This window comes from Arthrobacter sp. D3-16 (assembly GCF_054408515.1).
Genome location: NZ_CP096437.1, coordinates 3,524,818 through 3,582,161, shown reverse-complemented (window position 1 = coordinate 3,582,161; position 57,344 = coordinate 3,524,818). Strand labels below are relative to the sequence as shown.

52 protein-coding genes (2 of these 52 only partly in view) are annotated in these 57,344 nt (G+C 63.8%); 28 read left to right on the top strand and 24 right to left on the bottom strand.

Translation table 11 applies throughout. The annotated features are described in order from the left end of the window. Positions 1-1,410 carry the 5' end (the start) of a carbohydrate binding domain-containing protein gene (locus tag M1D32_RS16750; protein ID WP_458779742.1) on the bottom strand. Its footprint begins 2,406 nt before the window's first position, so only the first 1,410 of its 3,816 coding nucleotides appear in the window; its start codon is at positions 1,408-1,410; the stop codon falls past the left edge of the window. Positions 1,411-1,765: 355 nt separating this feature from the next. Between M1D32_RS16750 and M1D32_RS16745 the strand changes: the two genes are divergently transcribed. The 3 genes from M1D32_RS16745 to M1D32_RS16735 all read left to right on the top strand — a co-directional run bounded on the left by M1D32_RS16745 (position 1,766) and on the right by M1D32_RS16735 (position 5,499). Further along, positions 1,766-2,863 carry a LacI family DNA-binding transcriptional regulator gene (locus tag M1D32_RS16745; protein ID WP_458779741.1) on the top strand — a complete coding sequence of 366 codons (1,098 nt, stop codon included), beginning with the start codon at positions 1,766-1,768 and terminating at the stop codon, positions 2,861-2,863. Between the two features lie 30 nt (positions 2,864-2,893). After that, on the top strand, positions 2,894-3,718 hold the full coding sequence (locus M1D32_RS16740; protein ID WP_458779740.1) for a sugar phosphate isomerase/epimerase family protein: 825 nt from the start codon (positions 2,894-2,896) through the stop codon (positions 3,716-3,718). A gap of 650 nt (positions 3,719-4,368) precedes the next feature. Then, a complete protein-coding gene (locus M1D32_RS16735; RefSeq protein WP_458779739.1) occupies positions 4,369-5,499 on the top strand; it encodes a glutamate--cysteine ligase in 1,131 nt (376 codons plus the stop codon). 526 nt (positions 5,500-6,025) lie between these two features. On the opposite strand, the gene M1D32_RS16730 is transcribed toward M1D32_RS16735, so the two are convergent. Both M1D32_RS16730 and M1D32_RS16725 read right to left on the bottom strand, forming a co-directional pair. Continuing rightward, entirely contained in the window at positions 6,026-6,613 is a 588-nt protein-coding gene (locus M1D32_RS16730) for an RBBP9/YdeN family alpha/beta hydrolase (RefSeq protein WP_458779738.1), read from the bottom strand. 411 nt (positions 6,614-7,024) lie between these two features. Then, a complete protein-coding gene (locus M1D32_RS16725) occupies positions 7,025-7,522 on the bottom strand; it encodes an HAD domain-containing protein (RefSeq protein ID WP_458779737.1) in 498 nt (165 codons plus the stop codon). Between the two features lie 187 nt (positions 7,523-7,709). On the opposite strand from M1D32_RS16725, the gene M1D32_RS16720 reads away from it, so the two are divergent. Both M1D32_RS16720 and M1D32_RS16715 read left to right on the top strand, forming a co-directional pair. Then, entirely contained in the window at positions 7,710-7,916 is a 207-nt protein-coding gene (locus M1D32_RS16720) for a hypothetical protein (protein ID WP_458779736.1), read from the top strand. 86 nt (positions 7,917-8,002) lie between these two features. Then, the gene (locus M1D32_RS16715; RefSeq protein ID WP_458779735.1) at positions 8,003-8,347 is read left to right on the top strand and encodes a hypothetical protein; all 345 of its coding nucleotides are present in this window, start codon (positions 8,003-8,005) and stop codon (positions 8,345-8,347) included. A 127-nt stretch (positions 8,348-8,474) separates the two neighbouring features. Here M1D32_RS16715 and M1D32_RS16710 read toward each other — a convergent pair whose 3' ends face one another. After that, entirely contained in the window at positions 8,475-8,681 is a 207-nt protein-coding gene (locus M1D32_RS16710; protein WP_458779734.1) for a hypothetical protein, read from the bottom strand. A gap of 776 nt (positions 8,682-9,457) precedes the next feature. Beyond that, complete coding sequence (ilvD, locus tag M1D32_RS16705) at positions 9,458-11,317, bottom strand: dihydroxy-acid dehydratase (protein WP_458779733.1); 1,860 nt, start codon at positions 11,315-11,317, stop codon at positions 9,458-9,460. An 85-nt stretch (positions 11,318-11,402) separates the two neighbouring features. On the opposite strand from ilvD, the gene M1D32_RS16700 reads away from it, so the two are divergent. Next, entirely contained in the window at positions 11,403-12,248 is an 846-nt protein-coding gene (locus M1D32_RS16700; RefSeq protein WP_458779732.1) for a helix-turn-helix transcriptional regulator, read from the top strand. A 145-nt stretch (positions 12,249-12,393) separates the two neighbouring features. Here the strand turns inward: M1D32_RS16700 and M1D32_RS16695 are convergent, their stop codons facing one another. Then, a complete protein-coding gene (locus M1D32_RS16695; protein WP_458779731.1) occupies positions 12,394-12,699 on the bottom strand; it encodes a DUF4193 family protein in 306 nt (101 codons plus the stop codon). 219 nt (positions 12,700-12,918) lie between these two features. Between M1D32_RS16695 and M1D32_RS16690 the strand changes: the two genes are divergently transcribed. The 4 genes from M1D32_RS16690 to M1D32_RS16675 all read left to right on the top strand — a co-directional run bounded on the left by M1D32_RS16690 (position 12,919) and on the right by M1D32_RS16675 (position 15,858). Continuing rightward, positions 12,919-13,161 (top strand): hypothetical protein, encoded by a 243-nt coding sequence (locus M1D32_RS16690; RefSeq protein WP_458779730.1) that lies wholly within the window; start codon positions 12,919-12,921, stop codon positions 13,159-13,161. Between the two features lie 285 nt (positions 13,162-13,446). Next, positions 13,447-14,190 (top strand): GAF and ANTAR domain-containing protein, encoded by a 744-nt coding sequence (locus tag M1D32_RS16685; protein WP_458779729.1) that lies wholly within the window; start codon positions 13,447-13,449, stop codon positions 14,188-14,190. A 922-nt stretch (positions 14,191-15,112) separates the two neighbouring features. Further along, positions 15,113-15,316: a cold-shock protein gene (locus M1D32_RS16680; protein ID WP_458779728.1), complete on the top strand. Its 204-nt coding sequence runs from the start codon at positions 15,113-15,115 to the stop codon at positions 15,314-15,316. Positions 15,317-15,408: 92 nt separating this feature from the next. Beyond that, positions 15,409-15,858, top strand: a complete 450-nt coding sequence (locus M1D32_RS16675) for an SRPBCC family protein (protein ID WP_458779727.1) — start codon at positions 15,409-15,411, stop codon at positions 15,856-15,858. 577 nt (positions 15,859-16,435) lie between these two features. Here the strand turns inward: M1D32_RS16675 and M1D32_RS16670 are convergent. From M1D32_RS16670 to M1D32_RS16645, 6 genes are all read right to left on the bottom strand, one after another. Beyond that, complete coding sequence (locus tag M1D32_RS16670; protein ID WP_458779726.1) at positions 16,436-17,521, bottom strand: AAA family ATPase; 1,086 nt, start codon at positions 17,519-17,521, stop codon at positions 16,436-16,438. 330 nt (positions 17,522-17,851) lie between these two features. Further along, a complete protein-coding gene (locus tag M1D32_RS16665; protein ID WP_458779725.1) occupies positions 17,852-18,532 on the bottom strand; it encodes a GntR family transcriptional regulator in 681 nt (226 codons plus the stop codon). A gap of 141 nt (positions 18,533-18,673) precedes the next feature. Next, positions 18,674-20,179, bottom strand: a complete 1,506-nt coding sequence (locus tag M1D32_RS16660) for a tripartite tricarboxylate transporter permease (RefSeq protein WP_458779724.1) — start codon at positions 20,177-20,179, stop codon at positions 18,674-18,676. Continuing rightward, entirely contained in the window at positions 20,179-20,739 is a 561-nt protein-coding gene (locus M1D32_RS16655) for a tripartite tricarboxylate transporter TctB family protein (protein ID WP_458779723.1), read from the bottom strand. The genes M1D32_RS16660 and M1D32_RS16655 overlap by 1 nt, the downstream gene beginning before the upstream one ends. After that, the gene (locus M1D32_RS16650; protein WP_458779722.1) at positions 20,729-21,115 is read right to left on the bottom strand and encodes a universal stress protein; all 387 of its coding nucleotides are present in this window, start codon (positions 21,113-21,115) and stop codon (positions 20,729-20,731) included. The genes M1D32_RS16655 and M1D32_RS16650 overlap by 11 nt, the downstream gene beginning before the upstream one ends. Before the next feature lie 32 nt (positions 21,116-21,147). Beyond that, positions 21,148-22,164, bottom strand: a complete 1,017-nt coding sequence (locus M1D32_RS16645; RefSeq protein WP_458779721.1) for a tripartite tricarboxylate transporter substrate binding protein — start codon at positions 22,162-22,164, stop codon at positions 21,148-21,150. A 138-nt stretch (positions 22,165-22,302) separates the two neighbouring features. Between M1D32_RS16645 and acnA the strand changes: the two genes are divergently transcribed. The 3 genes from acnA to M1D32_RS16630 all read left to right on the top strand — a co-directional run bounded on the left by acnA (position 22,303) and on the right by M1D32_RS16630 (position 27,502). Beyond that, on the top strand, positions 22,303-24,975 hold the full coding sequence (gene acnA / locus M1D32_RS16640) for an aconitate hydratase AcnA (RefSeq protein WP_458779720.1): 2,673 nt from the start codon (positions 22,303-22,305) through the stop codon (positions 24,973-24,975). After that, positions 24,972-26,204 carry an NADP-dependent isocitrate dehydrogenase gene (locus M1D32_RS16635; protein WP_458779719.1) on the top strand — a complete coding sequence of 411 codons (1,233 nt, stop codon included), beginning with the start codon at positions 24,972-24,974 and terminating at the stop codon, positions 26,202-26,204. Before acnA ends, M1D32_RS16635 begins: the two co-directional genes overlap by 4 nt. Positions 26,205-26,425: 221 nt before the next feature. Further along, complete coding sequence (locus tag M1D32_RS16630; protein WP_458779718.1) at positions 26,426-27,502, top strand: TerC family protein; 1,077 nt, start codon at positions 26,426-26,428, stop codon at positions 27,500-27,502. A 586-nt stretch (positions 27,503-28,088) separates the two neighbouring features. Here M1D32_RS16630 and fdhA read toward each other — a convergent pair. After that, complete coding sequence (fdhA, locus tag M1D32_RS16625; protein WP_458779717.1) at positions 28,089-29,306, bottom strand: formaldehyde dehydrogenase, glutathione-independent; 1,218 nt, start codon at positions 29,304-29,306, stop codon at positions 28,089-28,091. Positions 29,307-29,730: 424 nt separating this feature from the next. On the opposite strand from fdhA, the gene M1D32_RS16620 reads away from it, so the two are divergent. The 3 genes from M1D32_RS16620 (at position 29,731) to M1D32_RS16610 (ending at position 31,292) form a co-directional block, all read left to right on the top strand. Then, positions 29,731-29,868, top strand: a complete 138-nt coding sequence (locus tag M1D32_RS16620; protein WP_458779716.1) for a hypothetical protein — start codon at positions 29,731-29,733, stop codon at positions 29,866-29,868. 438 nt (positions 29,869-30,306) lie between these two features. Then, entirely contained in the window at positions 30,307-30,807 is a 501-nt protein-coding gene (locus tag M1D32_RS16615; protein ID WP_458782270.1) for a hypothetical protein, read from the top strand. Beyond that, a complete protein-coding gene (locus M1D32_RS16610; protein WP_458779715.1) occupies positions 30,762-31,292 on the top strand; it encodes an ImmA/IrrE family metallo-endopeptidase in 531 nt (176 codons plus the stop codon). The genes M1D32_RS16615 and M1D32_RS16610 overlap by 46 nt, the downstream gene beginning before the upstream one ends. Before the next feature lie 221 nt (positions 31,293-31,513). On the opposite strand, the gene M1D32_RS16605 is transcribed toward M1D32_RS16610, so the two are convergent. Continuing rightward, positions 31,514-31,930: a hypothetical protein gene (locus M1D32_RS16605; RefSeq protein ID WP_458779714.1), complete on the bottom strand. Its 417-nt coding sequence runs from the start codon at positions 31,928-31,930 to the stop codon at positions 31,514-31,516. Positions 31,931-32,534: 604 nt separating this feature from the next. Here M1D32_RS16605 and M1D32_RS16600 point away from each other — a divergent pair. Beyond that, positions 32,535-33,767, top strand: a complete 1,233-nt coding sequence (locus tag M1D32_RS16600) for a saccharopine dehydrogenase family protein (protein WP_458779713.1) — start codon at positions 32,535-32,537, stop codon at positions 33,765-33,767. A gap of 134 nt (positions 33,768-33,901) precedes the next feature. Here M1D32_RS16600 and M1D32_RS16595 read toward each other — a convergent pair whose 3' ends face one another. The 6 genes from M1D32_RS16595 to M1D32_RS16570 all read right to left on the bottom strand — a co-directional run bounded on the left by M1D32_RS16595 (position 33,902) and on the right by M1D32_RS16570 (position 43,498). Beyond that, positions 33,902-35,503, bottom strand: a complete 1,602-nt coding sequence (locus tag M1D32_RS16595) for an APC family permease (protein WP_458779712.1) — start codon at positions 35,501-35,503, stop codon at positions 33,902-33,904. Between the two features lie 120 nt (positions 35,504-35,623). Then, positions 35,624-37,177 (bottom strand): aldehyde dehydrogenase family protein, encoded by a 1,554-nt coding sequence (locus M1D32_RS16590; protein ID WP_458779711.1) that lies wholly within the window; start codon positions 37,175-37,177, stop codon positions 35,624-35,626. Between the two features lie 31 nt (positions 37,178-37,208). Beyond that, the gene (gene betA, locus M1D32_RS16585) at positions 37,209-38,921 is read right to left on the bottom strand and encodes a choline dehydrogenase (protein WP_458779710.1); all 1,713 of its coding nucleotides are present in this window, start codon (positions 38,919-38,921) and stop codon (positions 37,209-37,211) included. Between the two features lie 424 nt (positions 38,922-39,345). Then, positions 39,346-39,930 (bottom strand): TetR/AcrR family transcriptional regulator, encoded by a 585-nt coding sequence (locus M1D32_RS16580; RefSeq protein ID WP_458779709.1) that lies wholly within the window; start codon positions 39,928-39,930, stop codon positions 39,346-39,348. Between the two features lie 128 nt (positions 39,931-40,058). Continuing rightward, complete coding sequence (locus M1D32_RS16575) at positions 40,059-42,935, bottom strand: ATP-binding cassette domain-containing protein (protein WP_458779708.1); 2,877 nt, start codon at positions 42,933-42,935, stop codon at positions 40,059-40,061. Continuing rightward, on the bottom strand, positions 42,932-43,498 hold the full coding sequence (locus M1D32_RS16570) for a hypothetical protein (protein ID WP_458779707.1): 567 nt from the start codon (positions 43,496-43,498) through the stop codon (positions 42,932-42,934). The genes M1D32_RS16575 and M1D32_RS16570 overlap by 4 nt, the downstream gene beginning before the upstream one ends. A gap of 187 nt (positions 43,499-43,685) precedes the next feature. On the opposite strand from M1D32_RS16570, the gene M1D32_RS16565 reads away from it, so the two are divergent. Further along, positions 43,686-45,128, top strand: a complete 1,443-nt coding sequence (locus M1D32_RS16565) for an HNH endonuclease signature motif containing protein (RefSeq protein ID WP_458779706.1) — start codon at positions 43,686-43,688, stop codon at positions 45,126-45,128. Positions 45,129-45,169: 41 nt separating this feature from the next. On the opposite strand, the gene M1D32_RS16560 is transcribed toward M1D32_RS16565, so the two are convergent. The 3 genes from M1D32_RS16560 to M1D32_RS16550 form a co-directional block, all read right to left on the bottom strand. After that, positions 45,170-46,783 carry a phospholipase D family protein gene (locus tag M1D32_RS16560; RefSeq protein ID WP_458779705.1) on the bottom strand — a complete coding sequence of 538 codons (1,614 nt, stop codon included), beginning with the start codon at positions 46,781-46,783 and terminating at the stop codon, positions 45,170-45,172. A 114-nt stretch (positions 46,784-46,897) separates the two neighbouring features. Then, entirely contained in the window at positions 46,898-47,371 is a 474-nt protein-coding gene (locus M1D32_RS16555; RefSeq protein ID WP_458779704.1) for a GNAT family N-acetyltransferase, read from the bottom strand. Between the two features lie 203 nt (positions 47,372-47,574). Beyond that, positions 47,575-48,372, bottom strand: a complete 798-nt coding sequence (locus M1D32_RS16550) for an IclR family transcriptional regulator (RefSeq protein ID WP_458779703.1) — start codon at positions 48,370-48,372, stop codon at positions 47,575-47,577. Between the two features lie 134 nt (positions 48,373-48,506). Here M1D32_RS16550 and M1D32_RS16545 point away from each other — a divergent pair, with 134 nt between their 5' ends. The 9 genes from M1D32_RS16545 (at position 48,507) to M1D32_RS16505 (ending at position 56,379) form a co-directional block, all read left to right on the top strand. Further along, entirely contained in the window at positions 48,507-49,010 is a 504-nt protein-coding gene (locus M1D32_RS16545) for a tripartite tricarboxylate transporter TctB family protein (RefSeq protein ID WP_458779702.1), read from the top strand. 2 nt (positions 49,011-49,012) lie between these two features. Continuing rightward, positions 49,013-50,515, top strand: a complete 1,503-nt coding sequence (locus tag M1D32_RS16540; RefSeq protein ID WP_458779701.1) for a tripartite tricarboxylate transporter permease — start codon at positions 49,013-49,015, stop codon at positions 50,513-50,515. 45 nt (positions 50,516-50,560) lie between these two features. Then, positions 50,561-51,565: a tripartite tricarboxylate transporter substrate binding protein gene (locus M1D32_RS16535; RefSeq protein WP_458779700.1), complete on the top strand. Its 1,005-nt coding sequence runs from the start codon at positions 50,561-50,563 to the stop codon at positions 51,563-51,565. Between the two features lie 33 nt (positions 51,566-51,598). After that, entirely contained in the window at positions 51,599-52,243 is a 645-nt protein-coding gene (locus tag M1D32_RS16530) for an RraA family protein (protein WP_458779699.1), read from the top strand. A gap of 22 nt (positions 52,244-52,265) precedes the next feature. Further along, a complete protein-coding gene (locus M1D32_RS16525; protein ID WP_458779698.1) occupies positions 52,266-53,045 on the top strand; it encodes an NAD(P)-dependent oxidoreductase in 780 nt (259 codons plus the stop codon). A 79-nt stretch (positions 53,046-53,124) separates the two neighbouring features. Next, positions 53,125-54,462, top strand: a complete 1,338-nt coding sequence (locus tag M1D32_RS16520; protein ID WP_458779697.1) for a TRAP transporter large permease subunit — start codon at positions 53,125-53,127, stop codon at positions 54,460-54,462. A gap of 11 nt (positions 54,463-54,473) precedes the next feature. After that, positions 54,474-54,728, top strand: coding sequence for a hypothetical protein (locus M1D32_RS16515; RefSeq protein WP_458779696.1), 255 nt, complete (start codon positions 54,474-54,476; stop codon positions 54,726-54,728). Beyond that, complete coding sequence (locus M1D32_RS16510) at positions 54,725-55,708, top strand: cyclase family protein (protein WP_458779695.1); 984 nt, start codon at positions 54,725-54,727, stop codon at positions 55,706-55,708. Before M1D32_RS16515 ends, M1D32_RS16510 begins: the two co-directional genes overlap by 4 nt. Before the next feature lie 197 nt (positions 55,709-55,905). After that, complete coding sequence (locus M1D32_RS16505; RefSeq protein ID WP_458779694.1) at positions 55,906-56,379, top strand: SRPBCC family protein; 474 nt, start codon at positions 55,906-55,908, stop codon at positions 56,377-56,379. 80 nt (positions 56,380-56,459) lie between these two features. On the opposite strand, the gene M1D32_RS16500 is transcribed toward M1D32_RS16505, so the two are convergent. Next, positions 56,460-56,834, bottom strand: a complete 375-nt coding sequence (locus M1D32_RS16500) for a cyclophilin-like fold protein (protein WP_458779693.1) — start codon at positions 56,832-56,834, stop codon at positions 56,460-56,462. A 412-nt stretch (positions 56,835-57,246) separates the two neighbouring features. On the opposite strand from M1D32_RS16500, the gene M1D32_RS16495 reads away from it, so the two are divergent. After that, on the top strand, positions 57,247-57,344 hold the start of the coding sequence (locus M1D32_RS16495) for an alpha/beta hydrolase (RefSeq protein ID WP_458779692.1). The gene runs 1,033 nt beyond the window's last position; the window shows 98 of its 1,131 coding nt (coding positions 1-98); its start codon is at positions 57,247-57,249; its stop codon lies off the right edge, out of view.

Genomic DNA, 57,344 nt, shown 5'->3' with positions numbered 1-57,344 from the left:
TTCGGTGTCCGCGACGGCCGTCAGCGGCAGCGGAGCGTTTCCGGCCGCCCGCCAGCCAAGGTGAGTGCCGGCCGTGTCCGTTGTGACGCTGAGGTAGCTCGTGGCCGTGGTGTCAGCGCCGGGGGAGAGGATCGCGCTTTCGTTGGTGCGGGCCACTTCTGCGCCCGAGGCATCCCGGGCAACCACAACGTACTTGTATTCGGTGGAAGGTAGCCATTGGACGTCCGTGGCCTGCAGGAGGCTGGCCGGGACGGTGCGGATCAGGGTCGACGCGTCGACCGTGAGTGGTGATCCGGCCGGTCCGCGGTGGATGGCGAAGCTTGCCGGTGTTCCGGTGGGGGCAGCAACGGTCCAGTTCAGGCCGACGTCGCCGGCCTCCGTGGTGGCCGTGGAAAGCCCTGCTGTGACGGTTGAGGGGGAGATTCGGATCTCGTCGATGTCCATGGTTCCCTGGACTGCGTCGTTGAAGGCGTGCAGCCGGATCCTGGTGGCGGCCGCCGGGATGGTGAAGAGGCCTGAAGATTTCTGCCAGCCCGAGGTCGGGGTGTTCCGCCCGATAAAGGTGGAGCCGCCGCCGCCGTCGAGGACGTCGATCCGCAGGCCCGCCTTGCCGGTGCCGGAGATGGAGGCGATCCGGCTAAAGAATTCTGCCTGGAACGTGCCCCCGCCCGGGGGGAGGGTCACGTCCTGGGTCAGCGCGAGCCTGCTGGAGGTGGTGTCGGTGCTGATGCGCAGCGCGTTGGTTCCCGCGTAGCCGTCCGTTGTGCTGACCGTGCCTGTTCCGGCCGCGTTCCAGCGGCTCCAGGCGTCCGGGTTGGTTCCGGTAAAGGCCTCGAAGCCTCCGTTAGTGGCCAGGTTTGAGGCTTCATCGTAAACGGAGAGGTCGATGTCATCGAGCTGCATTGAGCCCTGCATGCCATCCACCATCGGCTCGACGCGGACCGTGGTGGCCCCTGCGGGGACGTCCAGGTGTGCGGTGACCTGCCGCCACGCGGCGGCGGCATCGGTCCCCAGGAACTGGGTGGGCGTGCCGGGGAAGGTCACACGGACACCGGCCCTGCCGGTACCCGTGAGGGTCGCTTTCTTCTGCCAGAAGGTCAGGCGGAGCTTCTTGGCCGTTCCGGGCACCGCAGCGTCCTGGACGAGGAAGCCCCGGCTGGTGGTGGTGCCGGTGGCGATCTGGACAGCGCCGCTGCCGTCCCGACCGGGAACCTGGGTGTAGGTGGCCGTGCCGGAGGGCGTCCACGTCCCCCATGACGTGGGCCCGGATGGACCGAAGGCCTCGAAGGAGGCGTTGGTGACAAGATTAGGATTGGCAGCCGTGGCGGTTGGACCCGCCAGGGTGGTACTCAGGGCAACAACGGTCAATACCGCTGCCAGTTGCCGCATTCTCTTCAAAGCGGGTTTCATAGTCTTCCTGCGGATAGGCCCGCCACGCGGGCAGGGTGCGGGTCCCCCAAAGAGGAACACCGTCGCAGGGCCCAACCCATGCCGTAGGGGCCGGATCAGCATGGAGAAACAACGCGGGCCTGCATGTGGTGCACATCACCACTTGGGGATTTGGCGATGCTACAGGGGCGCTACGCACGGGATCAACGAAACAGATCATATGATCGCTTTTTTGGTATTCCGGGTCCCCCTAGACGGCCGTTCCGTAATGTCGTCCTCGGTTTTGTCCTGCTATTTCCCGGCCAGCGGGGAAATCGTGGGAGTATGATCAAATTGATCAATCAGTCATCCGGAGGGGTTTGCGTTGGCGCGGAGTGTGACAGAGAGACGGCAGGCGATTCTGGAGATCGTCCAGAAGGAAGGCTCACAAGTCGTTCTGGAGCTGGCCGAACGCCTGAAAATTTCCGCCGTGACGATCCGCCGGGACCTGGAGGAACTCGCCGCGCAGGGCCTGGTCCACCGGACGCACGGCTCAGTTGCCCCTGCCACCGAACCCGCATCGGCGGCGCTGGACGGGCCAAAAACCATCGGTCTGGTAGTACCGCACAGCAACTACTACTTCGACGGGGTCATCGCCGGCGCCAAAGCCGCTGCGGCATCGGCAGGAGCACGGCTGGTCCTGGGCGTCTCGGACTACGACAAGGCCACAGAAATGCACCAGGTCGCCCGGCTCACGAACAAGGGTGTCGACGGGCTGCTCATCGCCCCCACTCCCGATTTCATCACCGGCGAACTCGACGCCGAGCAGCAGCAATGGCTGGTGTCCCTCTCCGTTCCTGTCGTCCTGGTCGAACGCCCGGTCGCGTCCACGGGCGTAGCGTCAATCCTGGACTCCGTCAGCTCCTCCCACTCCGCGGGAGCTGCCCTCGCGATCCGGCATCTTGCCGAACTGGGCCACCGCAAACTCGTCAGTGTCATGATCTCGGGCCCCAACACCCCACAGGTCCGGCAGGGATACCTGTCCGCTGTGGAGTCGCTGGGCCTGCAATCCCTGGGAGTCATCGATGAAGGCGGGGCAGGCTCCGAGGATGCCGCCGGACTGCTCCTGCAGTCCGTCCGCGACGGCGCCACAGGTATCTTCGTCCACAACGACCAGCTCGCTGTGCGCTGCATGATGTGGCTGGAGGACGCAGGCATCGACGTCCCCGGGGAGGTTTCCCTTGCCGGCTACGACGACGTCATCGCCGGAGTAGCCCACGTACCACTGACCGCCGTAGCACCTTGGAAAAGCGTGGTCGGTCACCGGGCGGTCCAGCGGCTTCTCAGCCGCATCGCGGAAAGGGAACCAGCAGGGAATTTCGGCCGCCCAAGCGAGCCCATGGCCACCGAGCACCTCGAGTTCGTCCCTCGGCTGCATGTACGTCAATCAACAACCGAACCCTCGTTCCAGACCAGCGCCGCAAGCCGTGGATAGGATGACCGGAACCGGCCCAGGACTGAACGCATGAAACTCGCTTTTTCCTCCCTCGGCATGCCCGGAGCGGGCATCGACGAGCTCATCCGCTGCGCCGAAGAAGGAAAAGCAGACGGCCTGGAACTGCGAATCACCGATGGCGAGGCCATCACCAAGACCATGCCAGCCAAGGCTCAACAAACAGTTAGACGGCGTATCGAAGGCGCCGGCCTCACGCTGATAGCCATCTCCAGTTACATCAAAATCTGCTCACCCGAGCCCGACACGGACGTCATCCGCGACCTTCACGAAACACTCGAACTCGCCGCCGCCCTTGGTGCCGGCGGCATCAGAATCTTCCCCGGCGCTGACCCTGGCAACGGTAAGGCCAAGGACTGGGACGGCATCGCCGCCCGGCGGCTGTCAGCCGCAACGGAGGTTGCGGCATCCCTGGACGTTAAACTGCTGCTCGAAACCCATGACTCCCACCCCACCGGGACAGACATCGCCCGGATCCTGCGCCTCGTCGAACCCAGCGGAGCCACAAAGGCCATCTGGGACGTCCTCCATCCCTGGCGGCACGGGGAACAGCCTGAGGACACTGCCAACGCACTGCGGGGATCCCTGGCCTACTGCCAGTTCAAAGATGCCATCATTGGGGCCGGACCCGATAGCGTCACTCTCACCCTTCCGGGCCAAGGCGCCATCCCGATCGCCGCTATCGCAGGTAAGGCCGAGAGGATCAGCAAAGACCAGGGCGATAAAACGTTCTGGGCCTGCCTCGAATGGGAGAAAGCCTGGCACCCCCATCTCGAAGAACTCCCAAAGGCCCTCACAGCCCTCCGCGCCATCCTCATGCCCAAAGCAACACCGTAAACAGTCACCCGTTTCGAGCCGGAACCGATAATCCCGGGGCGGGCAACAAAACGCCCCTCAGACATGACTAAGGAGCGAGGACTGCCATGAGCACTCCCCATTTTGATGCCTTTCTTGCACAGTCCACACGCGAAGAACGTGACAACGAGGCGGGACTGAACCCTGATGAACTTTACGGCCTCTATATCAGCTGGTGCCTGCTGAACCAGGAGGAACCCCAGACACCAGAGGCCCTTTTGGGCGGCCCTAAAAGCCCGCCACATCACCCCCGCGGACAACCAACTGGTCATGACAGGACCCGCGGCCGCGGACTACATCATCGCCAGCGCACCTGCCATCGTCTGAACACACCTCGAACCGGCCTCAACTCGTAGTCCCACGTTGAGTCGTATAGACATCCGCAGGGTGCCTCGAGAGAGTGTAGGCCCCAGACGGGTTCGGCGCGGCCTCCCCCGCCCATTTTCGAAGGCCGATAACGGATATTCCGTCAAGCTACGGCAAGAGGGGCGGCTCGGGGGGAGCGTCCAACATCACGCACCAGCCGTCTTCAGGCAGGGTGTCATGCTTGGCAGCACCCGAGGAAATTAGGGGGAGCATCGGCAGCGATTCAATCATTGGCGGATTGCAAGGGACCCGGGCAGACTTGCGTTATGCGAAGCTTCGGGGTGGAAGAGGAGTTTTTGCTCATCGACGCCAGGACGGGGAATCACGCCGCGGTCGGTGAAAACCTCGTTGCTGCCGCGTCCGCTGAGGACGCCACGATCACCAGCGGAGGGGGCGGCGGCCGTTCAATGACAACACAACGAAACACCCTAACGACTGAGGTACAGCGCGAGCAGGTCGAAGCGGTTTCCGCCCCCTTCACTTGCCTGCCTGATCTTGCTGCTGCCCTCAAAGACGGCAGGGCGGAAGCCAACCGCCAGGCCCTGGTCTTTGGAGCGAGGATCGCAGCATTGGGAACTTCACCGCTCCCTGCTTTGCCTCACCTGGTCCGGACTTCCCGCTACCGTGCCATGGAAGAGCGTTTTGGGCTGGCACTAAGGGAACAACTGATGTGTGGTTTCCACGTGCATGTCTCCGTCGAATCTCCTGATGAGGGGGTCGCTGTCCTTGACCGGATCAGGATCTGGCTTCCGGTCCTGATCGCACTGTCTGCGAATTCACCTTTTTGGCAGGGCAAGGATACCGGCTATGCGAGTTTCCGCTATCAGGTGTGGAGACGGTGGCCAACAGCAGGACCGACCGAGATTTTCGGATCGGCCCAGGCGTATCGGGAGCTTGTGGAGATGCTGCTCTCCTGCAACGTCCTGCTGGACCGGGGTCAGATTTACTTCGATGCCCGCCTTTCGGCGGCCCATCCGACCGTCGAAATCCGCGTCCCGGATGTTTGCACCGATCCTGCCCATGCCGTAGCTGTGGCCGCTGTGATCCGCGGCTTGGTGGAGAGGGCGGCTCAGGACTGGGCGGAGGGGAAGCCGCCCCCTGCAGTTCCTTCAGAAATGCTGCGCCTGGCCTCTTGGCGGGCCAGCAGGTACGGCATTGGGGATGAGCTCATCCATCCGGAGCTGAACCGGCCCCGTCCGGCTGAGGAAAGTGTGGAAGCCCTTCTGGATCACGTCGGGCCGGCGTTGTCAGAAACCGGAGACACGACACTGGTAGAGGCAAGCATTCGACAGATCCTGGTTAACGGGACCGGGGCGAGCCGGCAGAGAAGCGTTTTCAACCGTGCCCGGAATTTACGGGAAGTGCTTTTGGACGCTGCAGAACGCACTACCGCTTGAGTAACGCCGACGCGGGGCGGCATTCCAGGCTGAGAGCCGCACCACCACAGCGGGCTGAGCACCACGTGTTCGCTTGGAGTGCACTCTCGAGCAGCATCAAAGCAGACTGCTGTGCGAAGCCCTAGCAACTTCCTGCCTGCGTCATCGCCCAGTGGGTAAGGGATCGGAGTTCTCGTAGCCGGCGAATAGAGCTACGCCCACGAAGTGCGGATGAAGGACAGCGATCGACCGTCAGTCCGCCACGGCGCAGTACGTGCCGGTAAGTAAGGCTGAAGTTGCTGAGCGGGTGTCAAGCCATTCTCGGGGCACCTGCTTGGACGGAAGGGTCGGGTGCAGCACCGAAGCTTCGTCATCCTCAACGATCTCGTCGACCTCCATGGCATGCGGGCATCGCGGCGGCAGCCGGCTAGCACCTCGAGCAGACACGCCCTGAGGCTGGATCCGGTGTGGACGGTGCGGAAGTTTCCGTCAAGGCCATCCCAGCGGCCTGGGAGTGTGCCCTCGGTTACCCATTTCCAGCCAACGATTAGGGGGACCGGATCAGGTCAAACAGGGCCGGGAAGCTTGTGACCCCATCTTCGGCCATGAAGTGTCCAGCTTCTGGATGGACCTGCAGCCGCGCGTCGAGGCGTCTCGCGAGCTCATCCGAGGCTGCGGCGGGAACAAAAGGATCCGTTTCAGAACGGATCACCGTTCGCTTGCGGATGCTCCCTGCGAGAGGTTCAACATCCACACCTGTTGCTAGGTATTGATCCAGTTCCGGCAAGGCATCCAGCGGCTCGACGAAGCCGGCCACCAGGACAAGCCCACCTAGCTGCCAAGGCTCCGTGAGGGCTGCCAGGACCCGTAGTGCCGTGATCGCACCAAGGGAATGAGCCACCACCACGGTTCCCGCATCCGGTGTTCCAAGCGCCCTGCTTACAGCGTTCTCCCACCCTGTCGGCTCGGGATCGTTCGGGTCAGGGAGGGGAACAACCGTGACGGCTATGCCTTCGGCCTGAAGTTCACCCTGAAGCCAGGGGAACCAGTTCGCATCCGGCGCCGACTCGTACCCGTGGACGATGACGACACGCTGGACGGATCGAACCGGGACGTTGCTGGCTTTTACGTTCATAGGCAAAGACCCTAAAGGGTTACCTCGGGGCAGCGGCAATGGACTTCCGCCGTGTCCCGGCTCCTGGCCGGACCCGCAGGTCCAATTGTGTTCTGGGCACTGGGGGTCGGCGTCCCTACCGTTATATCGTGACCGACAGGGGCCTGGTGCGGCCGGGCACCGGCACTCTTGGCGCAATCTAGTTACTGATCGAAGAGGCCATCAGGACGATGGAGAGCATCAGGTCAGCGGTTGCCGGTCATCGACGGTCACGACCTAGCCGTCATTCTCAGGCAGCCCGATTTCGGTAGGAATTACCCGGAAGGCCGGGTGGGCGAGCTTGCAGAGCTCATTTCGTTCTAATGGTCCCCGTTATGGCCTGGCGGCTCAAGCACAAGGAGCGCGTTCCTGGCGGCGGCATCCGGTCCACCGTCAGGAGGAAGGATCCCGGCCCTGGCCGTTGAGGAAAACCTGCACCGCCACGACGTGGGCTTCGGTCAGGCCCTCGTCCGGGTGCGGCTTCTCCAGCAGGACGGGGTGGACGTACTGGTGGGCCCAGTCATGCACGTCATGCCCTAGCGCATCGTCTATCCAGACAACCGCGTCCCAGCCCGGCTTGCCTTCCGCCTCCATGCTGCTCAGCCATCTGACGACCGAGCCAAGCTTTGGTGTCTGCTGGTCCTCGTCGCCTGGTTTCGGCTCTATCGTCACCCGAAGAGGCTTCGCCTCCAGCCCCAGCTGCGCTTCGATGCTGTCCAGAACTTCTGAAGGTGATGTCGATACCCAGGCGATCCTCCCTTTGGTGGCGAGCCGCAGCACGAGGGCAAGCTTCAAGTCCGACAGATGAGGACCTTGGTCATCGGAATGGCCGCCAGGCTCCTGCTTCGGGTTCAGCACGCCGTTAACGTCGAGAAGGATGATCGGCTTCATAACCGAGACCATAGCCCGTCTCCCCGCCCAGCAGTAGCCGCCACGGCGTACCGACGCGGGCAACGGCGGGCCCCCACAGCCGAGTTCAGCTGATCCTGGCGCGGGCCGGCGGCATCGGCTGCTGGCCTATTCACCCGCACATCGGCAGCCCGCCTGGAGCAGACTGAGGCCAAAGTAGGATTCGGAGATGACTAAAAAATCGAAACCCGCGCTCCTACCCCTGCTCGCCGTCGCCGTCTTGGCAGTCCTTGGCGGACTGGTTTTCCAGAAAATCAAAGCACGTCGCGCCGCTGTATCGAGCGGCGCCGTTTCGCCGCTGGATGACAAGGCCAAGGAGGAATGGATCGAAGAAGTCGTCGCGACGCCTCGTCCGCCTGCAAGTGAGTTGCACTAGGCACCCCTGACTGCTCCCTCCGCACTGCTTCCGCTAATCCCATGCGTGGTCTTCCTGGGACGTTTACCAGGTGGGACGATGCTCCTATGAGCGACAATCCCAACCACGACCCGAGGGGCCCCGCGCCGCAACAGCACCAGGACGCTGCACCTACCACACAGCAAATGCGAACTGTCGGCCAGCGCCGGCGCGAAGCGGAGCAGAAACTGGAGCATCATCTCGATGAGGCCCGCCGCAGAAATGAACACCAACCCGCCGACAAGCCTGGAGCAGATACCGGGAGCGCTTCTGGCGGAGTGGATGCCGCCGACGTTGCCGCAATCCAAAGCGATGACAGCATCACCCCCGCAGACCGCGTGGACCTGATTGCCAACCAGGCCCTCCCGGAAACAGAAAACAAGGACGCCTGGCCAGACAACGGCGAGGCCTGAACAGGGAAGGCCCGCCCTCGCAGTCCCTGGCCTGCTGTCCGTGTACGACTACCGCCTGGTCTTGCTGAAGATCCGTCACGTATCTATGGCCGGTTCCGGCGTAGACCGCCGCAGTTTCGAAGGGCCGTTATTCGGACCCGTCGGCGATACCTGCGTCAGGCGACAACGGTAGCTCCATGAACGCATACAGATCCCGCCAGGCGTTATCCAGACGCATCTCTGCTAAGACAATCTCTTCCTTGCCGGCATCGGCACCTCGCTGCCGCAATTCATAGAGCTCGCTGTACAGCTCATCCACCTCGTTCAGGCGTCGCTTGAATTCCATGTCAGCCATCGCAAAAGACTAATTGAACTGGAGAGAATGAGACAGGTGGTCTTAGCAGGCTTCTTCCTAACCCTTTGGCCGCCCGCTTATCTGCGGCATCGGAACCCGGAGCAACGCCCCGGCGGCGGTTGGGACCACTTGGTAACCCAACGATGCGGTACCAGGTGAAGGTGGTCCAAGGCTGGGCGGGCGACCGTCGTGGGGGGTCCCAGTTTTGGCGGCCGGCCCACATCTTCATTGACTGCACCGCAAACAACAGGCACTTCCCAACCGAGGGACACGTCGTCGTCGCAGCCCTCGAATGGGCCGAGTCGGACACCGGCGGAGCCTAGTCCAGGAGCCCCTCCGAAGGCTCTCCCCTAACTTTTGTTTCAAAAAGCCGACAAAGGATATTCCGTCAACCTGCCTCGGCAGGGCAAGCCCTTGCTTGCCGATCATGCGGCCAGAACTGGTGACGACTCTGATCCGTCCACGGCTGGGATCAATTCAGGTTATCCACGGCTGGAAATGGGAGCCGTTGAGGTAGCTCCCTGGCAGCAGTAGCGGTGGATAACCTTCGAGAATTGTCCCCGGCTGTGGGCGGGGGACTGGACCTCTCGTCCAAAAGTAGATCAATTTCAGTTGTTCCAGGCACCAGGCCAGGAGCGAGCGTCAACTTTGGCTGTACTTTCAGCTGACGACTTCCGAAATTGCGGGAGGAGACCAGACGGCAGCTGCCCGTAGAAGGGAATTGTCGGCTCTCGCTAAGGTTTCTGGCTTACCGGGATCTGTAGGGTGGGCAGCGGTTAGTTCGTCAGGAGGGAAACGTCTCGGACGGCACCCTTGTCTGCGGACAGGGCCATGGCGGCGTACGCGCGCAGTGCCGCGGAAACCTGGCGGTCCCGGTCTTTGGGCCTGTAACCGCCGTTGGCTTCCAATTTTTCGCGGCGTTCGGCGAGGACCTCGTCGGGGACCTGCAGCTGGAGAGAGCGCTGCGTGATGTCGATGCTGACGATGTCACCGTTCTCCACCAAGGCGATGGTTCCGCCGGAGGCAGCCTCGGGGGAGATGTGCCCGATCGACAGGCCGGAGGTGCCGCCGGAGAAGCGGCCGTCCGTGATGAGGGCGCACTTCTTGCCCAGGCCGCGGCCCTTGAGGAACGAGGTCGGGTAGAGCATTTCCTGCATGCCCGGACCTCCGCGTGGGCCTTCGTAGCGGATGACCACTACGTCGCCTTCCTTGACGGTCTTGTTCAGGATCTTTTCTACGGCTTCGTCCTGGGACTCGCACACAACGGCCGGGCCTTCGAAGATCCAGATGGACTCGTCCACGCCGGCCGTCTTCACCACGGCGCCGTCGACGGCCACGTTTCCGCGGAGCACGGCCAGTCCGCCGTCCTTGGAGTAGGCGTGTTCCACGGAGCGGATGCAGCCTTCCGCTCCGTCGGTGTCCAGGGAGGTCCACTCGTTCGACTGGGAGAACGCGGTGGAGGAGCGGACGCCGCCGGGAGCTGCGTGCCACAGGGCCTTCGCTTCTTCGGTGGCTTTGCCGCCGCGGATGTCCCAGTCATCCAGCCAGCCGTCCAGGTCCGCGGAGTGCACGGAATGGACGTCCTTGTGCAGGAGCCCGCCGCGGTTCAGCTCGCCCAGCAGGGCGGGGATCCCGCCGGCGCGATGCACGTCCTCCATGTAGTAGGTCTTGTCCTTGGCCACGTTCGGGGCCACCTTGGCCAGGCAGGGAACCTGGCGGGACTTGGCGTCCATCTCGGCCAGTCCATAGTCCACGCCCGCCTCCTGGGCCGCGGCGAGCAGGTGCAGGATGGTGTTGGTGGAACCGCCCATGGAGATGTCCAGGGCCATCGCGTTATCGAAGGCCTTGGCGGTGGCGATGGAGCGCGGCAGCACGGAGGCGTCGTCGCCGTCGTAATAGCGCTTCACCAGCTCGACGACGGTGGAACCGGCTTTCTCGTACAGCGCCTTGCGCGCGGTGTGGGTAGCCAGCACGGAGCCGTTGCCCGGCAGGGACAGGCCGATGGCCTCGGTGAGGCAGTTCATGGAGTTGGCGGTGAACATGCCCGAGCAGGAACCGCAGGTGGGACAGGCGTTCTCTTCAATGAGGTTGATGTCAGCATCGGAGATGGACTCGTCCACGGCGTCGGCAATCGCGTTCACCAGATCCAGGGAGCGCACGGACCCGTCGGTCAGGGTCACGCGACCGGCCTCCATGGGGCCGCCGGAGACGAACACGGTGGGGATGTTCAGGCGCAGCGCGGCCATCAGCATGCCGGGGGTGATCTTGTCGCAGTTGGAGATGCAGACCAGCGCGTCGGCGCAGTGCGCATTGACCATGTACTCCACGGAGTCGGCGATCAGGTCGCGCGAAGGCAGCGAGTACAGCATGCCGGAGTGGCCCATCGCGATGCCGTCGTCCACCGCTATGGTGTTGAACTCGCGCGGCACGGCACCGGCGGCGAGGATCGCGTCGGAGACGATCCGGCCCACAGGGGCGAGGTGGGTGTGCCCCGGGACAAATTCGGTGAAGGAGTTGGCCACCGCGATGATCGGCTTGCCGATGTCCGAGTTGGCGACGCCGGATGCGCGCAGCAGTGCGCGGGCGCCGGCCATGTTCCGGCCATGGGTAACTGTTTTAGAGCGAAGTGCAGGCATGAAGACCATCCTGCCCGGGCCTGTCGCGGCGTGGAAGACGGCGCTGCTACTAGTAGTAGGAGTACTAGAGTAATAGTATCCAAGAGTGCAAGATTCCGGACGCCGCAAAGAACTGGGTCTTTTCCTTCGAGCCCGCAGGGACCAGGCCGTCCGCGCCGACTACGGCCTGCCGCCCATAGCCCGCAAACGCGAACGGGGCCTGCGCCGCGAGGAGGTCGCGTTCCTGTCCGGCGTGAGCGTCACCTGGTACACCTGGCTTGAACAGGGCAGGGACATCAGCCCGTCCCGCCAGGTACTGGAAGCCATCAGCCGTGCCCTGCACCTGTCGGACACGGGCCTGGACTACGTCCTCTCCCTTGGCGGCTACGCATCGGCCGGGCCGGGCACCGCCGCAACCGCCACGGCACCGGCCCACATCCAGCGCCTTCTCGATGCCCTGGACCCCAACCCTTCGTTCGCCCTGTTGCCGGACTGGGGTGTCGCGGGCTGGAACAACGCCTACGCAGCCCTCTACCCCAACATCGCCACGGTCTCCGCTCCCGACCGCAACCTCCTGTGGCTGGTGTTCACCGACCCCTACGTCCGGGACCTGCTGCCCGACTGGGAGGTCACGAGCAAGCGCTTCCTTGCCGAGTTCCGCGCCGAAACCGGGCAGCGGCTCGGCGACCCGGACGTGGCCTACCAAGTGGAGCGGCTCAAGGAAACAAGCCCGGAATTCCGGGCAGGGTGGGACCGGTACGACATCCTGGGCTTCGAATCACGCGAGCGGCTCTTCCACCACCCAGCCGTCGGAGTCCTGCAACTGGAACACCACCAACTCTCGCCCTCCGACCGGCCCGACCTGCACCTCGTCGTCTACACACCCTCCCCGGGGAGCGATGCCGCGGCCCAGATGCGCTCCCTCATCGCCGGCACGCCCCGGGCTTCCTGACCGATATCTGCGGGCTCGGTTACAGCGAAGCTTTAGTGGCACGCATGGGCCTCACCACATCACCTGTGAGTAGGGGGAGGCCGACTCGCAGGTAGGCGCCTAGTCCACTGTTCGTGGACAAAGTGGAAGGCCGGCCCTAGCAGGGTCAGGCTTCGCATTCCTGGCAATACTGGTGGCCGTCGTGGTCCCGAGCCATTTGGGAACGGTGCCGGACCAGGAAGCAGGAGTGGCACGTGAACTCGTCCGCGGCTTGAGGGATGACCTGAATGATGAGTTCTTCAGCGACGATTTCGCCGCCCGGAACGCCGATGGCGTCAGCATCATCGGGTGCGTCCAGTTCACTGACGACGCTGCGGGCATCCGGGGCGCTAGCGGACTTTAATGCCTCAAGGGACTTTTCCTGTGTTTCCTTAACGTCGGTTCGCAGTTCGTCGTAATCAGCGGTGGACATGGTGCTTTTCTCGCTTCCTGTTTGTCGCCCGTGTGCAACGAATCTTCTGTAGCCCTTATTTCGCCTTGGTCACCGGCGCCGCCGTGATGCGACCGGCCGAAAATCTTTGGGTCACGCCATTTCATAAGTATACTTATCATATTCCTGTCGGCAGGCTTGGATACGGCCATTCCGTCTCATTGGGGAAGCCTCTTACAAGGATCAAAGGCGGCGAGGACCATGAGCATTGAACCGGAGCGGTTGCCTGGTTTGCAGGAAGATGCCCCGGAGCCGTGGTTGCAGTTGGAACTGCAGCTGAAGGCCCTGGAAATCATTGACGAAATCCTCAGCGACACCACGCCCGAGGAAGCGGACGCGCGCCGTGCGCTGAAGTGGCATGTCGCCCACCATCCAGGACAGCCCCAACGGGCTTTACTAATGCACATGATCACCTTGCCGCGTTCCGATTCCGATCACCGGTGAACGCCGGAGCCGCCCCGGAACCAGAAAGCACAGGCGCTCTGCCCTCCACGGCACGTTGTGTCGGCTACCCGGCCGAAACAATGGCATCGAGAGCTGCGAAACCGGCGCCAGCTAATCGGGGAACGCTGCCGCCATAACTTTCGGGGGTTATGTTCTAGCTTCAGCCGCACCAGGCGCGGTTTGGGGAGCATACTAAGGGCAGGCCGCGTATGCGGTTTCACTGTCCTTGGGTCGCCCTCCTTGCAAAGGGGGTGTTGTTTGGGCATAAAGAGGAATGAGGCCGTCATGGCCCACGAATCACGTCGATTGCCGTCTGAGCTTGTCGTTGATCACCTGCAGGACCTGGTTCTGAAGACCCAGGACGTGAAGGAGATGCTGGATGAACTGGCGGTCTTTACGGCCCTGACACTTTCTGACCCTGCTGTTGCCTTCTGCAGCATCACCTTGATGCAACGAAAGAAGCCAGTGACGGTAGCGAGCAGCGAAAAGGGCGCGGTTCGGCTCGATGAGAGCCAATACCGCGCCGGCGACGGACCCTGTCTGGCCGCCATCCGTGAGCAGACTGTCATACATCTTCCGGACGTAAGCCGCGAACACCGCTGGCCCGACTACACCGCGTCGGCACTGGTGGAGGGAGTCGGTTCCAGTCTGTCCGTACCGTTGATCCTTGAAGGGGAAGCCGAAGCGGGCTTGAATATGTACTCCACCCGCTCTCATGGATTCAGCTCTAAAGACATCGAAAGGGTCGAGTCCTACGCGTATCACGCGTCCAAGGCTCTCCGGCTCGCAGTGCGGATCAGCCAACTGTCCGAGGCAAAGAACAATCTCACTGCAGCGCTGGAGTCACGCACCGTCATCGATCTGGCAGCCGGCGCCATCATGGCGCAAAACCGGTGCAGCCAGGAATCCGCCATGAAGATCCTGAGAATAGCCTCCAACTCCCGGAACGTTAAGCTTCGGGATGTCGCAGCGTCAGTGGTCACGTCACTGTCCCAGGACACCAGAATCAAGACGCATTTCGACGCCTAGCGCCGTTCCATCAAAAGCTGCATGACGTTGCCTGTTCAGTAGTCTCCGGCACTGTTCAGCCGATGGTCTCCAGCGTCAGTTCATCAACTGCGAGAGCGAGTGCTTCCGTATCGAACCAGGTGAGCGGCATCAGTTCGTGAATGACAGCATCAAATTCAAAGGGATGCCAGCGCACCACAATTCCAGTACACGATCCACAAATCGATGAGAGCGACGTTCTTCCCCTCCAGGAGATTCCTTGCCGCGTGCCGCTGGTCTCGCATAACCAATCCTTGCTTCTGCTGCCGGCACCCCGCAAGCCTCACCAGCACTATCGGTCACAGCCGCAGAAAATGGCGAACTGAAGCTTGCGCAGCATCAGCAGGAAGCCCGCCATAAGAGCGAAGAACCCCGTAGGGCAGCACGAACAACCCCCGGCCTCGACCACCGGCAACCATCAGTTGAGGCTGCTGCGGCAATGACCGGTGGATAGACTCGCTGGCATGCCGGTCACTGACAATGTCGCTTGGGATGGGCGTCTGGAATCGTGAATGCCCATAGCCTACGCCGGGCAGCGCAGCAGAAACAGGCCCTATCAAAACCGTTCCGTAGCCTCATCGGGGAAAGACGTTAAAGTCCACCATACGCACGCGGGGAGACCAGCCACGCAACCACATCTATTCGCCGGCAGCCACAGGTTCCTTCCAGTCATGCGCATGAAGCTTTCCATGGTGCTGTCAGATGAAGAACGCAGACGCCTGGAAAAGGTCGAAAAGGAACTGCAGATCGCACTGCCACAGCATCACGTTTCGCTGGTGACAATCGTTGCTGTGTCTCTTGTGCCGGCAGGGAGGCGGCTCTACCTTGGAGACCAGCGGATATGGATGTCCGCCCGCTCGTGCGAAGGCGCTTGCGGTAAGAAGCAGTCGTATGGGTGGGACGAATGGCAACAGGAACGGTGAAGTGGTTTAACGCGGAAAAGGGCTTCGGCTTTATCGCCCCTGACGACGGGTCCGGGGATGTGTTTGCCCATTACTCCGCGATCGCTTCCAGCGGCTACCGCTCCCTGGAGGAGAACCAGAAAGTCCAGTACGACGTCGTCCAAGGCCAGAAGGGTCCCCAGGCGGACAACATCCGCCCCCGCTAAACCCCGCTAACGGCGGCAGAGCGATATACCGAACGCGTGCGCGCCTGGCTTGGGCCGTGGGGTTGATGATGTTGTCTTCGGGAGGAGAGAACATGCAAACAGTCGAAGAAACCATTGATGTCGAGGTCCCAGTGCGAGCAGCCTATGACCAGTGGACACAGTTCGAATCCTTTCCCAATTTCATGTCCGGGGTGGACTCCGTAGTCCAACTCACTGACCGGACGAACCACTGGGTGGTGAACATCGGCGGAGCCAGACGGGAATTCGATACTGAAATCATCGAACAGCGTCCCGATGAGCGGATTGCCTGGCGCAGCACCGACGGACAGGCGCACGCCGGTGTCGTTACTTTCACACCGCTACAAACCGGAGCGACGCGAGTCTGGGTTCGCTTTGAATGGGCACCGGAAAGCTTCATGGACAAGGCCGGGGCCGCGCTCGGGTTCGACAACATGCAGGTCAGGGCGGACTTGCGCCGCTTCAAGGAGTTCATTGAGGCCAGGGGTACCGAAACCGGCGCTTGGCGCGGAGAGGTCCATTAAAACCAATCAGGCAGGGAAGCCTTGATTTCCCGCAGCCCTGTCCTTCAAACACCGTAAGTGGCTATATGCGGTCATTCCCCCAATGGCATCCACTCCTACTAACCCTTAGGCGCTACAGGCAGCTGGGTGCGTAAGCCACCGTGGTCATGTCTGCGCCGTGTGCATCACTAAAGTGCCACCACTCGCTGCAGGACGGCGAATTAATTACACGTCGCCCCGACTTGATTCCCTGGCTTGAGAGGCGAGTAGGAGCACGATGGTTTGCAGTTCCTTGCGTAGCTTGTCCCCGTCCACTGCCACGCGTGTCAATATCGTGCAATCCACTTCACGGCCTCGTTGATTACCCGGGCGCCGATGTCGGTGATGGAGACAATCTGGCTTCTGCGGTCAGAAGTGTTGGGCTGTCGGCGGATGTAGCCCGAGGCCTCCAGACGGGACCGCCAACGCGCGACCTGGTGGACGGCACCTCAGCGGCGCGTCTTTCGGGGCGAAAGCCGCCTGAACGCTGGCTCAAACAAGCTTTTCTAGGCCTATCCCCCACCCATTTTCAAAAGCCGATAACCGTGATTCTGTCAATCTACTGGCGGAGGTATTGGCGGAGTCCGGGGATTGCGAAGTCGACTTTGCCGTAGCCGGCGGACTCGATCAGGCCTGCGGCGATGAGCCTGTTGCGGTATTTGGATACGACGTTGGGCTTGGCTTTGAGGATGGCACCGATCTGGCCGGCGGCAGAGGGGCCGTCCTGTGCGGCCATCGCGTCGAGGAACTCACGGTCTTTGTCCGAGATGTCCGACAGTGCCGACTCGACGACCACTAGGGTGTTCCGTCTTTGGGCGGCAGCGATTCCACGCTCAACGTTGCTCTGGTTGAGTTTCCATGCTGCCTTGTCGGCCTCCAACCAGAGATAGTAGCCGACCAGTTGGATCAGGAAGGGATAGCCTTCCGTGGCTTCGGCTGCCTGGTTGATGAGGTCGGGGGCGAAGCTGATGCCTCCCTGGCCGAAGAGCTCGCTGTACGATGCGGTGACTTCGGCGATGGCTGCTTCGTGAAGATTGATCCTGTCGGCCCGCCGCAGGAAGGTGGCAACGCCTTCATTGAGGAGGTCGGACACCGCTGATGGCAGGCCGGCGAAAATCAGGCCGATGGGCAGCCCGTCCCGGATGAAGTGCTGGACGTCGGCGGCTAGTTGGGCGATTTCCGTCCTGTCGACGGCGTGGATCTCGTCGATGGTGATGATCAGTCCTGTGCCTTGGGCGTCCAGCAGGCGCAGCAGTTCGTTCCCGGTCCTGCGCCAGTCGGTGGCCCGTTCCGGAGGGAGTTGGGTTGTCAGTCCGAACCCTGCCGCTGAGAAAGCAGTGATTTTCCGGGATGGAGGCCCGTCCCCGAGTTCGTCGAGGAGGCGGAGCATGTCATCGCCGACGCCGGCGAGGAAGCCTGGCGTAGCTGTCCGGGAGATCACCGCCCACCCGTGATTCCGAGCAATGCCTTCGGCTTCGCTCAACATGACCGTCTTGCCGATGCCCCGGGAGCCGGTGATGATGGTCAGGAGCCCGGGCGCTCCGGAACCCTGCTGGAGGCCGTATTCGAATTCGTCCAGCAGCCCGGCCCGTCCGACCAATTCAGGAGGCGTGGCTCCGGCCGTCGGCTTGAAGGGGTTCTGCACTACACCCTCCTCGGGTGAAACTAGGTGAAACTGGTGAAAGTGGTGAAACTCCTGCCACCATAAGCCGACGCCTCGACCAGAGGCAAGAGGGGCCAGGGAGGCGGCCTCGGGGCTAAAGGGCGGGAAAGAGAAGTACATCGAGCACCGCTCCATATCGGCAAGGTTTGCCAGGGCTAAGCCTGGAGAAATAACTCGAGACTAGCTGCGGAAGTTGTCAGGTTGGGGGGCACTTCAAATCCGACTGCCGCTAGTCGAACGACTACCAGCCATAGGCGCGGGATCGGTGCTTGCCGTTCCCGTCCACCCACAGTCGATGCGGCGTTGGTTTGGTCAACGCCCCTTTTGACGTCCTCCGAGGACGTCAATTGCCCGCCGGCCGAGACTGCCGAGGACGTGGCGATGCATGGCTTCGCGGGCACGGTCGGTTTGGCCGGCGATAACGGCTTCGGCGATCTGCACGTGTTCTTGCTGGACGCGTGCCTGGTCTTTTGCCGAGTCCTGCTGGTTTTGCAGTCCGATTTGTCGGTATTGGTCTGCTTTGTCCCAGAGGCCTTCGAGGATGCCGATGAGGAGGGGGTTGTGGGATGCCGTGTAGATGGCACGGTGGAAGTTCCGGTGCGCTGTCATCGCCTCCAGATCACTGGAATCGTTCAGCGGGGTGAGCTGCTTTAGTGCCGCTTCGATATCCGAAATGTCCTCAGGGGTTCGGCTTGTGGCAGCCAATGCCGCGGCCAGGGGGTCGAGGTTTTCCCTGATGACGTAGAGGTTGTGTGCCTCATCGGAGCTGAGCGGAGTGACTCTTGCGTCCCTGTGCGAGTCCAGTTGCACCATGCCTTCGGCGGCGAGCCTGCGGAGGGCTTCGCGCAAAGGTGTGGTGCTGACTCCGAGTTCCTGAGCGAGCATGGTCTGGCTGAAGACGGCCCCGGGTTGGATTTGCCCGGTCAGTATTCGGCGGCGGAGTTCGTCGTAGGCGTAGGCACTTTTGGTCAGTGCTATGGGAGGGATTGGCACGGGTGCTCCTTACGCCTTCTTCGGCTTATAGGCTATGGGCTACCTTACTCCTAGCATGCGCCGTGCCTGCACCTTGCACAGCTGGGGGTGGAGGCGCCGTTGGGCGCTCCACCCCAGGCTGTGGCTGAGGGTCGGTTGTTGCTAGACGTCCTGACGGGTGCGGGTAGTGATTCGCCGCCAGAGGGTATAGGCGAGCACGACGGCGAGGATGCCGTAGAGCGTCCAGGTGACTGGGCTGTCGACCAGGACGGAGACTTGGCCGCCGCTGGACATCATGGCGTTGCGGAGGCTGGTCTCGGCCAGGGGGCCGAGGACGACGCCGATCATGATGGGGGCAAGGGGGAAGCCGTACCGGCGCAGGATGAAGCCGAGGAATCCGATGGCCAGCACGATGTAGAGGTCGGCGACTGCGGCGCTGGTGGCGTAGACGCCGAGGCCGCAAAAGACGGTGATGCCGGCGTAGAGGTAGTGCTTGGGGATGAGCAGCAGTTTGGCCCAGAGCGGTGCGAAGGGCAGGTTGAGGATCAGCAGGACTACCAGGCCGATGAAGAGGCTGGCGAGCAGGGCCCACACCAGGTCGGCGTTGCGTTCGAACAGAAGCGGTCCCGGCTGCAGCCCGTACTGCTGGAATGCTGCGAGCATGATCGCGGCGGTGGCTGAGGTCGGCAGGCCGAGGGCGAGGAGGGCGCCCATCGCGGTGCCCGAGGTGGCGTTTCCGGCGGCTTCCGGTGCGGCGACGCCGCGGATTGCGCCCTTGCCGAACTGCGGATCGCGGCGCTTGCGGTCCAGCTGGCGCTCCGTTCCGTAGGCCATGAAGGTCGGTACTTCAGCACCGCCTACGGGAATTACACCAAAGGGGACGCCGAAGGCAGTACCCCGGAGCCACGCCGGCAGTGCCTCCTTGAATTCCCGTTTTGAAAGGTAGGGGCGGCCGGAGACCGCGATGGCCGAGAGCTTCGGGTCGCGGTGGATGCGGGAAGCAACGTGGAAGACCTCGCCCAGGGCCAGGATGCCCACGGTGATGACGATGATGCTGATCCCGTCAAAGAGTTGGGGCACGTCCGCGGTGAAGCGGGACGCTCCGGAGATGCCATCGATGCCCACGATCGCCAGCGCCAGTCCGATGGCGAGGGCGGAAAGGCCCTTGATCACTGAGTCCGATACGACCGAGGCGGTGGCGATGAACGCGAAGACGGCCAGCGCAAAATATTCGGCCGGGCCGAACATCACGGCGATGTCGGCAAGTTTGGGGGCAAAGAACACCACCAGGGTGGTGGCGATGAGGCCGCCGATGAAGGCTCCGATGGCGGAGGTAGCCAGTGCCTGCGGCGCCCGCCCGAGTTTGGCCATCCGGTGGCCCTCAAAGGTGGTGGCGATCGCAGTGGAGCCGCCTGGGGTGTTCATGAGGATACCCATGGTGGAGTCGCCGAAGAGCCCGCCGAAGTAGACTCCTGCGAACATGATGAAGGCGCCGACCGGGTCAAGGCTGAAGGTCACCGGCAGCAGGAGCGCCACTGCCATGGAGGAGCCGAGGCCGGGGATGACGCCGACGGCGGTGCCGAGGAATGCGCCGACGAAGACCCAGAGCAGGTTCATGGGCGTGAAGGCCTGTGAGAAGCCTTCCAGGAGCAGGGTTAGGGATTCCATCAGCCGTAAATTCCTTCCAGGACGCCGCCGGGCAGGTTGAGGCCCAGGCCGGCGCCGAATGCGAGCTGGATGCAGGAGGAGAAGACCAGGGACAGGCCGAGGTCGAAAAGCGGCCGTTTGCTTCCGAGTGCCCGGGAGACGCCCCAGAACAGCACGGCCGCGGAGAGGAGCCAGCCCACCGGGATGAGCAGAAGTGCAAACGCCAGGAATGAGGCAAAGACGAGCCCAAGTGACTTCCAGTCACTATGGAAGCGGTGCCCGGCGGCGGCTTCCGCAACATGCTCGGGCTTCCGCAGGGTCTGCACCGCCAGCAGTGCGGCGAGAATGAAAATGGAGATGACGATCAGGGTGGGGAAGAAGGTGGGACCTGGAGCTTTGGCGCCTTCCGGCACGTCCATGGTCAGGATCCCTGCAGTGAGGTAGGTTCCGATCGCAGCCAGGATGCCTGCCACCACCAGGCCGCTGCGGCCAGCCCAGAATCCGTGGCTGCTACCCGCGCGCTGGTCAGCCGGGAGGATTTCCGCTACTGTTTCGGCGTTGTTGCCTGCTTCAGTGATCATCGGAGTCCGCCTTCACGGTCAGGACGGGAACGGTTGAGCCAAGGATGATGCTCTGGGCGTCCGAGCCAAGGATGACTTTGCTGACGCGCGAGCGGTTGCGAACGCCTACTACCAGGAGGGCGGCGCCGGTTTCCATGGCAGTGTCCAGCAATTCTTCGGCCGCATGGCGTCCCTGCGGGTTCCGGGGCAGGAGTGTGGCGCCGGCTTCGACGGCGTCGTGCAGGGCGGTGTCAACGGCCGCGGCGGTGCCACTTTCCGGGATCTCCCCGAGCGGGAAGATAGCCAGGGGCTTCCCGGTGACTTCGGCCGCCTGCAGGCCGTGCCGGAGGGCGGCGGTGCCCTCGGCGGTTTTTGTGTATCCAACCAGGATTGTCATGTCTTCTCCAGGGATGTGTTTGATGGGGGAGGTCAGTAGCCGAGTTCGTTCCATATCTTGTTCACGGCCTCGCTCTCGTCGGCGATGAACCGTTCGAATTCCTCTCCGGCGAGGAACCTGTCGGCCCATTGGTTGCGCTCTATGGCGTCTTTCCATTCAGGGGTCTGCACCACTTCGGTGACGATGCCCTGCAGCTCTTGCTTCTGCTCGGGCGTGATACCGGGGGCGGCCACAATTCCGCGCCAGTTCGTCAGGTCGATGTCGTAGCCGAGCTCTTTCAGGGTGGGCACATCGATCGACTCCACCGGTTCGGGTGCCGAGACGGCGAGGGCCTTGAGGCGCCCGGCTTCGATCTGGTCCGCGAAGTCCACGTAGCCACTCACTGAGGCTTTGATGGTTCCGGACATGAGCGAGGTGGCCAGTTCGCCGCCGCCGGAGTAGGCGATGTAGTTAACCGCAGTGGGTTCGATGCCGGCGGCCTGGGCGAGCTGGGTGATGATCATCTGGTCGACGCTGCCGAGCGAACCGCCGCCGAAAGCGAAGGAGCCGGGATCCTGCTTCCAGGCCGATACCAGGTCATCCACTGAGTTGAAGGGCGAATCGGCGGGAACCACCAGGACGTCGTAGTCCTCCGTGATCCTGGCGATGGGGGTGACATCCTCCAAGGTGGTGTCCGAGCCATTGATGTTGATCGCACCCAGCATGGTGATGCCCATCAGCATCAGGGTGCTGCTCTCACCCTCCATGCCCGCGAACTTCGTCAGGCCGATGGTTCCCCCGGCACCGGGGATGTTCACTACCTGCGCGTTATTCACGATGCCCTGCGCGCGCATCGCCTGTTGAGCCTCGCGTGCTGCTCCGTCCCAGCCGCCTCCCGCGCCCGCCGGTGCGATCAGGGTGAGACGGTTGCGGGCGTCGTCGCCGGAGCCGCTCGCTGATGCGTTTATTGAGGCCAGGGCGACGGCCGTTATGCCAAGGATTGCGAACGCGGCACGTGCCACCTGTTTAATGCGGGAGGTTTTCTTAGCAGACGTCGGATGGGGCTCCATCGCCCTTCCTTCCTATCGGGGAGTGCTGCGGCGCCGGGGATGTTATGAACGCCACGCCTGTAGCTTATAAGCTATGATCTATAGGTGTCCACCTCGGCGTGCAGCTGGTGGCTAGGCAATCGCAGGGAAGGTGTTGCAATGAAGCTTCAAACCGGAACCATGATCGGTCAGCAGACCATTGCGGTGGGGGAACGCAGGTTCCGCACTACAGACGTCCCGGGCGCACTGGGCACTGACTTCCACCGGCTGCCAATGGTGCTTCGCCTGCTGGCAGAAAACACCCTGCGCAGGTCTGCGCCGGCCGAGGCTGCCCGAACAATCGGCAACCTTCGCGCCTGGCTCCGGTCCCGGAGCTCAGAGGAGGAACTGGAGTTCTGGCCGCAGCGGGTACTGATGCACGACACGACCAGCACCCCGGCCTTGGTGGACGTGGCGGCGATGCGGGACACGCTCGCGGAAGCCGGTGTTGACCCGTCCACTCTGAACCCCATGCTGCGGGTGGACGTTTCGATCGACCATTCCTTGGCTGTGGAGGAGTACGGCCATCCGGACGCCGCCGGCCGCAACCTGGTGCACGAGTACCGGCGGAACCGGGAGCGTTATCGTTTCCTGAAGTGGGCGTCCCAGGCAATGGAAACAGTCCACATCAACCCGCCGGGCACCGGCATCATGCACACCATCAACCTCGAACAGCTGGCGACGGTGGTTACCACCGTTGAGAACCACGACGGCGGCCTGCCGTGGGCAGTGCCGGACATGATGATCGGCACTGACAGTCACACACCCATGATCAACGGAATGGGCGTCCTGGGCTGGGGCGTCGGCGGGCTTGAGGCCCAGACCGTTATGTTCGGCATGCCCACCACCCTTCGCATCCCGGATGTCATCGGCGTCCGGCTCACCGGTTCCCTTCCGCCCGGTGCGACCGCCACGGACCTGGCCCTGACCGTCACCCAGCGCCTGCGTGCCGTGGGGGTATCGGGTGAGTTCGTGGAGTTCTTCGGACCTGGTGTTGCCAGCCTGACGGTGGGGCAGCGGGCGGTGGTCTCCAATATGGCACCGGAATATGGGGCTACCACAGGCTACTTTCCCATTGACGGGCACGTCCTGGATTATCTGCATGAAACAGGCCGCAGCACGTTCCAGCGCAACCTCGTTGAGACCTACGCACGTGCCGGCGGCTTCTGGTTCGATCCGGACGCGGAGCCCGACTACACCTCCAGCATTACGGTTGACCTCGCTGCGATCGAGCTGCGCGCCGCAGGGCCGCGCCGGCCACAGGACCTGCTCGCCCTGTCCCAGATACCTGCGGTGCTGCAATCCGAAAGCACCCTGGCCCAGGAGCCGGATGGGGACCTGCCGCCGTTTCCTGTCGCATTGGCCGCCATTACCAGCTGCACCAACACCACCGATCCCAAACTTCTGATCGCCGCAGGCTTGGTTGCCGCCAAGGCCCGAAAGCTGGGGCTGGCCCTCCCGGCATGGGTAAAGACTTCACTCGCCCCGGGCTCCCCTGCCGCCGCGAGCTACCTCAAGCGGTCCGGGCTGCTGAAGGACCTCGGGGCGGTCGGTTTCGACATCGTGGGCTTTGGCTGCACCACCTGCATCGGCAATCCCGGGCCCCTTCCCGAGCGGATCAAGGCGAGCCTCGATGCGGGCAGGATCCGCCCGGTGGCCATCCTCTCCGGGAATCGCAACTTTCCGGGCAGGGTGCACCCGGACCTGGACCTCGGCTTCATCATGTCCCCACCCCTGGTCGTCGCGTACGCCCTCGCGGGTCGGGCGGACATCGATCTTGCCGTTCATGATTTCCGTGCCGGGAACGGCCAAGAGGGTGCGCCCGTGACTCTCGATGATCTGCTGCCAAGCCAGGAAGAGATAGACGAGGCATGGGAAGCCGGGCAAGACCCGCTGGATTTTGCCAGGGACTTCGGGGTGGCCTTGCGGAACCCGATGTGGTCCCGCCTCGAAGCACCGGACTCGCCCCTGTTTCCCTGGGATTCCGAGTCCACCACTTTGCGCCGTCCCCCGTTTGCCTCACCGGACAAGGGGACCCAGCTGGGCCACTACATCGCCCACCCCTTGCTGGTCCTCGGCGATGACGTCACCACGGACCACATCTCCCCAGCCAGCGCGATCCCGGCAGACAGCCTGGTGGCCGACTTCCTGGTAGAGCGCGGCGAGGACCGGGGCGACCTGAACGTCTTCGCCTCGCGGCGCGGCAACTGGGAAGTGATGCTCCGGGGCGGGTTCCACAACAAGACCGTCAACAACCGGCTCGGCGCCACAATCCCTGGCGGCCTGCCAGTGGCTCACACCGTCCACGCCCCCAGCGGCGACGTGCTGCCACTGCCTGACGCCGCTGAACGGTACCGCCAGGAAGGGAACTCCACGGTCATCATCGCCGGAGAACGGTTTGGCACCGGTTCCTCCCGGGACTGGGCAGCCAAAGTCCAGAGACTCCTCGGCGTGCGGGCGGTCATCGCCGGCAGCTTCGAGCGGATCCACCGCTCCAACCTGATAGGCATGGGTGTACTGCCACTGATCGCCCCCAATGATGTCCGTGACCGGCTCGAGGACCTGCGCCCCGGGGACCGGGTCGAGGTCGTCGCGCCCGCCGGGGCGCTTGCCCCACGCACCCGGATCCGTGTTGTCCTGCACCTCGCGGACGGCCGGACCGAGGAGTTCGCCGCGCGCGCCGCCGTCGAAACCGAACTCGACGTTGCCCTGCTCCGGGCCGGTGGCGTCATGCCTTCCCTGCTCCGCACCACCATTGAAGCTGCGCACACGACGGAGTCCGCATCAGTATGAACAAGATCAGCGTCAACCAACCCATTGTTGAACTCGATGGCGACGAGATGGCCCACACCATGTGGACCCTCGTCAGGGACAAGCTCATCACGCCAAACGTCGAAGTGCCCATCCTGCGCTTTGACCTCTCGCTGCCCAACCGCGAGCGGACCGCCGACAAGGTCACGCTCCAGGCAGCCGAGGCTATTGCGGAGCACCGGGTGGGCGTCAAATGTTCCACCATCACTCCTGACGCCGCCCGGGCAACCGAATACGGGCTCACCAGGCTCTGGCCCTCGCCCAACGGCACCCTGCGCAACGCGCTCAACGGGGTCATTTTCCGCGAACCCGTCATCATCGATTCCGTGCCCCGGCTCGTCCCTGGATGGACCAAGCCGATCGTCATCGCCCGGCACGCCCACGCGGACCAGTACAAGGCAGTGAACTTCGCAGTTCCCGGCGCCGGGCGGCTCACCTTGACCTACACGCCGGATGACGGGACCGCACCGACGAGCCATGACGTCACTACTTTCCCCGACAGCGGGGGAGTGGCCATGGGCATGTACAACTACACCGACTCCATCCGCGACTTCGCCCGCGCCTGCTTCGCCCACGGGCTCAAGCTCGGTTATCCGGTGTACTTTTCGTCCAAAAACACCGTCCTTAAGGCCTACGACGGGCACTTCAAGGACATCTTCGGCAGCGTCTATGCGGAAGAGTTTCAGTCCCGGTACCAGGCGGCCGGACTCTTCTACGAGCACCGGCTCATTGACGATATGGTCGCCTCCGCACTCAAATGGGAGGGCGGCTACGTCTGGGCCTGCAAAAACTACGACGGCGATGTCCAGTCGGACATCGTCGCCCAGGGCTTCGGGTCTCCCGGACTCATGACGTCTGTTCTCGCCACCCCTGACGGGAGCACCCTGCTCACCGAGGCCGCCCACGGGACCATCGTCCGGCACCACCGCCGCAGGGAAGCCGGGGAAGCGACGTCCACCAACCCTATAGCCACCATCTACGCGTGGACGCGCGCGCTTTCACACCGGGCAGCGCTGGATCAAAACGCTGCGCTGGCCGGCTTCGCCGTGGACCTTGAGCGTGCAACGGTAAGGACCGTGGAAGAGGGAAGGATGACCTCTGACCTGGCTCGACTAGTCCCCGGTCAAGCTGAAACCGTCACTACTGAAGGGTTCGTTCATGCAGTAGCAGACCGGCTGGCGGCCCGTTCTGGGCGGGGCCAAAGTGAGTGAGGCGCAAAACGGGATGGTGATACCGATTGTTCCGTGGCCGAGTCTCGGTTCGGACGACGTTCAGGTCAGTTATGATTTTCTCATCAAGGGGAGTACTCCCATCAGCGTTCGGCCCGTCAATACGGATGCATTGAAGCATCTCGGGTCGACGGTTCCGGTGTCGTCCGGGCGGAGGAGACCTTGGCGTATCTGTCCAACGCCGACCCTTTGGGAGCATCCTCATGCAGGTCACACCTCTGATCTGGCTCGTCACGATTGCCGTCACGATCCTGTTCTTCGTCTACGAGTTCTTCGCCCACGTGCGCAAACCCCACGAGCCATCCATTGGAGAATCGGCGCGCTGGTCCGCGTTCTACATCGGACTCGCTCTGCTGTTCGGGGCGGGCATCGGCATGGTGTCGGGATGGACGTTCGGCGGTGAATACTTCGCCGGCTACCTGACTGAGAAGGCACTGTCGATCGATAACCTGTTCGTGTTCCTCATCGTGATGGCCGGATTCGCAGTACCGAAGAAGTACCAGCAGAAGGTGCTGATGATCGGGATTGTCATCGCCCTGATCCTGCGCGGCGGGTTTATCGCCATCGGAGCGGCCCTGATCGAAAACTTCTCCTGGGTCTTCTACATCTTCGGTGCCCTGCTCCTCGTCCTGGCCTACCGGCAAGCGTTCAGCAATCACGGCTCCAACCCCGCTGACGGTAAATTCATGACACTTGTGCGCCGGGTCCTGCCTGTCACTAACGAGTATCACCAGGACAAGGTCACCGTCATGCAGGGCGGGAAGCGTGTCGCCACGCCGATGCTGCTTACCGTCATTGCGATCGGTTTCGTAGACCTCATCTTCGCCGTCGACTCGATCCCTGCGATCTACGGCCTGACCAACGAGGCGTACATCGTCTTCACCGCCAACGCGTTCGCGCTGATGGGTCTGCGTCAGTTGTTCTTCCTCATCGGAGGACTGCTCGAGCGCCTGGTCTACCTCGCCCAGGGGCTGGCCGTGATCCTCGCCTTCATTGGCGTGAAGCTCGTCTTCCATGCCCTGCACGTCAACGAGCTCCCCTTCATTAACGGCGGGCAACCGCTTCTCTGGGTGCCGGAGATCCCCATCTGGCTCTCGCTGCTCTTCATCGCCGCCACCATCGTCGTAGCTACCGTCGCGAGTCTGCTGAAGACCAAGGGCGGCGAGAACGAGGACGGCCGCGGACTGATTCACAACGAACCAGTGGTGATCAACGCCGACCTACCGCTGAAGGAATCCGAGGTCGACAAGAAGGCGCTGCCGAATGCCAAGTCCAAGTAGCTCCCCCGCAGGTGAGCCGGAGACAGGGGGCGCGTGCTGCAGCAGGATGCTGTTAGCCGATGATGGGACGAGGTGAGCATGAGGGCCATGAGGACCCATTCCGCCGCCAGATGTAGGTGTAGGTGATCCTGGTGCTCATCCCTACGCTGGCGAAGGCCGGGACCAGGCAAGGAGCCGTGTGTCAGCCTTGGGTGTAGCTGGGCACGACACTCATGATCATCTGTGCAGCGAAGGTTGCTGAAATGCCTATTTGAATGTGGTCCCGGCCTAGGGCTGCCGGATAGCCTGTGCAGCGACTGTCAGCGGACGCCGAGGTCGCTGTCAATATACGAACCCGGGCGATTTTGAGTGCCATGCTGGCAATTGCAGCCACCATCCAGCTGCAGCCGAACGGTCACCGGACTCGAGGCTTCGAGCCGGATGTCAACATGCTCCTTCCCGTTGCTGCTAAGGCGGAGAATCGATTCTTGGTCGGTGCGATGGGTCATGTGATTACCTTTGCTGATGTGAGGAGAGTGGATGCGAACCGGTGGCACGGGCCAGCAAGGCCCGTGCCACCCGGGTGGGTTGCTACTTACGGGAGGTTCTACGCCTTAACGTATCCGTTCGGATTCAGCACGAATTTCGTTGCCGAACCGGCGTCAAACTCGGCGTAACCGCGCGGCGCATCCTCAAGTGGGATCGCTGTGGCGTTTACTGCCTTGGCAATCTGGACCTTGTCGTGCAGGATCGCCATCATCAGCTGGCGGTTGTACGACATAACGGGGCACTGTCCAGTGGTAAACGACAGGGACTTTGCCCATCCGGTGCCCAAGGACAGCGACAGGGAGCCGTGCTTGGCGGCGTCGTCGATTCCACCGGGGTCGCCGGTGACATACAGGCCTGGAATGCCAAGAGCCCCGCCTGCAGCGGTGATTTCCATGAGTGAGTTCAGTACGGTGGCGGGGGCCTCGTGGGAGGCGTCCTTGCCGTGACCGCGGGCTTCGAACCCTACGGCGTCGACGCCGCAATCCACTTCGGGAACGCCCAGGATTTGCTCGATCTGGTCCTTCGGATCGCCGTTGGAGACGTTCACGGTTTCGCAGCCGAAGGAGCGGGCTTGGGCCAGCCGATCTTCGTTCATGTCCCCGACAATTACGACGGCGGCACCGAGCAGCTGCGCGCCCACGGCGGCTGCGAGGCCCACCGGGCCGGCACCGGCAATGTAAACGGTGGATCCGACGCCCACTCCGGCGGTGACGGCGCCGTGAAAGCCTGTGGGGAAGATATCGGAAAGCATGGTCAGGTCCATGATCTTTTCCAGGGCCTGGTCGCGATCCGGGAACCTGAGCAGGTTCCAGTCAGCATAGGGGACCAGCACATATTCGGCTTGGCCGCCCACCCAGCCGCCCATATCCACATAACCATAGGCGCTGCCCGGGCGGTCCGGGTTGACGTTCAGGCAGATGCCCGTCTTGCGCTCCTTGCAGTTCCGGCAACGGCCGCAGGAGATGTTGAAAGGTACAGAGACAATGTCTCCCACCTTGATGAACTCCACGTCCGGACCGACCTCCACCACCTCGCCGGTGATTTCATGGCCAAGCACGAGGTCCTTGGGGGCCGTGGTCCGGCCCCTAACCATATGCTGGTCCGAGCCGCAGATATTGGTGGTCACCGTGCGCAGGATCGCGCCGTGGGATACTTTTCGGCCTACATTGGCGGGATTGACGCCAGGCCCATCCTTGAGTTCGAACGTCGGGTAGTCGGTGTTGATGATTTCGACGACACCGGGTTCTTTGTAGGCGACGGCTTTGTTTCCTGACATTGACACTCCTTTGAGTAGGGGTATTTGGTGCCAGGCCTTCCACTCGGATGGCCTGGCACTGGTCCGGCAAAGTTGCAGGCGCTGCCCCATAGCCCGTGAAGGATGCTTCGATGAGGATACCTCCCCAGGTTTCAGGCCACCGAAGCACCCTTCACGGGCACGGGACAGCTCTTCCTTCGCGGGGGCGAAGGCCGTCAGTGGGATGCCGTGTCCGGTGGAACAGCAACCCCGATGCTGCCTGTCCAGCGCGCAATTGGACAAGTGACTCTGATGGGCGAAGAACTTGTAATGATGAGATTAGGGTCACAAGAGCTGCAATAAAAGCGCAAGATGTTGGAGATAACCATGCCGAATACGTGCATGATCTTGTTTACGTCGGGAGCCTTGGGGAGCGGTTACCCTAGAGATTCCCGACGCCGGCTCCTTGAGCGTGCCGGCCCTCATCATCACAGCGCTGGGCTTGCTCCTCATCTTCGTTTTCAGATGGGGTGTCCTGCGCGTGCTCGGCAGCTGCGCCCTCGCCGGCGTCGCCCTGCACCTGGCATCGACCCTTCTGGTATAGAGGCACCTGCCCTCCTCGGGCGGCGTGCACGTCGGCGGTCGACGGACTCGGTTTGCTACCGACAAGCCGGGGAAGGCGCATGAGTGGTGAGTGCTCCCATATCGGACTAATGGCAGAACATTTACGGCTATAGCGGTTGTCAGGCGCATCTGACAACGGCAGAATCCACGCAAGGAACGGCCGAAAAGAATTTTCTCAAGTGATGGGCTTCCACAAGCCAAACCTCGATTCCGCCGAGATGCTCCTGAAAGTGACGGCGCTTCACAGATGCTGAGACCCGCAGGGAAGCTCCCGACGCCGGACGGCCGACACTTTTACGGCAGCAGGTTGCGTGACGCACGGCTGCTGCGCGGCCTGCCCGCGAAGGAAGCAGCCGCGCAGCTGGGGGTCAACGCGGTCCGATACTCACGGATGGAGACGGCTGTTAAGTCTGTGGCCGTGGGTGTCAGCGAGATGGAACAAATCATTTCGGTACTGAGATTTAGTGGCGAATACTTTTCAACCCCAAATTCAGGACAGTACTCCTCAAGTGATTTGTGCTTTAGGGCGACAAAGGCCAAGACCAAGTCGTCAGTTGATGTGATGACCGCCTGGGCCGGGGTTTGTGAAGACCTGCTGAACTCGGCTTTCGAGACAGCCCGGTCGGCACCGGTAGGTCTCCCCGGGTTCCCATTAGGCATGTCTCCGGAATCAGCGGCCGAAGAGGTGCGGAACTTTTGTGGCTTATCTTCAGACGAGCCAATAACACACCTGACCAGGCGGATGGAAGCCGCTGGCATCTACATCTTTTCGGCTCCTTTTGAGATGGGTTCAACGACCCACCACGATGCCGTTTCCCTGTGGGTTAGCCCTCGCCGGCAATATCCGATCGTGCTTCTGCGGCGCATCAAGTCGTGGGAGCAACACGGACATCCTTGGCTCACGAAGCAGGACATTTAGCTCTTCATCGGTTCGGTAAGACTGAGGCGGCAGAGGAGGATGCCTCTGCCTTTGGTGGCGCGTTACTCATGCCCGCCGCCGCCTTCCGCGCTCACTGGCCTCGCCGGGTCACACTCGGATCCTTGCAGCCACTCAAGCTGCACTGGGGCGTGGCACTTGGCGACCTTATAGAGCGCGGCTATGGAATGGGATTGCTTGACCATGAGACACGGACGAGTCTCTACAAGCAGCTTTCGCGTCGAGATCCGCGAACAGGTCTTACCTTGAGAGTTCAAGAACCCGGATGGGACGAGCGGGACCCCGAACGCCCCATGCTCGTCGGCAAACTGCTAAGTAGAGGCTTTGGAAATTCGGCGTCCGTAGACGAAATCCTGCACGCTGCAGCTCATCGGTCCGAAGAATTCGTACTACCCCTCCTTGAAGGTCAATATCGAGGTGCCGCTACGATCCTGACAACCGCCGGGCCAAATTCTGCTAACCCCTAGCTGCCGAACCTTCGGGCGTTCATTCAAGACTCAGCCTGCAAGGACCGTCTTTACATAGCTCAAAAAGGTGTGCTGACTCAAGTAGCGGCGCCAGGACTGGAACTGGTTTATGAGCCACGCAGCGCTTGGCAGCGCCCAGTCGACAAAGTCTCTGAGCGCTGCCAAGAAGGCTTGTTAGCCCTCATGTGGAGGAGCCGCGAGAGCACCCCCACGCTTCGGAATCAGAACTTGTAGACGACGACGTAGTGAGACTTTCCGTGCCTGTCCGTGTGCCGCCCATTCCTGTCGTGCTTGTGCCACCCGTATCCATCGTGCTTGTGCCACACGGCCCGGTCATGGCTGTGGCGTCCATTGTTATCGTGGTCGTGCCACCGGTCACCGTGGTTGTGGCGCCCGTTGTTGTCGTGGCTGTGGCGCCCGTTGTTGTCGTGGTCGTGCCACCGGTCGCCGTGGTTGTGACGGTGGTTGTGGTTGTGGTTGTGGTTGTGCCGCTTGTTCCGGTCGTTGTTGTCATACGACGAGCCACGGTCTCTTGAGCCGCCGTCAGCAAAAGCAGCGCCGGCCGTGAGGGCTGATCCACCAAGGACCAGGCCCGTGGCGAGGGCAACGGAACCGAAAAGGCGAGATACTTTGTTCATTTAAACTTTCCTTACGTGCATCAAATGCGGGATACCGCAGGAACAGGAGAGCAAGCAGAGTAGGCACTTGCATGTCGTTTGGCGCGGTCCACTCCTTTGGAGACTCGCCTGTTTTACGGTTTTCACTCAAGCCCGACGGGTGCACAAAAGGCACCATGCTTGAGGGTGCAAGCGCCTTGTATGAAAAAGCGAACCTCGTCTTACCCCATGGTTCTCTTTTTTTCGGGGGCGCTGGGGGTGATTTCTTGATCACATGGAAAAGGCCCAGACGGGCACTATATGTGAGCAGTGAGCGCCGGTGTCTAGACCCTCATGTAATCAGTTTCGTCCGCTCTTTGCGTTCGTTGGAGGGGACGTGCAATAAGGATACTTAGGTGTGTCTGGGGTGTGAAGAGTAACGGGTTTCGTTAAGCTCGGATTCCTGCAAATATAGGGGACAGAGGCGTTAGCAGCGGCTCCTCCGTGGCTCTGCGTCCGTTACCTGCCTACTCCCCGGTATATCTGCCATTTCCACACGTGGAAGCGCTTTTGTTACGCAGACCCCGAGGACCAAGGCAAGGAGCCGTGCGTCAGCTTGGAGGTGCCGCTGTGAAAGGCTGCAGTTATGGACACCTCATCCCGGCAACATGACCTCGTTCTCTACGGAGCGACGGGTTTCGTTGGCCGACTGATCGCCAGCTACGTCGCGGAGCATGCACCGGCCGGTCTGCGGGTCGGACTCGCAGGCCGGTCCAAGTCCAGACTCGGGGCGGTTCGGTCGCAATTGCTGGTCGCGGCTCACGGATGGGACCTCATCGAAGCCGACTCGGAGGACGCGGACTCGATCGCCGACCTGGCCGCGGGCACACGCGTGCTCTTCACAGCCGTCGGTCCATACGCGGAACACGGACTACCTGTGGTGGGCGCCTGCGCACGGGCCGGAACGCACTACGCCGACCTCACGGGTGAGGTGTCCTTCATCCGGGAGGCGATCGATCGCTACGACGCTCTGGCCAGGACGAGCGGGGCCAGGATCGTGCACTCCTGCGGCTACGACTCTGTACCGTCCGACCTCGCTGTACTGCTGCTTCACCAGGCGGCAGAAGCCGATGACGCTGGCGGTTTGGTCGAGGTCCAACTCGTTGCCACGGCCAAGGCTGGCATCAGCGGAGGCACGCTCGCATCGATGCGCGGGCAGCTCGACGCGATGCGATCGAGCCCTGCCCTGCGGTCCTTAGCCGCTGACCCCTACGCTCTGAGCCCTGACCGCACAAAGGAGCCGATCATCCAACAGCCTCCTGACGCCGGTCCTGCGCGCCGTTCCGATGACGGCACCTGGACCGCACCTTTCATCATGGCCCCTGTCAACACCCGGATAGTGCGCCGCAGCAACGCATTGCAGGGCTGGGCCTACGGCCGCTCCCTGCGGTACGGCGAGGTGATGGGGGTAGCCCCCGGACCGGCAGGAGCAGTCATCGCCAGGGCAACGGCACTCGGGCTCCGGGCTTTCACGGGCGCGATGGCGTTCCCGCCGACGCGGCGGGTGCTCGACCGCTGTCTTCCGGCACCAGGTACGGGCCCGAGCACCAGCACGCAGCGCGCGGGCTGGTTCCACTCCCAAGTAACCGCCCGCACCGAGAAAGGACACCGTTACCAGGCGATTGCTGCCGGCCCCGGTGATCCCGGCTATGCCGCCACCGCCGTGATGGCAGGCGAGACTGCACTCGCTCTTGCCCTCGACGGTGACCGGCTGCCGAACGCGCAAGGGTCGCTGACACCGGCCACTGCACTCGGCAACGTGCTCATCCAGCGACTCCGCGCGGCCGGCCACACTTACCAGGTAACCAAACTCGCCTAACCCCAGGTCCTGTACCGGAACAGCACTGACGGGCATCCCCTTGCAGGTTTCACAAAGGGATGCCCGTCAGGACCGGGCAGCGCGTCCGGGGTCGGACCGTGCCACGGATAGGTATTGCTACTGGTTGATAAGGGCTAAGGGTTGGAACCGGGTGCGGCCACCAGCTGAGGCGCAGCTGGAGCACCTGACCCGCTTACCTCCGCAGCCGGGTGGGCGGTTGCGGCGTGTTCGGCCAGGACGCCCGTCTGGTGCCTGATCTTCGTGCGGTACAGCAAAGCCCCGCCTCCGGCGACGGCGGCCACGAAGATCACGCCGCCCCACTGCAGGTACCACTCAAACGGGGGCACCGAGTTGTAGATCTCCGGGCGGGGCCAGATGAGGTTCAGCGTCATGGCGCCGCCCCACAGGACCGCGAGGATGTTTACGGGCAGACCCCACTTGCCCAGGCTGAAGCCCGGCTCGGTGCCGTCATCCGCGAGCGGCCACTTTTTCTGGAACCGCTTGCGGAGCAGCGGAACGGTGACCAGCAGGTAGGACAGGTAGATCAGGACGATGCTGATGCTGGAAAGGATGGTGAAGATCGCGGGCTGGGAGACGTTGACGATCAGCGGCATGATGGCGATGACACCGATGACGATGGCCGCCACCGTGGGCGTCTTCCGCTCGGGATGCACCTTGCTGAGCTGCCGGCTGAAGGGCAGGTTGTTGTCCCGGGCCATGGCGAACATCATGCGGATGGCGGCAGCGTGAACGGCCAGGGTGCAGACGGTCACGGCCACCACGATGCACACCAGGAATGCCTTGCCGAAGGGGCCTCCCAGGACGGAGAGCACGATGTACTGCAGGCCGCCGTCGGCAGCGCCCAGCTTGGGGTCGCTGAGGTCAGGAGCGGCCAGGAGTCCGCCGAGGAGAATCAGGCCGCCGAGGATGAAGGACGCCGTGATGGCACGGAGGATGGCCTTGGGGGCAGTCTTTTTCGGGTCCTTCGTCTCCTCGCCGAGGGAACTGGCCGTGTCAAAGCCATACATCACGTAACCGGAGGCCATGGCCCCGATGAGGAACACCCCGAAGAAGCCAAGGTCGTGGTCCATGCCGTAGCCTTCGGTGCTGAAAAGGACTTCCGGCCCCCGCACCACATGCCAGCCAAGGGCCAGGATGAGGAGCACGGCGGCGGCGAGCTCCACGAAGACGCCGATGCTGTTGATCTTGGTCATCAGCTTCACGCCGAAGGCGTTGATGAGGGTGGAGATGGAGATCATGATGCTGGCAAGCAGCACGCCGTTGAGGGCGAAGTCGTAGGTGCCGGTGCCGTCGCCGATAATCTGGAAACCGGACCAGATCTGGGGCAGGGTGAGCTGCAGTGCAAGGGCCACGGCTCCGAGCGCCACGATCGAGGAGATGAGCAGCAGCCAGCCCGCGAGCCAAGCGAACGTCCCTGACGAGAGCCGTTTGGCCCAGTTGTACACCGAGCCGGCCACCGGATACCGTCCGGCAAGCTCGGCGAAGCAGAGCGCCACCATGAGCTGGCCGGCGAAGACGAGGGGCCAGGACCACGCGTAGGCGGGGCCGGCCATGGAAAAACCAAAGTAGAACAGCTGAAATACGCCGGTGAGAATGGAAATGTAGCTGACTCCGGCCGCGAAACTGGCGAACTTGCCGATGCTGCGGTCCAGGGTCTGGGCATAGCCGAACTCGTCCATGCCGCTTGAATCAGTACTCTTGCTGGGTTCGAACATCTGAACTCCTAGGTCAGAAAAGCACGATGGTGATGACCCGTGGCCGCCGTTGGACACGGGTTATATCGGTGGCCGGGCGCCGCGCCTGCGGCGCCCGGCCACGTCCCCCAAATGCTGGTGCTAGCCGGCGGCCCCCACCCCGGCGTCACTGGCAGGAGAGCCAAACCAGCCGCTGGGCGCGGGCTGGATGTTCTGCCAGATATGTTTTGCCTCGCGGTATTCGTTGAGGCCGGCGCTGCCAAGTTCACGGCCAATGCCGGACTTCCCAAAACCGCCCCACTCCGCCTGCGGGACGTACGGGTGGTAATCATTGATCCATACTGTTCCGTGCCGCAGGGCTCCCGCAACGCGCTGTGCTTTCGACGCGTCCGATGTCCAGACAGCACCCGCCAGGCCGTACTCCGTGTCGTTGGCGATGGCGACAGCCTCCTCCTCGGTCCGGAACGTCTCGATGGTCAGCACCGGGCCGAAGGACTCTTCCCGCAGCACACTCATGCCGGAGCGGCAGTCGCCAAGCACGGTGGGCGGGTAGAAGAAGCCGTCCGCAAGGGGCCCGTCGTCGGGGATGTAGCCGCCGCACAAAAGCTCGGCGCCCTCCGCGATGCCGGCCTGGACGTAGGCGTGGACCTGGTCACGGTGCCTGGCGGAAATCAGCGGGCCCGTTTCCGCGTCGGGGTCAAAAGGCCCGCCCATGCGGATCTTTTTGGCGCGTTCCACTACCTCGGCCACGAAGCGCTCCGCGATGGACTCCTCGACCACGAGCCGCGCCCCTGCCGAGCACACCTGGCCGGAGTGGAGGAACACAGCGGTCAGGGCATTGTCGACGGCGGCGTCCCAGTCGGCGTCAGCGAAGACGACATTGGGGTTCTTCCCGCCGAGCTCGAAGGCGACCCGCTTCACCGTCTCTGCCGCCGCCGCCATGATGGTTTGACCCGTGGCCAGGCTCCCGGTCAAGGAGACGAGGTCCACGCGCGGATCGGAGCTGAGGAGGGGGCCCACCCTCGAGCCGCTACCCGTGACCAGGTTCGCGACGCCGGCCGGAACGCCGGCCTCCGCCAGCGTTTCCATGAGCAGGATGGAGGTGGCCGGTGTGAGCTCGCTGGGCTTGAGCACGAAGGAATTTCCCGCAACGAGTGCCGGCGCCACTTTCCAGGCCGCCTGCAGGAGCGGGTAGTTCCAGGGTGCGATGAGGGCGCAGACGCCGAGCGGTTCGTAGACCACCCGGCTGATGGCGTTCGGCCGGCCCGTATCGATGACCCGGCCGGCGTCAAGGCCCGCTATCTTGCCGTAGTAGCGGAAGCAGGAGGCGATGTCGTCAATGTCGTATTCGGCCTCGACGAGGCGCTTGCCGGTATCCAGCGCCTCGGCGCGGGCATAAGCTGCCTTGTCGCGCTCCAGCAGTGCGGCGACGCGAAGCAGGACCTCGCCGCGTTCGATGTCGGTCAGCCGGCGCCACGCACCGCCGTCGAACGCTGCCCGGGCACTGGCGATTGCCCGCTCCGCGTCCTCCGGGGTGGACGAGGCGACTACCGCCACTTCGCGCCCGTCCGCCGGGCAGCGCACAACGGTTGTGCCGCCGTCGGATGCCTGGTGCCAGGCGCCGTCAATGTACAAGCCCTTGATGGCGTCCTGCGCTTGTCCGGCGTCGCGGACCTGCTCAGCGGTGGCGGTCATCGTTTCTCCTTTTCCAGTCCATCAATCATGCCTATGCCTTTACCGCAGGGGCAGCTGCAGCAGCGGTTCCGTTACGCTCCAGCGGGCTGATCCCGTGCCGGTAGAACTCGGCATGCTGCGGTGCCAGCGGGGCCTTCCCTGCGATCAGGTCGGCGGCCTTTTCGGCGAGCATCATGACGGGGGCGTAGATGTTGCCGTTGGTCACGTAGGGCATGGCCGAGGCGTCCACAACCCGGAGGCCCTGCGTTCCGTGGACGGACATGTCGAGCGGGTTCACCACGGCCATCGGATCGGACTCCGGGCCCATCTTGGCGGTGCAGGAGGGGTGCAGGGCGGTTTCCGCGTCGCGGGCCACCCAGTCCAGGATTTCGGCGTCGGTGCGGACGCTCTGCCCGGGTGAAAGCTCCCCGCCGTTGAAGGGCGTCATGGCGGACTGGCCCAGGATGTCGCGGGCCACGTGGATGGCCTCCACCCATTCGCGCCGGTCCTGCTCCGTGGAGAGGTAGTTGAAGAGCATGGAGGGGTGGACGGTGGGGTCCGTGGACTTGATCTTCAGGGTGCCGCGGGCGTCGGAGTACATGGGGCCGATGTGCACCTGGTAGCCATGCTTGGCGTCCGCCTTCTGCCCGTCGTAGCGCACTGCCACGGGCAGGAAGTGGAACATCAGGTTGGGGTAGGCCACGTCCTCGTTGGAACGGACGAACCCGCCGCCTTCGAAGTGGTTCGTGGCAGCGGGGCCCTTGCGTCCCAGGAGCCACTGCAGGCCGATGAGCGGGTAGCGCCAGAGGTCCAGGTTGGGCTGCATGGACACCGGCTGGGTGCAGGCGTGCTGGATGTAGACCTCCAGGTGGTCCTGCAGGTTCTCGCCGACGCCGGGAAGGTTGACCACGGGGTTGATTCCGAGGGAGCTGAGGTGCCCGGCTTCGCCCACGCCGGAGAGCTGCAGCAGCTGCGGGGTGTTGATGGCGCCGCCGGACAGGATGACCTCGCCGGCGTTCACCACGTGGGTCTGGCCGTTGCGGCGGTACGTGACGCCGGTGGCTACCGTGCCCTTGAAGTTGACCTTGGTGACCATCGCCCGGGTGAGGACGGTGAGGTTCGGACGGCCGGTATTGGGGCGGATGTGTGCCCGGGATGCCGAGAGGCGCTGGCCCTTGTGGACGTTGCGGTCGAAGGCCGCGAAGCCTTCCTGGCGGTAGCCGTTGACGTCGTCGGTCACGGGGTAGCCGGCTTCCTGGGCGGCCTTAAAGAAAGCCTGGAAGAGCGGGTTGGTGGCCGGGCCGCGTTCCAGGACGAGCGGGCCGTCGTGGCCGCGCAGTTCGTCATCCGGGTCCGCTGCCAGCGCGTTTTCCATCTTGTTGAAGTAGGGCAGGCAGTGCGCGAAATCCCAGGTATCCATGCCGGCGTCGGCGCCCCAGCGCTCGTAATCGAGGGGGTTGCCGCGCTGGAAGATCATGCCGTTGATGGAGCTGGAGCCGCCCAGGACCTTGCCGCGGGCGTGTGCCACGCGGCGGCCGCCCATGAAGGGTTCCGGGTCTGATTCGTAGCGCCAGTCATACAGCGGGTTGCCGCTGGGGAAGGTCAGCGCGGCAGGCATCTGGATGAACAGGTCCCAGGGGTAGTCGCTGCGTCCGGCCTCGAGAACCAGGACGCTGCTGTTGCCCCCTTCGCTCAAGCGGTTGGCGAGCACGGAGCCCGCGCTTCCGCCGCCGACGATGACATAGTCGTAGTGGGTTTTTGTCATGCTGGAAACTCTCTTTCTACCTGGTGCAGGCCAGCCGCTGAGGGCTGGTGGTCCTTCTTCCGGAAGCGGCGATGCGCCGCGATACCGGGCAAGTGTTGGAAATCCCTGAAGTGGTGGATGCGGAACTGCTGATGCGTCAGCGCTGACTCAACGCGGTGCCGGAAATCTTTGAGGTGTGGTGTACGTCATACTCATGCACAGTAGTGGACGTTGAACGAGTGTTCAATAGTCCGACTGGACAAACGTTCAATACTTAACGCGGATGAAACATCGCGCCATGACATGAAGGGGAAAAGCCGCTCCCGGCCATCGAATATGACGGGCGGCTGTCATGAACGCGGGAACCGCACGGAAGGGCGCAGCCATGGAAGTGCCGATCGGTTCCATCCACACTTCCATCCGCGAAAGAGGGTAAAGCAGGCTGCTAAAGGGCGAAGGCGATCTCTTCGGTCCGTTCGATGCTCCGCCGGATGGAATCCTTGTCCACACCAAGGAGCGCGGTGAGCCACATCCCGTTTTGCACGACGACGATGTCTGCTGCCCGCTCCCTGCATGCTTCATTGGAAAGCTCGGGCCTGGCATTGCCGATCAACGCCGCGAGCCCTTGGAGGTAGCGTTCAAACGCTGCGGCGTTGATTGAGGCGAAGTCTTCATGGGCTTGCGCCAAGGCCCATAGGTGGAGCCGCAGGGACAGGTACTGCATGGTAAGGAATTCCGGGCCCGCGACCCGCTGCAGGGCCGTCTTCAGCTGCTCGCCGGGGGAGGAGTCGGGGTCGGGCGTGACCAGCATCAGGTCATGCTGGTCTATCCGGTGCAGAGCTGCACGGATCAGGCTCAGCTTGTCTTCGTAGTAGTAGTTCACCAGCCCGAGAGCAACGCCGGCCTCACGGGCCACGGCCCGCATACTGACTCCCGAAATACCGTGGCGCGACAGCAGATCCAGCGCCGCTTCGAGGATGCGCGACTGCCTGTCGACCTGTTCGCCGGGTTTCACAGTCTTTGTAGCCACTTGGCCAGACTATGGGCAATACCGTGGTGGCGCACCCTGCAGCATGGTGGATGGCGGGCGTTATCGGCGTCTCATCGCCATCGGCAGCTCATCGTCGCAGCGTGCGGGTTGGATTTCCCGCGGTGTCCTCAGACCCCGAGGTCAACCCGGTCCCTGGACTGATCGGAGTGCCCCTGCACCGTGTGGCCGCCTGGTCTTCCGCCCGCACTGGAGACCGGCTTCACCCGCCGGAACGCGGCGAGGACGGCCCGCCCCACCACAACGATGCCGATGATCGTGGTGACGGCACGCAGGGTGTCCCAGCCCGCCGTCGACGTCACCAGCGAGTACAGCAGGAAGCTGCTGAGGTTGGTAGCCAGCGGCGCGCCGGGCTCGTACGAAATGCCCGTGCCCGCACCCACCGCGAAGGGCCAGAACCACAGGTTGGTCAGCAGGCCGAACAGGTAGGACGCCACCGCGCCGTAGCCGCACAGCATCCACAGTTCTGCCCGCCCCCGCACTGCGCGGGGGAGCAGGCCCGCCCCCGCGCCCACCCACGCACAGGCGAAGATCTGGAACGGGGTCCAGGGCCCGATGCCACCCCACAAAACGCTGGAGACGGCGATGGTGGCAGCGCCGAGAAGCAGGCCGAACCGCGGACCGAATGCCCGCCCGGCCAGGATCAGCAGGATAAAGACCGCTTCCACGCCCCCGACGCCGGTGCTCGCCAACCGCACCGCGGAACCTACCGCGGCCAGAACGCCGAGCAACGCCACCGTGTGTGCCGAGCGGACGGAGCCGTCCAGGGACACCACGACGGCGACCGCGGCGATGGGTGCGACGGCCAACGCCGCGTAGGGGAGGGCTGCCGCGGCATCCTGGGGAAGGGCCGCGGCGAGCAGCGGCCAACAAAAGGCTGCGAGGGCCAGGAGGTTGGCTGCTGCGAGGACGGCGAGCTCGACGCCCCGCGGCATCCGAACGCGGTGCTGCCTTTCCTCCTTGCTTGGGGAGTCTGGTTGCTCGTCACCTTCCCCTGGTTTTGGTCCGGCACCTGCCTTCCGGAGAAGCAGAGGGGCCGGTTCCGGCGTGTTGTCCTCGAAAGCAGAGGGCGCGACGCCGTCACGCATCGGGAGGATCCGGGCACCGAGGCCGTGGGCGAAGTCGTGGTCGTGCGTGGCGATCAGGACGGCCGCTCCTGTATCCGCGGCGGCCCGCAGTGCTGAGGCGACTGCCGTGCGTGCCGCAGGATCGAGTCCGCGGGTGGGCTCGTCGATCAGGAGGACCTGGGGATCGTCGATGGTCTGCAGCGCGATGGCGAGGATCCGGCGCTCTCCCGCAGAGAGGTCCCGGGGGTGCTCGTGGCCAACGGGAATGCTGACGTCGCCCCGTAAGCGGGCGAGGTGGGCAGCTGCATAGCCTGGTCTAAGCGGTCCTCCATTCTTTCGGCGGGCAAGGCGCCGTTCCGCCGCACGAAGCTCGCCTGCGACCGTATCCCTGGTGAAGAGGTCGTCCGAGGCGTCCGGCACGAGGGCGACGCGGCCGCCGTCGGCCGTTCCGCCGTCGTACGTTGTTATACCGCCCGTTCTTTCAGCCACCGTTCCCTCACCCAGCGCCAGCGCCACCAGAAGGGACGACTTCCCGGCCCCGTTCGGCCCCACCAGGGCCACCATTTCGCCGCGGTGCAGGGTGAGGGATGCGTCGCGCACCAGCCGCTGGCCCTTGCGGTGCACCGCGAGGTTTGTGGCGGTCAGGACAGGCACGAGGTCCATCGGCTGTGCCGGCGTGGAGCGGGTCTCACTAGGGTGTGAAGGCGCGGGCGCGGTGCCCGGTACCAGGGTGCCGTCGTCGATGGTCCACCAGGAATCGGCCACCGGAACGAACGTTTCTGCGCGGTGTTCGGCCACGATGACCAAGACACCGGCGTCGTGGGCGAGGGCGTTGAGCACGGCGATGACGTGTCCGCGCGCTGCGGTGTCGAGGTCGGCCAGGGGCTCATCCACCAGGAGCAGGACCGGACGATCCACTACTGCGGCGGCGATGGCGACGAGTGTGGCCTCACCGGCTGAGAGGGTGCTGAGATTCCGGTCCAGCAGATCCGTCACCCCGATACGCCCGGCGACCTCCAGCACGTGGGCCTTGGCGGAGGCGGATGGCACACCACGCAGCTCAAGGGCGAGGGAGATCTCGTCCCGGACGCGGGTGCTGGCGAAGGCGGCGCGGGGATTCTGCAGGACGACGCCGATGTGGCGGGCGGTGTCGCGCGGGGGAGTAGTGGCACGGTCGGCTCCGGCGACGCGCACGGTGCCAAAAACTTCTCCGCCGTCGGTGTGGGAGAGGAGGCCGGCGACGCCCCGCAGGATGGTCGACTTTCCGGAGCCCGTCGGCCCGGTGATGACAGTGATGGAGCCGCCCGACGGCGTGAAGTCGTCGACGCGAACGAGTGCCTCGCCGATGCGGAACCGGGCGTCCCGCACCAGAAGCGGGCCGTCGTCGTCGTTCCTGAGGCTGTGTTGCGCCCGGCTCCCAAAGCCGCGCAGCTCCAGGGCCGCGGCAACCCGGCCCGCGTGCTCAAGGGTGCGCTCGAGGATGGGCACCAGGGCGCGGGGACCAAACTTATCGCCCCGTAACCGGAACGCCAGGCGCACGGAGGTCACGGCGTCGGAAAGTGCGGGGAGCGCCGACCACGCCACCACAAGCATCCGGCCGATGCCCTGCATGGGGCCGCGCCGGGCCAGGTGCACAAAGCCGCGGGCGACGTCCACCCAGGCGTTGAGCAGGCCGAAGGCGAGGAACATCCCGGCAATTGGCAGGGCGGAGAGAACCGCCGCCCAGAGGCCCTGTCCCGTGATCGGGCCCAGGAAGACCACGTGGGCATACGGGGCAGGCAGCCGCATCGCCGGCAGGTCGAGCAGGACCGGCCCTCCGATTCCCGCCCCGTTGAAAAGGATGCGGTAGATGACCCGCGCCGCGATGAAGATGGCGGCCAGGGCCGCCGCGGCGCGTAACGGCGCGGGTCGGAAGGTCATGCCGCGGGGGCGGCCGGTTCGCCGTCGACCGTGAAGAGCAGTTCCAGGCTCTCGCCGGGGCTCACCTTGAGGGTGGCGAGGCCTTCCTGGGCGTAGGCCCAGTCACCCGCGGCCGGCTTGACCCACAGCGCCCAGTAGGCAAAAGCTGCGGGCATGCCCTTGCATTCTTCCCGGTACGTGCCGGCCTTGTGGGTGATGTCCACGTCCGCGGCTGGCACCCCGTTCACCCTGCACACCAGCTCAGTAGGGTACTGCTCGGTGCCCTCGGTCTTGATGTTCGCCTCCTTGAGCACGTCGGCAGCGACAGTGGGCTCGCCGACGGGCACGCAGGTGGAGGTTTCGGCGGCGTCCTGGTTGAGGGCGCCCGAATCAATGATGACCTTCACACCCTCGCAGGGGCCGTCGGCGTTGGCTGTGGCGGCACTTGATGAAGTCGATGCCGTGGAAGCGGGCTCGGAGGCAGCTGGCTGGGTGGCCGGCGCCGAACAAGCGGCGAGGGAAATCAGGAGACCGGCGGCGGCGAGCGAGCTCGCGGCGGCGGTGCGCATCTTAGTCAAAGTCACCTGTTAAGGGTAGGGCGTTGGCTGCCCGGAACCGGAGGCCGTCACGTTGTATGACGTCAGGCTTCACGCGCGGGTGCGCCGCCTATAACCAAGCGGACGACGGCGGGAGGTTCCGCTGCGCTCCGGTGGCGGGAGGTCTCGCCGTCGTAAGTCCAGAATGTCACACCCCCCTGTCATGCTTTTGGTTATGGAGACCGGTGTGGTTGTCGATGCGGAAGGCGCGGCGGCGTTGGCGGCTGCCGTCGCCTCGATGGCAGGGCTGGTTAATGAGCTCGCCGGTGTTGTTGCCCGCCCGATGGCCGCGGATGGAGCTGACCGTCTTCCCGGCGCTGATACTGATCCGTTGCAGGAGTTTTCCGAAGCGTGTCTGGATGGCCTTGGGGTGTTGGCACGGGTTGAGGCTGCGACGGCGGCGGCCAAGGTCCGGTTTGTGGCCGCCTATGCGGAAGCCACAGATGCGATGGAGGGGCCGCCGGCCAGCGCATACGAGGCGACCGCGCAGGAGATGAGCCGCGTGGCAGAAGTCGCGTGTACGCTCACCATCGGCGAACGGGCCGCAGCTGCCCTCCTTGGGGAAGCCCATGCGCTGACCACCTCGTTGCCGGCGGCACTCGATGCCCTGGAAGCCGGCACCATTGCCTGGCAGCACGCCCGCATTGTGGTCGAGGAAACTGCCGGCCTCACGCCCGCGGCAGCCTCCGCTCTCGAGGGACACTTCTTCGGCCCCGACGAACAGGTTCGCGGTGCCGCACCCGTAGAACTGGTGCCCGCCCGGTTCCGGCGGAAGGTCCGGGCGTGGCGCGAACGCCACCACCCCGAGTCAATTGAGGAACGCCATGCGAAGAGCGCGGCGGACCGGCGGATGGAGTACAGCCCGGACCGGGACGGCATGGCTTGGATCTCGCTGTACGTTCCCGGGGCTACTGCCTGTGCCATCCGGAACAGGACAACTGCGCAGGCCCGCGGCCTCCAAGGCCCGCAGGAACCACGCACCCTCACCCAGTTGTGTGCAGACATCGCCGCAGGGTTGCTGCTGGGCAGTCCAAACCATGATGCGGGATACGTGCCCCCGCCTAAGGCAGAGGTGCTCGTGACCGTTCCGGTCTTCTCCCTTCTCGGCCTGACGGACGAACCCGCTGAAGTCGATGGGCTGGGGCCGGTCCCGGCGTCGATGGCACGGAAGCTGGTTGCTGACGGTGCCAGCTCGTTCTATCGCGTTCTGGTAGATCCGAGGGATGGAGCGCCGCTGGAAATCGGGCGCACCAGCTACCGGCTCCCGGAAACACTGAAGCGATGGCTCAGGATGCGGGACGGCAGATGCACCTTCCCGGGCTGCAGCAACCACAGCCTGGATAATGAGGCGGACCATCTCACGGCCTGGCAGCATGGCGGGGCCACCGGGATCAGCAACCTTGGACAGGCATGCCCGAAACATCACCGGCTCAAACACCGATCGGGGTGGACACCAACAGAGGCAAGCGTGAATCAGCCACCTGGCTGGACGTCACCAAGCGGCCGATACTTTCCAGCCGAACACCCGGACCGGGAACCACCACTCATGCCACCAGCCTGGCTACCCGATACCGTTAGCCCCTTTGAACAGGCCATCCTGACACGCCTCGCTGCCTGAATCCCGGGTCAGTCCGTCTTGCCTGGGCCCTGGTGGTGCGCCTAGAACCTGGTAGTGCCGCGCATCTTGCGGGGCCGGCCGTCCGGGTCCACCAGGAAGCGGTTTGCAGGAGCCGCCCAGAGTCGTTGAAGGGGCGAGACAGGTGCAGTGCTGTGATGCCTTACATGTCCCTTGGGCCGGGGCGAGCGGCTGCCGGTTTTATGCCACTCGTCCAGAGCATCGGCGGCGGCATTCCAAAGACCTAGGCCGTCCGCCGGATCGTGGAGCCGGGGGTCACTCTGGTCCAGACCCAGGTGTTCGGCCCAGAGCTGGAGCCGGAGCCCATGGGCCAACGGGCGGGAAGCTTCAGGACCGGTGTCTGCGCCCGGCGCTTCCCGCTGACCGGAACTGGTGTCGATGACCGCGCAGGTCAGCTCGCTGTCCGTGGTCCAGGACCGACGGTTGAAGTTGTCCGACCCGCACGTGAACCAGGTGTCGTCGATGATGCAGATCTTGGCGTGGACATAGATGGGAGTCCCGGCATTGGTCTCGAGGTTGAACACACCGAACCTGTCGGGTGCAGCGCGGCTTATCGTTTCAATGGCCCGCAGTTGACCCAGCCGCTTGGGCGGCCCTCCCAGCGGACCGTCGGACTCGGGGTAGCGGGGCACCACGGCGATCACCTTCAACCCGGGGTTCTGTTCGAGGGCAGCTGCGATTCCGGCTGCCACCTCAGCCGACCACAGGTACTGGTCCTCGATGTAAATCAGCGAACGGGCCAGGCCGAATGCTTTTGTGTACGCCCGGGCAATGCTCCGCTCACCGTGGGGTGCGAACGGGAACGGCGGATGCTTCACGCCGTAGGTGCGGAGCAGCTGCACGGCGTGGGGACCAGCTGGTGGCGGTGGCGGCGCAGTTTCCGGCAGGGGTTCGGGGTGCCGGGGCATGTCGGCCAGGCGTTGCAGCAGCATCCGGTACGGTGTGCGCCGGTCCAGAGGATGGGGGTCATCCCATCTTTCCGCGAACAGCTTCAGCACATCTGCCACAACGGGGCCGCGCAGTTCGACGGCGGCATCATGCCACGGAGGTTGTTTCCCGTACCGGGGATCCATGTCCACCGCTTGCGGGTCTCCCGAGTGGTCGGCGTCGTCCCGGCGGCTGTGGGAAAGGTCGATCCCGCCAACGAACGCGACGTCGCGCGAAGGATCATTACGATTGCGGATGACGAACAATTTCTGGTGATGGCAGCCGAAGAGGCGCACCCGCTGATCAAGCAGCACCTCGCCGCCGGCGTCGTTGATCTGGCGGCTGAGGTGCTCACTGGACAGGTTGCTCATGGGGGCAGACACTCGCTCGCCATGGGACCTCCAGACCAGCCCGCGCACTTCCACTCCCGCCCGTGCCAACCGCGCCAGCAACTCGCCGATCGTAGGCCCGTCCGGCGTAAGCCGCTCGTCGCCGTCGCCACGCCAGTCGGTGAACCACACGCGATCTCCGGCCTGCAGGGCGGACAACTCCTCATGCAGTCGGGCGAAGTAGGTGGCACCGTGAACCAGGGGCCGCACCAGGTTGCCTTCCGACCAGGACGGCGATCCCTCACCGCCTGCGTGCACGTCGGTGGCAACATTCCCCCACTCATCGCCATTCAAGAACCAGTAACCGGCACTACTGTCCACTCGTCGTTCCCTCCGGGATCCGAGGCCGCCCTCATGTCCGGCCTACCCAGTAGCCTACGGCTGGGTTAGTCAATGTCATTGGCCGGCTGTGGTGCAACGTTGGCGGAACCTTCTCTAGAGGCGGAGTTCCATAAAAACGCTGTGGGGGTCCAGGACATAGTCAGCGAACGGCGGGCACTCGGTGAAGCCGTTTCGGGCGTACAGGCGGCGCGCGGAAGCGAAATAATCCTCGGTGCCGGTCTCAAGGTAGATACGCTCGAGGTTCCGGGCGCGGGCGTCATCGAGAATGTGGCGGAGCATCAGGGTAGCCACGCCCCGTCCCCGTGCGTTTGCCGTAGTGCGCATCGACTTGATTTCGCCATGCATCGTGGAGCCGGATGGCGCATCCAGGAGCTTGAGCGCGCCGCATCCCAGCAGATCGCCGTCCTCCCGGGCAGTCCAAAACGTCATTGACGGCGCGGACAGGGCGGAGTGGTCCATCGCATGGACGCTTTCGACCGGAGAAGTGGCGTACATGTCCGCCAGGTGTTCGCTGAGGAGCTGATGGACGTCGCCGCGTGCGGGGTCGTCCCGGTCAATGGAAATCATCGGCTCAAATCTACCTGCTGCCGCTGGGACGCCATGACGCCACCAACCACGTCCGGTTCCCGGTGCCGAACGGCGACCTTCCGCCGTCGCCTTACCGCGCAAAGTCATGTTGGCAAGAAGTGTCCGGGTAATCCGGGACGGCCAAGGGCAGCGCACGCCACGCACAACAGGCGAGTGTCCTGTACGCCCTCGTGGGTGGACCCCTAGTAGACGGAGCCCTCAAGCAGTTCCGAAAGCCTCCCGGCGGCGCGGCGGAGTTCCGGTACACCGGCTTTTAGCGTCGCTTCACTGGCCGCCTCAACAGGGCTGGTGAGCGAGATGGACTCACTGGGCCGTCCCAGCCTGTTTGGCACGGCGACGGCCACCGAGACAACTCCTGTGGCACGCTCGTCCGCTGAGTATGCGTAGTCAGCGGACGGCTCAGGCAGCCGGGAGCGCAGCGACTCGACCGTCAACGCCGCGCTCTCCTGGCCGCCTGCGATTGCCGCAGTCACCACCTGCTGGAGTTCGTCGTCGGACGCGGACGCGAGCAGGATCTTGCCCGCAGCCCCCAGTGTGAGGGGGAGCCGCTTACCGAGGGGCAGGTCATACCGGAGGGGAGCCTCGCCGTCGACCCGGGCCACAAGGATGCGCTCGAATCCGAGCCGCGTATAGAGCGACGCCGTAAGTCCGGTCTGTGAGGCCACCTGCTGAAGGACGGGGCGGGCGGAGACGACGAGCGGGTCATTTTCGAGAAAGCTGCGGGCGGCCGGCAGGACGGCCGGGCCGATCCGGTAGGACTTGTCCGTCTGGCTGACCATGCCGAAATCCTGAAGCACCCGCAGGATTCTCAGGGTGGTAGGCAGGCTCATCCCACAGGCCTTGGCAAGATCGCTGAGTCGCTGCGGCCGCTCGGCCCGCTGAAGTTCCGCGAAGACCTCCAGGGCCCTGGAGAGGGAGCGCATGTTGGAGGCCTTGGGGCCCTCCTCAGCGGGAAGTTCCGTTGATGTCGTCATCGCCATTCTTCCATTCTATGTAAGTCCCTTGCGCTTGACAGTAGGTGTGTCAGCTGTCACTATTTCTCTGTACGCAATATAGTTTCATTCTGTGAAATAAACCAACGCGGAATGAAAGCAAGCACAGTGAGAAGGAATCCATGACAACGGAGTCAGTCACAGCCAAACCCGCGAGCCCTGCCCGGGTGGCACCCTCTGTGCTGGCCGGCATCGGCGCGTTCGCCGCCGTCGGCGTCTACGTCCTGGTCAGTTCGATTGAGCTCGGCCTGTGGACGTCGCTGGGACCTGGTCCGGGCCTGTTCCCCTTCGCCATGGGCGCAGTGCTTGCCGCGATGTCCGTCGTCTGGTTGCTCCAGGAGCTTCGGCGGCCCAGCGAAACGGCGGAAGGCGTTGACCGCGGGCTGGTCATTGCCGTCGTGGTGAGCCTGGTGATCCTCGCGGCGGTGATGGACCTGCTCGGCTTCCAGCTGAGCATGTTCCTCTTCCTGATGTACCACCTGAAGCTGCGCGGCGGCAGGGCCTGGCGTTCGTCCCTGATCACCTCGCTCGCCGGCAGCGTGGGCGCGTTCTACGCCTTCAACTACGGCCTCAACGTGGCACTGCCCGTCTCAGCCTTCCCCCTGCTGAACACGATCGGACTCTAGACGTGGATATCTTCAACGAACTCATGGGCGGCTTTGCGGCCGCCATGACCTGGCAGAACCTGCTCTTCGCCTTCCTCGGCTGCCTCCTGGGCACGATCATCGGCGTTTTGCCCGGCATCGGCCCGGTAGCCGGCGTCGCGCTGCTCATCCCCCTCACCCTGAACCTGGACGCCACCGGAGCCATCATCATGCTCTGCGCCATCTTCTACGGCACGGCCTACGGGGGAACCATCACCAGCGTCCTGCTGAACACTCCCGGTGAAGCCGCCTCAGCCATCACCACCATTGACGGCTACGCGATGACCAAAATCGGCAAGGCCGGTGCTGCACTGACCATCGCCGCCGTCGGATCCTTTGTGGGCGGCACCATCGCTACCCTGGGCCTGGTGGCGGCCGCCAAACCGCTTGGTGAACTGGGACTGCTCGTCGGCCCGCCCGAGTTTTTCGCGCTGATGGTGGTGGGCATCTCGCTGCTCGTGGCGCTCGCCGGCAAATCAATGGTCAAGGCGGTCATCTCCGGTGCACTTGGCCTGCTGATCGCGATGGTGGGCATCGACCCGGTAGCCGGGGCACCCCGGTTCACCTTCGGCATGGACCGGCTCCTGGACGGCGTCAGCTTCGTGGCCGTGATCGTGGGTGTCTTCGGCCTGTCCGAACTGCTGTCCTACCGCAAGGGCAGCACCACCCCCAGCGTGCATGCCCCCAACCTGCGTTCCCTGCTTCCCACTGCCAAGGAATGGCGACGCAGTGCCCCGGCCATGGCGCGCGGCACCGGCATCGGTTTTGGCCTGGGACTCATCCCGGGCATGACCGGCTCCGTGTCATCCCTGCTCGCCTACGGCGCCGAGAAGAAGTTCTCCCGCCACCGCAACGAACTCGGCAAGGGCGCCATCGAAGGCGTCGCCGGTCCGGAAACGGCCAACAACTCCCACGCCAACGCCGCCCTGATCCCGCTGTTCACCCTGGGCATCCCGGCATCACCCACCATCGCGGTGCTGATGGGAGCCTTCCTCCAGCAGGGACTCACCCCGGGACCCACCCTCTTCACCGAGCACTCCGAAATCGCGTGGGCCATCATCGCCAGCCTCTTCATCGGAAACCTGCTACTGCTGGTCCTGAACGTTCCCCTGGTGGGACTGTGGACCTCCATCCTCCGGGTTCCCACCACCATCCTCACCGCCCTGATCCTGCTCTTTATGGTCATCGGCGCCTACACCATCAACTTCAGCGTCTTCGATGTCTTCGTGATGATCGGGTTCGGCCTCCTGGGCCTGGCCCTCCGGCACCTGGACATCCCGCTGGCGCCCATGGTGCTGACCCTGGTGCTCGGCCCCCTGATGGAACGCTCGCTGCGCGAATCCCTCGAAATCTCCCAGGGCGACTTCAGCATCTTCACCAGCCGTCCCATTTCCGCAGTCCTGATCGGCCTTGGACTGCTGATCATCTTCAGCCCGCTGCTCAAGCTCCGCAAGCCCAAGGCATTGAACGAAGACCCCGAAAGCTAAACCACCCCGATCTACCCCCCACATCCCCTTCAAAGGAGAAGAACCATGAAAACCCGTCCGCGTATCGCCGCCGCCCTCGCTGCTGCATCCCTGATCGCCCTGACCGGCTGCGGTGCCAATGCCGGAGCCACCAACGCCTCCGCCAACGACTTTCCCAGGAAGGGCAAGACGATCGACCTCGTCGTGGCCTTCTCCTCCGGCGGCGCAGTGGACACGGCGGCCCGGCTCATCCAGCCGATCCTGGAAGAGGAACTCGGCACCAACGTCGAGGTCATCAACAAGCCCGGTGCCGGTGGACAGATCGGCTACACGCAGCTGACCAGCGCCGCTCCCGACGGTTACACCATCGGTGCCACGGGCTCGCCATCCGTGGTCGTTTCACCCCTGGACCCCTCCCGCGGCGCCAAGTACACCCGCGACAGCTTCCAGCCCCTCGGCCGCCAGGTCGTGGACCCCACCGTCATCGCAGTCCAGCCGGACAGCCCCTACACAACGCTGAAGGACCTCCTGGACGCCGCCAAGGCCAACCCCAAGTCCATGACCGCCAGCACCACCGGGCTCCAGACCGGCGAGCACTTCGCCATGGCGCAGATCCAGGAAGCCACCGGTGCCGAGTTCGCCCCCGTGCACTTCTCCGAAGGCGCTTCGCAGGCCACCACAGCCTTCCTGGGCAAGCACGTGGATATCCTCGTCGCGAACGTCAGTGACGTGACGGACCTGACCAAGCAGGGCAAGGCCCGCGTCCTGGGCGTCATGTCCGCCGAAAAGGCACCCTCGCTGCCGGACGTTCCCACCTTCAAGGAATCGGGTTTTGACCTCGAGGCGGGCACCGCCCGCGGCTACTCCGCTCCTGCCGGACTGCCTGACGAGGTGGCCAAGAAGCTTGAGGCAGCGATCCAGAAGGCCATTGAAGACCCTGCCGTGGTGCAGAAGATGAACGACCTTGGCCTGCAGACCAGCTACCTCCCCGGCGAAGACTACAAGGAGTTCTGGGCGGGACAGGAAGAGGACTTCAAGAAGGCCCTCCCGCTGGTCCAGAAAACCGACTGACCCTCCCGAGATCACCGGACGGAAGAAACCATCATGACAACCCCAGCCATCGACACCATCGACGCCGATTTCCCCCGCCCTGACAGGGACGTGGTGGACCGCCTTGCCAAGCTTCCCGCTGCCAACATCGGTGACGCCATGGACCGGCTCGGCGTCGCAAATTCCGCCATTCAGGCCATCTGGCCCGGCGCCCTCCTGGCCGGCCCTGCCTTCACCGTATGGACCAGGCCCGGCGACAACCAGGGCATCCACAAGGCCCTTGAGTCCGCCCGGCCCGGAGACGTGATTGTGGTTGCCGGCGGAGGGGATGAGTCCCGCGCCCTGCTCGGCGAACTCATCGGCGAGCGTGCCATCAACCTCGGCATCGCAGGTTTCGCCCTGGACGGAGCAGCGCGCGACGCCGAAGCGCTGGGTGAGATCGGCATGCCCGTCTTCGCCCGGGCTACTTCCCCCGCCGGCCCCTACAAGAACGGCCCCTTCCGCTTGGGAACGCCGCTGGCCTTCGGCGGCGTGCCCGTTCTGCCGGGCGATGTCATTATCGGTGACTCGGACGGCGTCGTGGTCATTCCTCGCGAACAGGCAGCCGCGGTAGCCGAAGCTGCGGAAGCAGTTTTCGCTGACGAAACCAACCGCCGGCAAGCCATCGTTGCAGCCCGTCACTCAGCAGCCCGACACTAATACGAGAAAGACAGACGACATCATGACAGCGGTAACCATCATCGGTCTCGGCGAAGCCGGCGCCACCTACGCCGCGGCACTTGCAGCCGCCGGCCACGAGGTCACCGGGTTCGATCCCGTTGCCCCGTCCACTCCTGCCGGCGTCACCCGTGCATCAACTGCGGCCGAAGCCTGTGCGGGGGCTGACATCGTCCTGGTCCTGACAGGAGCTGCCGCGGCGCGAAGCGTAGCCAATGAATGCCTTCCGGTCCTGGAAGCAGGAAGCTGCTACGCGGACTTCACCTCGTCCTCGCCCGGCGTCATGCAGGAGCTCGGACGGCTGCCCGGCAAGGCCGACTTCGCCGACGTCGCCATCCTTGGACCGGTATCCGCGCTGGGTGAGAAGACACCCCTCATGGTCAGTGGCCCCGGCGCCCAGGCAGTCGCGGATCTGCTTGGCCCGCTTGGTGTGGACATCGAAATCGCGGAGGGCGCACCAGGCGAGGCCATGGCGCACAAACTCCTGCGCAGTGTCCTGATGAAGGGCCTGGCCTCAGTGGTCGTCGAAGCCGTCAACGCCGGCAAGGCAGCCGGACTCGAAGAATGGATCCGGACCCAGATCGCGGGCCAGCTGGCCGGGGACGGCCAGGCAGTCATCGACCGTTTCCTGACCGGTACAGCCAAGCATGCCCTCCGTCGCTCCAAGGAAATGCAGGACACGGCGAGTTACCTCGCCGACCTAGGAGTACCTGCAGAAATGACCGCTGCCTCCGCTGCCGCCCTCAGCCGCATGGCCGGGGAGCCGGTTCCCGCCTTGCGCTGACCCCGGTGTAGGGCACAATCATGAACAGGTATCACTTGGCTATCCCCACCAACAGCACGCCGCGGTCAGGAGCAGCAGCATGATCGGCATCTGGGCCCTTGGCGCCTACCTGACCGTCATCCTGCTCTGGACCACAGTCATCAAGCGCAGTGTTGGGGAAGCCATGATCCTCGGTTTCCTGGTAGTGCTCCCCTTCACCGGTTCGGCAGCCGGCCAGATCGGCTGGACGGCGCTCTATTCCGCGGTAACCGACGAAATCGTCTACGCAACCATGGCCTTTGTTTTCATGGGATACCTGCTGGACAAAACCGGGGTGCTCGATAAGCTGATCGACCTGCTGAATTCCCTCATCGGGGGAGTCAAAGGCGGACCGGCCTGGGTATCCACCGTGGCATCGGCAGGCCTGGGAGGAGTAGTCCATAACCAGGCCGCCATCGCCGCCACGGTCGGATCCGTCACCATCCCCTGGATGGAAAAATCCAAGCTGGACAAACCCGCGGCGGCCACGCTAGTGGCGGGCAACGCCGGCATGGGTATCACCTTCCCGTTCAGCGCGTCCATGTTCGTTCTCGTCGGGTCTGCCACGGTGGGGCCGTTGCTGGACATCAACGCGCTCGTCCTGCCCCTGCTGTTCGGCGGTCTCTGGTGCTTCCTGCACCGGCTGATCGTCACCTGGCTGCTGGTCCGCAAAAGCGGGATGACGCCACTTGATGCCGCCCACCGGCTTTCTGTCGGTTCAGCCTTCAGCCGTGGCTGGGCAACCCTGCTGCTGTTCGTCGTTGTAGCCATTCCGCTGGTCATCACTTCCGGCGCCATCGCTGAAGCCTTGTCAGACTGGACCGGGGGAGACGTCACCCGGGCCGTGAGCGTCATTGTCTGGATCCCTGTTGTCCTGATCATCACCGGCTGTTTGCTGGGCAGGAAGAAGCTCCCCCGCCAGGGGCGTGCCTGGTGGGCGTTGCTGCAGGATTCCGCACCACGGTTCGGGATTGTGGGCGTGACGGTTGTCTTCGCTTTCGCCGGGGCGAACGCCCTTGCCGCGACTGGTCTGCCGAAGCAAATGACGGAACTGCTGAACGGGCTGAACCTGCCCCTGTGGCTCCTGGCGATCCTGATTGGGCTGATCATCATCGCCGTCGCAGCACCGCTCTCCGCGACGGCGACGATGGCGGCCGTCGGAACGGTCGGCGTCGCAACCCTTGTTGCGGCGGGGGTGCCGGCAACCACCGCAGCCGTTGCCGTCCTCGTCTTCTCCTCCTGTGAGGCGGCGGTTCCGCCGGGAGGCGCTCCATTGTACGTGGCGTGCGGGATCGCGGACGTGGACCCCATCAAGACCTTCGCCCGGCTGCTGACCCACTACGCCCTGCCGCTGCTCGGCATCGGCGTGCTGATCATCCTTGGCATCCTGCCGATCTGAAGGAACCCCACATGCATAAGATCCGACGGGCAGTTGAAGTCCTCTTCGTCCTGACCCTGGCAGCGCTGCTCATTGGCGGAGTCGTGTTCGTGACAGGTCAGGCAGTTGCACTGATTGCCGGCCAGGGCGCATGGCTGACGCTGCTGAACGAGACCATCAAGACGCCAATGTGTATCGCGGCCTCCGCCTGCGCCATCGCAGGGTTCCTCCTCAGCTACAAACGCCACCAGAACCAGGAACAGCCGCAGAAAGCAGGGGCGCGATGACCTCCCCTGCCGGCAACTACCCTTCATTCGCCGGGCTGCTGCAACGGGAGGGCGTGTTGGCGGGGACCTCCTGGGGATTGTTTCCGGAGCCAACGCGCGGAACGCCGTCGTTCATCACACCGGGCGCCGTACTGGAGGCGCGGAACTGCATTCGCACCGGCACCGCATTTGGCCTCGACTATCCGGCAGACGCCTTCGACCCCGGAATGTCCCTCAAGCGCTGCGCTCCCCGGCACACCATCTACTCCTCCCACCCAGCCCACCGGGACGACTACCTTGACGGTTATTACCTGCAGGGATCGACCCAGATCGACGGCCTGCGGCATCGAAGGGCCGACGACGTCGGCTTTTACAACAGCACCCCCGATGACCGCATCCGGGAAGGTACGCCGGATCTCGGCATCCAGGAATGGGCGGACAGTCCCATCGTCGGCAGGGGAGTGGTGGTGGATCTTGAGGGATACCGTAATGGACAGGGCCACCCCATCGACCATGCTGCCGGTGAGCCCCTGCGCCTCGACCTGATCGAGGCGGCACTCAAGAAGCAGTCCGTCAGCCTCCTGGCGGGGGACATTCTGATGCTCCACACCGGTTGGTGCGAATGGTTCCTGGCCCTGCCACCGGACGGAAAACAACGGATGCGGGACAGCCGCCGGGCCACGGGCATTGCCCAGTCCGAAGAATTCGTCGCCTGGGCATGGGACCACCAACTGTCCCTCCTTGCCGCTGACAATTTCGCCTTCGAATGCTTACCAACCGTGACAGGCAGCCCCTACCGGAACTCGGCACCGAACGACCACGGAATGATGCACCAGCAACTCCTCGCCAAACTCGGCATGCCCCTTGGCGAACTATGGCGGCTCGGCCCCCTGACCCGGCACATGCGAAGCACCGGCAATTGGGACGCCTTCCTCAGCATCAAACCGCTCAACATCACCGGCGGAACCGGCTCACCCGCGAACGCCATCGCGTTGACGTGAATCGGCGCTGGTGAGCTGATCACCGCGGGGTTGGCCCCGGCATCCCGCCCCCACGTACGGCGACGGTTCCCGGGAATTTCGAAGGTCTGGACAGGGGTAACCGGCGGACTTATCGTGCAAATATGGCGGCTGCCTGACTGGCAGGATGCCGTGCTGCCGGTCCGCCGTTGCTGCCGCCCGTCATGAGGAGGAAGCAGATGGAACACGTTGAAGAGACCGTCGATGTCGCTGTCCCGGTGCGGACCGCGTACAACCAGTGGACCCAGTTCGAATCCTTTCCGGAGTTCATGTCCGGGGTGGAATCAGTAACCCAGCTGACCGACACCACCAACCATTGGGTTACCAAGGTGGGCGGTGTCCAGCGGGAATTCGATACCGAAATAGTGGACCAGGAGCCTGACGACCGGATTGCCTGGCGCAGCACCGACGGCAAATCCCATGCCGGCATCATCAGGTTCACGCCGCTGGACGCCAATCACACGAAGGTCAAAGTCCATTTCGAATGGGCACCCGAAACCGTTACTGAAAAGGCAGGCGCGGCACTGAAGATCGACGAGAAGCAGGTGAAAGCCGATATGCGGAAGTTCAAGGACTTCATCGAATCGCGCGGTACCGAAACCGGCGGCTGGCGTGGCGAGGTCAAGGACAGCGGCCCCACCGGGCAGTTCTAGAAGTGCCAGTGGGACCAGCTGGGGAATCAACGCTTACAAACGGAAAGCGGACGACGGCGGGTGCCTCCCGCCGTCGTCCGCTATGGCGCAATGTCGAGTGTGGCAGTGAAACCGTCGCCCTGGTCCCGTACTGCAGCGAGATCCTCGAACGTGCCGATCCGGACAATACCGTTGAAATGGCCGACATATTCGTAGTACAGCACCAGTGCCTGCTCGGGTGCGTAGTAGCCGATGGTCAATGGTTCAGCATCGCTGCCGGCGGGCATGCCCTCGAGGGAGAGCGGTGCCGGCAGGTCGGCGATCTTTTCCTGGCCGCCATGGTCCCTGAACGTGAGCGTCAGGGGCAGCTGATCAATCAATGCGCGGGCGGTTGTGTTGTTGTGGAGGACCCCCCTTACCGATTGCCCGGTGATGTCTATCGCGATCGGGGTGCTGTCTGCCGGTGACCTTCTCATCGTGGCGGTACCTTCCGTGGTAACTGGCGACGGCGGGAGTGACAAATCGGCAGATGGGGTGCCGCCGCTGCTGTCGCAGGCACTGATTGCGGCAGCGAAAGCTAAGGCCAGTACGGCTGCCCTGAGGCGGAGGCGTTTGTTGCAGCCTCCCCTGAAGACGTAGGCAGCCATCGGCTCCATAATTCAGTTGCTCCCTACGCTCTTGGCCTGGCCTCCATCCAACGGCCTGGAGCTGGCGGTAACAAGGGCTCTGCCAAGACGGGTTGCGGCAGAACCCCTTCCGTCCACCCTTTGGGGGCTCTGCCATAACCAGTTTCAACAGGGTCTCTCACTCATCAATCAGGCCGTGGTGTGCTCGAAAGGACGACGAAGTCCACCAGATACGTAACCGACGACTACGAGGATGAATACGATGAGCACGGACTGCAACGCAAGGCACAACAAGGGAATCCAGGCTGAGGGTGTATCACGCCGGAACATCATCAAATTGACGGGCGCCGGCGCGGCGGC

What these genes read in the sequence shown, in the direction of transcription:
- M1D32_RS16685 (WP_458779729.1), top strand. Translation starts at nt 13,447, where the DNA reads ATGGCCCACGAATCACGTCGATTGCCGTCTGAGCTTGTCGTTGATCAC.
- M1D32_RS16635 (WP_458779719.1), top strand. Translation starts at nt 24,972, where the DNA reads ATGAACAAGATCAGCGTCAACCAACCCATTGTTGAACTCGATGGCGAC.
- M1D32_RS16500 (WP_458779693.1), bottom strand. Translation starts at nt 56,834, where the DNA reads ATGAGAAGGTCACCGGCAGACAGCACCCCGATCGCGATAGACATCACC.
- betA (WP_458779710.1), bottom strand. Translation starts at nt 38,921, where the DNA reads ATGACAAAAACCCACTACGACTATGTCATCGTCGGCGGCGGAAGCGCG.
- M1D32_RS16725 (WP_458779737.1), bottom strand. Translation starts at nt 7,522, where the DNA reads ATGAAGCCGATCATCCTTCTCGACGTTAACGGCGTGCTGAACCCGAAG.
- M1D32_RS16550 (WP_458779703.1), bottom strand. Translation starts at nt 48,372, where the DNA reads ATGGCGATGACGACATCAACGGAACTTCCCGCTGAGGAGGGCCCCAAG.
- M1D32_RS16605 (WP_458779714.1), bottom strand. Translation starts at nt 31,930, where the DNA reads ATGAACAAAGTATCTCGCCTTTTCGGTTCCGTTGCCCTCGCCACGGGC.
- acnA (WP_458779720.1), top strand. Translation starts at nt 22,303, where the DNA reads ATGAAGCTTCAAACCGGAACCATGATCGGTCAGCAGACCATTGCGGTG.
- M1D32_RS16530 (WP_458779699.1), top strand. Translation starts at nt 51,599, where the DNA reads ATGACAACCCCAGCCATCGACACCATCGACGCCGATTTCCCCCGCCCT.
- M1D32_RS16590 (WP_458779711.1), bottom strand. Translation starts at nt 37,177, where the DNA reads ATGACCGCCACCGCTGAGCAGGTCCGCGACGCCGGACAAGCGCAGGAC.
- M1D32_RS16680 (WP_458779728.1), top strand. Translation starts at nt 15,113, where the DNA reads ATGGCAACAGGAACGGTGAAGTGGTTTAACGCGGAAAAGGGCTTCGGC.
- M1D32_RS16740 (WP_458779740.1), top strand. Translation starts at nt 2,894, where the DNA reads ATGAAACTCGCTTTTTCCTCCCTCGGCATGCCCGGAGCGGGCATCGAC.
- M1D32_RS16515 (WP_458779696.1), top strand. Translation starts at nt 54,474, where the DNA reads ATGCATAAGATCCGACGGGCAGTTGAAGTCCTCTTCGTCCTGACCCTG.
- M1D32_RS16545 (WP_458779702.1), top strand. Translation starts at nt 48,507, where the DNA reads ATGACAACGGAGTCAGTCACAGCCAAACCCGCGAGCCCTGCCCGGGTG.
- M1D32_RS16510 (WP_458779695.1), top strand. Translation starts at nt 54,725, where the DNA reads ATGACCTCCCCTGCCGGCAACTACCCTTCATTCGCCGGGCTGCTGCAA.
- M1D32_RS16660 (WP_458779724.1), bottom strand. Translation starts at nt 20,179, where the DNA reads ATGGAATCCCTAACCCTGCTCCTGGAAGGCTTCTCACAGGCCTTCACG.
- M1D32_RS16630 (WP_458779718.1), top strand. Translation starts at nt 26,426, where the DNA reads ATGCAGGTCACACCTCTGATCTGGCTCGTCACGATTGCCGTCACGATC.
- M1D32_RS16520 (WP_458779697.1), top strand. Translation starts at nt 53,125, where the DNA reads ATGATCGGCATCTGGGCCCTTGGCGCCTACCTGACCGTCATCCTGCTC.
- M1D32_RS16695 (WP_458779731.1), bottom strand. Translation starts at nt 12,699, where the DNA reads ATGTCCACCGCTGATTACGACGAACTGCGAACCGACGTTAAGGAAACA.
- M1D32_RS16535 (WP_458779700.1), top strand. Translation starts at nt 50,561, where the DNA reads ATGAAAACCCGTCCGCGTATCGCCGCCGCCCTCGCTGCTGCATCCCTG.
- M1D32_RS16655 (WP_458779723.1), bottom strand. Translation starts at nt 20,739, where the DNA reads ATGATCACTGAAGCAGGCAACAACGCCGAAACAGTAGCGGAAATCCTC.
- fdhA (WP_458779717.1), bottom strand. Translation starts at nt 29,306, where the DNA reads ATGTCAGGAAACAAAGCCGTCGCCTACAAAGAACCCGGTGTCGTCGAA.
- M1D32_RS16735 (WP_458779739.1), top strand. Translation starts at nt 4,369, where the DNA reads ATGCGAAGCTTCGGGGTGGAAGAGGAGTTTTTGCTCATCGACGCCAGG.
- M1D32_RS16595 (WP_458779712.1), bottom strand. Translation starts at nt 35,503, where the DNA reads ATGTTCGAACCCAGCAAGAGTACTGATTCAAGCGGCATGGACGAGTTC.
- M1D32_RS16715 (WP_458779735.1), top strand. Translation starts at nt 8,003, where the DNA reads ATGAGCGACAATCCCAACCACGACCCGAGGGGCCCCGCGCCGCAACAG.
- M1D32_RS16710 (WP_458779734.1), bottom strand. Translation starts at nt 8,681, where the DNA reads ATGGCTGACATGGAATTCAAGCGACGCCTGAACGAGGTGGATGAGCTG.
- M1D32_RS16575 (WP_458779708.1), bottom strand. Translation starts at nt 42,935, where the DNA reads ATGACCTTCCGACCCGCGCCGTTACGCGCCGCGGCGGCCCTGGCCGCC.
- M1D32_RS16720 (WP_458779736.1), top strand. Translation starts at nt 7,710, where the DNA reads ATGACTAAAAAATCGAAACCCGCGCTCCTACCCCTGCTCGCCGTCGCC.
- M1D32_RS16565 (WP_458779706.1), top strand. Translation starts at nt 43,686, where the DNA reads ATGGAGACCGGTGTGGTTGTCGATGCGGAAGGCGCGGCGGCGTTGGCG.
- ilvD (WP_458779733.1), bottom strand. Translation starts at nt 11,317, where the DNA reads ATGCCTGCACTTCGCTCTAAAACAGTTACCCATGGCCGGAACATGGCC.
- M1D32_RS16690 (WP_458779730.1), top strand. Translation starts at nt 12,919, where the DNA reads ATGAGCATTGAACCGGAGCGGTTGCCTGGTTTGCAGGAAGATGCCCCG.
- M1D32_RS16505 (WP_458779694.1), top strand. Translation starts at nt 55,906, where the DNA reads ATGGAACACGTTGAAGAGACCGTCGATGTCGCTGTCCCGGTGCGGACC.
- M1D32_RS16730 (WP_458779738.1), bottom strand. Translation starts at nt 6,613, where the DNA reads ATGAACGTAAAAGCCAGCAACGTCCCGGTTCGATCCGTCCAGCGTGTC.
- M1D32_RS16525 (WP_458779698.1), top strand. Translation starts at nt 52,266, where the DNA reads ATGACAGCGGTAACCATCATCGGTCTCGGCGAAGCCGGCGCCACCTAC.
- M1D32_RS16645 (WP_458779721.1), bottom strand. Translation starts at nt 22,164, where the DNA reads ATGGAGCCCCATCCGACGTCTGCTAAGAAAACCTCCCGCATTAAACAG.
- M1D32_RS16555 (WP_458779704.1), bottom strand. Translation starts at nt 47,371, where the DNA reads ATGATTTCCATTGACCGGGACGACCCCGCACGCGGCGACGTCCATCAG.
- M1D32_RS16675 (WP_458779727.1), top strand. Translation starts at nt 15,409, where the DNA reads ATGCAAACAGTCGAAGAAACCATTGATGTCGAGGTCCCAGTGCGAGCA.
- M1D32_RS16600 (WP_458779713.1), top strand. Translation starts at nt 32,535, where the DNA reads ATGGACACCTCATCCCGGCAACATGACCTCGTTCTCTACGGAGCGACG.
- M1D32_RS16650 (WP_458779722.1), bottom strand. Translation starts at nt 21,115, where the DNA reads ATGACAATCCTGGTTGGATACACAAAAACCGCCGAGGGCACCGCCGCC.